At 73.3% G+C, this 54993-nt stretch carries 59 protein-coding genes and 1 riboswitch (1 of these 60 cut by a window edge); of the genes, 21 read left to right on the top strand and 38 right to left on the bottom strand.

All coding sequences use genetic code 11. The features are described from left to right. Nucleotides 1-2477, bottom strand: partial view of a pyruvate, phosphate dikinase gene (gene ppdK, locus NLX85_RS20965; protein WP_254337692.1) — the 5' portion only. 232 nt of this gene lie to the left of the window's left edge; 2477 of the gene's 2709 nt are visible here — the first part of the coding sequence; the start codon lies at nt 2475-2477; its stop codon lies off the left edge, out of view. Nucleotides 2478-2869: 392 nt separating this feature from the next. Here ppdK and NLX85_RS20960 point away from each other — a divergent pair, with 392 nt between their 5' ends. Both NLX85_RS20960 and NLX85_RS20955 read left to right on the top strand, forming a co-directional pair. After that, on the top strand, nt 2870-4588 hold the full coding sequence (locus NLX85_RS20960) for a family 20 glycosylhydrolase (RefSeq protein WP_374628309.1): 1719 nt from the start codon (nt 2870-2872) through the stop codon (nt 4586-4588). Nucleotides 4589-5745: 1157 nt separating this feature from the next. Beyond that, nucleotides 5746-6396 carry a C39 family peptidase gene (locus tag NLX85_RS20955; RefSeq protein WP_254337688.1) on the top strand — a complete coding sequence of 217 codons (651 nt, stop codon included), beginning with the start codon at nt 5746-5748 and terminating at the stop codon, nt 6394-6396. Between the two features lie 59 nt (nt 6397-6455). Here the strand turns inward: NLX85_RS20955 and dusB are convergent, their stop codons facing one another. The 4 genes from dusB to NLX85_RS20935 form a co-directional block, all read right to left on the bottom strand. After that, a complete protein-coding gene (dusB, locus tag NLX85_RS20950; protein WP_308210781.1) occupies nt 6456-7628 on the bottom strand; it encodes a tRNA dihydrouridine synthase DusB in 1173 nt (390 codons plus the stop codon). Nucleotides 7629-7679: 51 nt separating this feature from the next. After that, nucleotides 7680-9059, bottom strand: a complete 1380-nt coding sequence (locus NLX85_RS20945; protein WP_254337686.1) for a glycine--tRNA ligase — start codon at nt 9057-9059, stop codon at nt 7680-7682. 113 nt (nt 9060-9172) lie between these two features. Continuing rightward, on the bottom strand, nt 9173-9667 hold the full coding sequence (locus NLX85_RS20940) for a hypothetical protein (RefSeq protein ID WP_254338768.1): 495 nt from the start codon (nt 9665-9667) through the stop codon (nt 9173-9175). A gap of 127 nt (nt 9668-9794) precedes the next feature. Then, nucleotides 9795-10136, bottom strand: coding sequence for an antibiotic biosynthesis monooxygenase (locus NLX85_RS20935; RefSeq protein ID WP_212833235.1), 342 nt, complete (start codon nt 10134-10136; stop codon nt 9795-9797). A 27-nt stretch (nt 10137-10163) separates the two neighbouring features. Here NLX85_RS20935 and NLX85_RS20930 point away from each other — a divergent pair, with 27 nt between their 5' ends. The 8 genes from NLX85_RS20930 (at nt 10164) to NLX85_RS20895 (ending at nt 14632) form a co-directional block, all read left to right on the top strand. Further along, the gene (locus NLX85_RS20930) at nt 10164-10421 is read left to right on the top strand and encodes a DUF6703 family protein (protein WP_254337684.1); all 258 of its coding nucleotides are present in this window, start codon (nt 10164-10166) and stop codon (nt 10419-10421) included. Between the two features lie 70 nt (nt 10422-10491). Next, nucleotides 10492-11436 (top strand): metal ABC transporter substrate-binding protein, encoded by a 945-nt coding sequence (locus NLX85_RS20925; protein WP_254337682.1) that lies wholly within the window; start codon nt 10492-10494, stop codon nt 11434-11436. Continuing rightward, entirely contained in the window at nt 11433-12194 is a 762-nt protein-coding gene (locus NLX85_RS20920; RefSeq protein ID WP_254337680.1) for a metal ABC transporter ATP-binding protein, read from the top strand. The genes NLX85_RS20925 and NLX85_RS20920 overlap by 4 nt, the downstream gene beginning before the upstream one ends. Further along, nucleotides 12194-13066: a metal ABC transporter permease gene (locus NLX85_RS20915; protein WP_254337678.1), complete on the top strand. Its 873-nt coding sequence runs from the start codon at nt 12194-12196 to the stop codon at nt 13064-13066. The genes NLX85_RS20920 and NLX85_RS20915 overlap by 1 nt, the downstream gene beginning before the upstream one ends. Before the next feature lie 43 nt (nt 13067-13109). Next, on the top strand, nt 13110-13412 hold the full coding sequence (locus NLX85_RS20910) for a metalloregulator ArsR/SmtB family transcription factor (RefSeq protein ID WP_091319318.1): 303 nt from the start codon (nt 13110-13112) through the stop codon (nt 13410-13412). Further along, complete coding sequence (locus NLX85_RS20905) at nt 13409-13801, top strand: Fur family transcriptional regulator (RefSeq protein ID WP_254337676.1); 393 nt, start codon at nt 13409-13411, stop codon at nt 13799-13801. The genes NLX85_RS20910 and NLX85_RS20905 overlap by 4 nt, the downstream gene beginning before the upstream one ends. Nucleotides 13802-13849: 48 nt before the next feature. Continuing rightward, the gene (locus tag NLX85_RS20900; protein WP_254337674.1) at nt 13850-14455 is read left to right on the top strand and encodes a hypothetical protein; all 606 of its coding nucleotides are present in this window, start codon (nt 13850-13852) and stop codon (nt 14453-14455) included. Nucleotides 14456-14464: 9 nt separating this feature from the next. After that, complete coding sequence (locus NLX85_RS20895) at nt 14465-14632, top strand: hypothetical protein (protein ID WP_167537054.1); 168 nt, start codon at nt 14465-14467, stop codon at nt 14630-14632. A gap of 39 nt (nt 14633-14671) precedes the next feature. Here the strand turns inward: NLX85_RS20895 and NLX85_RS20890 are convergent, their stop codons facing one another. From NLX85_RS20890 to NLX85_RS20870, 5 genes are all read right to left on the bottom strand, one after another. After that, on the bottom strand, nt 14672-16729 hold the full coding sequence (locus NLX85_RS20890; protein WP_374628144.1) for an acyl-CoA dehydrogenase family protein: 2058 nt from the start codon (nt 16727-16729) through the stop codon (nt 14672-14674). A 117-nt stretch (nt 16730-16846) separates the two neighbouring features. Next, complete coding sequence (locus NLX85_RS20885) at nt 16847-17350, bottom strand: DUF6328 family protein (RefSeq protein ID WP_254337672.1); 504 nt, start codon at nt 17348-17350, stop codon at nt 16847-16849. An 89-nt stretch (nt 17351-17439) separates the two neighbouring features. Continuing rightward, nucleotides 17440-18189: a sugar isomerase domain-containing protein gene (locus tag NLX85_RS20880; RefSeq protein ID WP_254337670.1), complete on the bottom strand. Its 750-nt coding sequence runs from the start codon at nt 18187-18189 to the stop codon at nt 17440-17442. Beyond that, nucleotides 18186-18998, bottom strand: coding sequence for an aminoglycoside N(3)-acetyltransferase (locus NLX85_RS20875; RefSeq protein WP_254337668.1), 813 nt, complete (start codon nt 18996-18998; stop codon nt 18186-18188). Before NLX85_RS20875 ends, NLX85_RS20880 begins: the two co-directional genes overlap by 4 nt. Further along, entirely contained in the window at nt 18995-19819 is an 825-nt protein-coding gene (locus NLX85_RS20870; protein ID WP_254337666.1) for an alpha/beta fold hydrolase, read from the bottom strand. The genes NLX85_RS20875 and NLX85_RS20870 overlap by 4 nt, the downstream gene beginning before the upstream one ends. A gap of 77 nt (nt 19820-19896) precedes the next feature. Then, nucleotides 19897-20003: riboswitch (TPP riboswitch) on the top strand. 74 nt (nt 20004-20077) lie between these two features. Here NLX85_RS20870 and NLX85_RS20865 point away from each other — a divergent pair. The 3 genes from NLX85_RS20865 (at nt 20078) to NLX85_RS20855 (ending at nt 23002) form a co-directional block, all read left to right on the top strand. Then, nucleotides 20078-20656, top strand: a complete 579-nt coding sequence (locus NLX85_RS20865; RefSeq protein ID WP_254337664.1) for an ECF transporter S component — start codon at nt 20078-20080, stop codon at nt 20654-20656. A gap of 115 nt (nt 20657-20771) precedes the next feature. Further along, complete coding sequence (locus tag NLX85_RS20860; protein WP_254337662.1) at nt 20772-22205, top strand: ABC transporter ATP-binding protein; 1434 nt, start codon at nt 20772-20774, stop codon at nt 22203-22205. Further along, the gene (locus tag NLX85_RS20855; RefSeq protein ID WP_254337660.1) at nt 22202-23002 is read left to right on the top strand and encodes an energy-coupling factor transporter transmembrane protein EcfT; all 801 of its coding nucleotides are present in this window, start codon (nt 22202-22204) and stop codon (nt 23000-23002) included. Before NLX85_RS20860 ends, NLX85_RS20855 begins: the two co-directional genes overlap by 4 nt. Before the next feature lie 99 nt (nt 23003-23101). Here the strand turns inward: NLX85_RS20855 and NLX85_RS20850 are convergent, their stop codons facing one another. After that, a complete protein-coding gene (locus tag NLX85_RS20850; RefSeq protein WP_254337658.1) occupies nt 23102-23335 on the bottom strand; it encodes a hypothetical protein in 234 nt (77 codons plus the stop codon). 340 nt (nt 23336-23675) lie between these two features. Here NLX85_RS20850 and gndA point away from each other — a divergent pair, with 340 nt between their 5' ends. Continuing rightward, on the top strand, nt 23676-25118 hold the full coding sequence (gndA, locus tag NLX85_RS20845) for an NADP-dependent phosphogluconate dehydrogenase (RefSeq protein ID WP_254337656.1): 1443 nt from the start codon (nt 23676-23678) through the stop codon (nt 25116-25118). Between the two features lie 6 nt (nt 25119-25124). Here gndA and NLX85_RS20840 read toward each other — a convergent pair whose 3' ends face one another. From NLX85_RS20840 to recO, 5 genes are all read right to left on the bottom strand, one after another. Then, on the bottom strand, nt 25125-25892 hold the full coding sequence (locus tag NLX85_RS20840) for a pirin-like bicupin family protein (protein WP_254337654.1): 768 nt from the start codon (nt 25890-25892) through the stop codon (nt 25125-25127). Next, entirely contained in the window at nt 25889-26110 is a 222-nt protein-coding gene (locus NLX85_RS20835) for a thioredoxin reductase (RefSeq protein ID WP_254337652.1), read from the bottom strand. The genes NLX85_RS20840 and NLX85_RS20835 overlap by 4 nt, the downstream gene beginning before the upstream one ends. Nucleotides 26111-26250: 140 nt before the next feature. Continuing rightward, nucleotides 26251-26436: a hypothetical protein gene (locus NLX85_RS20830; protein WP_254337650.1), complete on the bottom strand. Its 186-nt coding sequence runs from the start codon at nt 26434-26436 to the stop codon at nt 26251-26253. 70 nt (nt 26437-26506) lie between these two features. Then, nucleotides 26507-27307 carry an isoprenyl transferase gene (locus tag NLX85_RS20825; RefSeq protein ID WP_091319289.1) on the bottom strand — a complete coding sequence of 267 codons (801 nt, stop codon included), beginning with the start codon at nt 27305-27307 and terminating at the stop codon, nt 26507-26509. Nucleotides 27308-27315: 8 nt separating this feature from the next. Then, entirely contained in the window at nt 27316-28191 is an 876-nt protein-coding gene (recO, locus tag NLX85_RS20820; RefSeq protein WP_189198053.1) for a DNA repair protein RecO, read from the bottom strand. Between the two features lie 102 nt (nt 28192-28293). Between recO and NLX85_RS20815 the strand changes: the two genes are divergently transcribed. Further along, nucleotides 28294-29073, top strand: a complete 780-nt coding sequence (locus NLX85_RS20815; protein WP_254337648.1) for a DUF4097 family beta strand repeat-containing protein — start codon at nt 28294-28296, stop codon at nt 29071-29073. A 13-nt stretch (nt 29074-29086) separates the two neighbouring features. Here the strand turns inward: NLX85_RS20815 and NLX85_RS20810 are convergent, their stop codons facing one another. The 8 genes from NLX85_RS20810 to NLX85_RS20775 all read right to left on the bottom strand — a co-directional run bounded on the left by NLX85_RS20810 (nt 29087) and on the right by NLX85_RS20775 (nt 36505). Next, nucleotides 29087-30226: an acyltransferase gene (locus NLX85_RS20810; RefSeq protein WP_254337646.1), complete on the bottom strand. Its 1140-nt coding sequence runs from the start codon at nt 30224-30226 to the stop codon at nt 29087-29089. A gap of 192 nt (nt 30227-30418) precedes the next feature. Then, nucleotides 30419-31315 (bottom strand): GTPase Era, encoded by an 897-nt coding sequence (era, locus tag NLX85_RS20805; protein ID WP_254337644.1) that lies wholly within the window; start codon nt 31313-31315, stop codon nt 30419-30421. Beyond that, nucleotides 31312-31698, bottom strand: a complete 387-nt coding sequence (locus tag NLX85_RS20800) for a cytidine deaminase (protein ID WP_107076119.1) — start codon at nt 31696-31698, stop codon at nt 31312-31314. The genes era and NLX85_RS20800 overlap by 4 nt, the downstream gene beginning before the upstream one ends. After that, a complete protein-coding gene (locus NLX85_RS20795; RefSeq protein WP_254338765.1) occupies nt 31691-33100 on the bottom strand; it encodes a hemolysin family protein in 1410 nt (469 codons plus the stop codon). The genes NLX85_RS20800 and NLX85_RS20795 overlap by 8 nt, the downstream gene beginning before the upstream one ends. Further along, nucleotides 33076-33549, bottom strand: a complete 474-nt coding sequence (ybeY, locus tag NLX85_RS20790) for an rRNA maturation RNase YbeY (protein WP_091319271.1) — start codon at nt 33547-33549, stop codon at nt 33076-33078. Before ybeY ends, NLX85_RS20795 begins: the two co-directional genes overlap by 25 nt. A gap of 18 nt (nt 33550-33567) precedes the next feature. Then, nucleotides 33568-34626, bottom strand: a complete 1059-nt coding sequence (locus tag NLX85_RS20785; RefSeq protein WP_254337642.1) for a PhoH family protein — start codon at nt 34624-34626, stop codon at nt 33568-33570. A gap of 130 nt (nt 34627-34756) precedes the next feature. Then, on the bottom strand, nt 34757-36133 hold the full coding sequence (locus tag NLX85_RS20780; protein WP_254337639.1) for a serine hydrolase: 1377 nt from the start codon (nt 36131-36133) through the stop codon (nt 34757-34759). Nucleotides 36134-36154: 21 nt separating this feature from the next. Beyond that, nucleotides 36155-36505 (bottom strand): histidine triad nucleotide-binding protein, encoded by a 351-nt coding sequence (locus NLX85_RS20775; protein ID WP_091319264.1) that lies wholly within the window; start codon nt 36503-36505, stop codon nt 36155-36157. Between the two features lie 48 nt (nt 36506-36553). Between NLX85_RS20775 and NLX85_RS20770 the strand changes: the two genes are divergently transcribed. After that, the gene (locus tag NLX85_RS20770) at nt 36554-37315 is read left to right on the top strand and encodes an SDR family oxidoreductase (RefSeq protein ID WP_308210778.1); all 762 of its coding nucleotides are present in this window, start codon (nt 36554-36556) and stop codon (nt 37313-37315) included. 27 nt (nt 37316-37342) lie between these two features. On the opposite strand, the gene NLX85_RS20765 is transcribed toward NLX85_RS20770, so the two are convergent. From NLX85_RS20765 to hrcA, 3 genes are all read right to left on the bottom strand, one after another. After that, complete coding sequence (locus tag NLX85_RS20765) at nt 37343-38077, bottom strand: 16S rRNA (uracil(1498)-N(3))-methyltransferase (RefSeq protein ID WP_254337637.1); 735 nt, start codon at nt 38075-38077, stop codon at nt 37343-37345. Between the two features lies 1 nt (nt 38078). Next, the gene (gene dnaJ, locus NLX85_RS20760; protein ID WP_254338762.1) at nt 38079-39221 is read right to left on the bottom strand and encodes a molecular chaperone DnaJ; all 1143 of its coding nucleotides are present in this window, start codon (nt 39219-39221) and stop codon (nt 38079-38081) included. A 73-nt stretch (nt 39222-39294) separates the two neighbouring features. Beyond that, entirely contained in the window at nt 39295-40317 is a 1023-nt protein-coding gene (hrcA, locus tag NLX85_RS20755; protein ID WP_189198061.1) for a heat-inducible transcriptional repressor HrcA, read from the bottom strand. Between the two features lie 230 nt (nt 40318-40547). Between hrcA and NLX85_RS20750 the strand changes: the two genes are divergently transcribed. Then, complete coding sequence (locus tag NLX85_RS20750) at nt 40548-41210, top strand: DUF4870 domain-containing protein (RefSeq protein WP_254337635.1); 663 nt, start codon at nt 40548-40550, stop codon at nt 41208-41210. Nucleotides 41211-41257: 47 nt separating this feature from the next. On the opposite strand, the gene hemW is transcribed toward NLX85_RS20750, so the two are convergent. Then, nucleotides 41258-42481 carry a radical SAM family heme chaperone HemW gene (hemW, locus tag NLX85_RS20745; protein WP_254337633.1) on the bottom strand — a complete coding sequence of 408 codons (1224 nt, stop codon included), beginning with the start codon at nt 42479-42481 and terminating at the stop codon, nt 41258-41260. A 19-nt stretch (nt 42482-42500) separates the two neighbouring features. On the opposite strand from hemW, the gene NLX85_RS20740 reads away from it, so the two are divergent. Further along, complete coding sequence (locus tag NLX85_RS20740) at nt 42501-43286, top strand: enoyl-CoA hydratase-related protein (RefSeq protein WP_254337631.1); 786 nt, start codon at nt 42501-42503, stop codon at nt 43284-43286. A 101-nt stretch (nt 43287-43387) separates the two neighbouring features. Beyond that, complete coding sequence (locus NLX85_RS20735; RefSeq protein ID WP_254337629.1) at nt 43388-44248, top strand: hypothetical protein; 861 nt, start codon at nt 43388-43390, stop codon at nt 44246-44248. 24 nt (nt 44249-44272) lie between these two features. On the opposite strand, the gene NLX85_RS20730 is transcribed toward NLX85_RS20735, so the two are convergent. From NLX85_RS20730 to NLX85_RS20695, 8 genes are all read right to left on the bottom strand, one after another. After that, nucleotides 44273-44917 carry an MOSC domain-containing protein gene (locus NLX85_RS20730; protein ID WP_254337628.1) on the bottom strand — a complete coding sequence of 215 codons (645 nt, stop codon included), beginning with the start codon at nt 44915-44917 and terminating at the stop codon, nt 44273-44275. 57 nt (nt 44918-44974) lie between these two features. After that, entirely contained in the window at nt 44975-45805 is an 831-nt protein-coding gene (locus NLX85_RS20725; protein ID WP_254337626.1) for a carbohydrate ABC transporter permease, read from the bottom strand. Further along, nucleotides 45802-46719 carry a carbohydrate ABC transporter permease gene (locus NLX85_RS20720; protein WP_254337623.1) on the bottom strand — a complete coding sequence of 306 codons (918 nt, stop codon included), beginning with the start codon at nt 46717-46719 and terminating at the stop codon, nt 45802-45804. The genes NLX85_RS20725 and NLX85_RS20720 overlap by 4 nt, the downstream gene beginning before the upstream one ends. 34 nt (nt 46720-46753) lie before the next feature. Further along, complete coding sequence (locus NLX85_RS20715) at nt 46754-48046, bottom strand: extracellular solute-binding protein (RefSeq protein WP_254337621.1); 1293 nt, start codon at nt 48044-48046, stop codon at nt 46754-46756. A 223-nt stretch (nt 48047-48269) separates the two neighbouring features. Then, complete coding sequence (locus NLX85_RS20710; protein ID WP_254337619.1) at nt 48270-48554, bottom strand: GlsB/YeaQ/YmgE family stress response membrane protein; 285 nt, start codon at nt 48552-48554, stop codon at nt 48270-48272. A gap of 280 nt (nt 48555-48834) precedes the next feature. Then, the gene (locus NLX85_RS20705) at nt 48835-49116 is read right to left on the bottom strand and encodes a GlsB/YeaQ/YmgE family stress response membrane protein (protein WP_254337617.1); all 282 of its coding nucleotides are present in this window, start codon (nt 49114-49116) and stop codon (nt 48835-48837) included. Nucleotides 49117-49368: 252 nt separating this feature from the next. Then, nucleotides 49369-51246, bottom strand: a complete 1878-nt coding sequence (gene lepA, locus NLX85_RS20700; RefSeq protein ID WP_254337615.1) for a translation elongation factor 4 — start codon at nt 51244-51246, stop codon at nt 49369-49371. A 109-nt stretch (nt 51247-51355) separates the two neighbouring features. Continuing rightward, nucleotides 51356-51892, bottom strand: a complete 537-nt coding sequence (locus NLX85_RS20695; RefSeq protein ID WP_254337613.1) for a DUF4240 domain-containing protein — start codon at nt 51890-51892, stop codon at nt 51356-51358. Nucleotides 51893-51945: 53 nt separating this feature from the next. Here NLX85_RS20695 and NLX85_RS20690 point away from each other — a divergent pair, with 53 nt between their 5' ends. Together NLX85_RS20690 and rpsT are read left to right on the top strand one after the other, a co-directional pair. Beyond that, nucleotides 51946-52926, top strand: coding sequence for a phosphotransferase (locus tag NLX85_RS20690; RefSeq protein ID WP_254337611.1), 981 nt, complete (start codon nt 51946-51948; stop codon nt 52924-52926). A gap of 160 nt (nt 52927-53086) precedes the next feature. Continuing rightward, on the top strand, nt 53087-53353 hold the full coding sequence (gene rpsT / locus NLX85_RS20685) for a 30S ribosomal protein S20 (RefSeq protein WP_189198073.1): 267 nt from the start codon (nt 53087-53089) through the stop codon (nt 53351-53353). 99 nt (nt 53354-53452) lie between these two features. Here rpsT and NLX85_RS20680 read toward each other — a convergent pair whose 3' ends face one another. Further along, entirely contained in the window at nt 53453-53911 is a 459-nt protein-coding gene (locus NLX85_RS20680) for a hypothetical protein (protein ID WP_254337609.1), read from the bottom strand. Beyond that, the gene (gene holA, locus NLX85_RS20675) at nt 53908-54888 is read right to left on the bottom strand and encodes a DNA polymerase III subunit delta (protein WP_254337607.1); all 981 of its coding nucleotides are present in this window, start codon (nt 54886-54888) and stop codon (nt 53908-53910) included. The genes NLX85_RS20680 and holA overlap by 4 nt, the downstream gene beginning before the upstream one ends. Nucleotides 54889-54993: the final 105 nt, after the last annotated feature.

Below are 54993 nucleotides of genomic sequence, written 5' to 3'. Positions count from 1 at the left end.
ATGGACTCGAACGGCGAGATGCCGAAGATGCCCAACTCCAGGTAGCGCCAGAAGAACGCGCCCTCGACGTCGTCGCGGGAGAAGCCCCAGCCCATCTGGGTGAGGTCGTTGGTGCCGAAGGAGAAGAACTGCGCCGCCTCGGCGATCTGCCCGGCGGTCAGCGCCGCCCGGGGCACCTCGATCATGGTGCCGATCAGCACCTCGACGCCGCTGTCCCCGACCACCTCGGCGATGATCTTCTCGGCCTCGGCGCGTACCGTCTCCAGCTCCTGCACCGCGCCGACCAGCGGGACCATGATCTCCGGGCGGGCCGACCCGCCGGACCGGGTGACCTCGACGGCGGCCTCGGCGATCGCGCGGACCTGCATGGCGAACAGGCCGGGGATGACCAGGCCGAGCCGCACGCCGCGCAGGCCCAGCATCGGGTTCTCCTCGTGCATCCGCCGGACGGCGGCGAGCAGCGCCTCCTCCTTGGCCACGTCCTCGCCGCGCTCCTGGGCGACCGCCACGTTGACCGCGAGCTGCTCCAGCGGGGGCAGGAACTCGTGCAGCGGCGGGTCGATCAGCCGCACGGTGACCGGCAGGCCGTCCATCTCGCGGAAGATCTCGATGAAATCCTGCCGCTGCAGCGGCAGCAGCGCGGCGAGCGCCTTCTCCCGCTCCTCGTCGGTGGACGCGAGGATCAGCCGCTCGACCAGCTCCCGGCGGTCGCCGAGGAACATGTGCTCGGTGCGGCACAGGCCGATGCCCTCGGCCCCGAACCGCCGCGCCCGGGCCGCGTCCGCCCCGGTGTCGGCGTTCGTCCGGACCAGCAGCCGCCGCTTGGCGTCGGCGTGCGTCATGATCCGGTGTACGGCGCGGACCAGCGGGTTGTCGATGTGCTCCGGGTCGAGGCTGCCTTCGAAGTACTGCACCACCTCGGAGGGCATGACCGGGACCTCGCCGAGGTAGACCTTGCCGGTGGTGCCGTCGATGGAGACGACGTCGCCCTCGGTCACGGTCTGCCCGGCGACGATGAACTTCTTCGCCGGCACGTTGACGTCCAGCTCGTCCGCGCCGGAGACACAGGTCTTGCCCATGCCCCGGGCCACCACCGCGGCGTGGCTGGTCTTGCCGCCGCGGGAGGTGAGGATGCCCTTGGCGGCGATCATGCCGTTGAGGTCGTCGGGGTTGGTCTCCCGGCGGACCAGGATCACCGACTCACCCTCGGCCGCCAGCTCGACCGCCCGCGCGGAGGTGAAGACCACCTTGCCCGAGGCGGCGCCCGGCGAGGCCCCGATGCCCTTGGCGACCGGCTGGAACTCGTGGTCGAGCCGGAAGCGCGGGAACATGAGCTGCGCGAGCTGCGCGCCGTTGACCCGGTGCAGCGCCTCGTCCAGGTCGATCAGACCCTCGTCGACGAGCTGGCCCGCGATGACGAACGCGGCGGCGGCGGTGCGCTTGCCGACCCGGGTCTGGAGCATCCAGAGCTTGCCGCGCTCGATGGTGAACTCGATGTCGCAGAGGTCCTTGTAGTGCTCCTCGAGCCGCGCCATGTAGTCGAGCAGCTCGTCGTAGGACTTCTTGTCGATCTGCTCCAGCTCCTGCAACGGCACGGTGTTGCGGATGCCGGCCACCACGTCCTCGCCCTGGGCGTTGGCCAGGTAGTCGCCGTAGATGCCCTGCGCGCCGCTGCCCGGGTCCCGGGTGAAGGCGACGCCGGTGCCGGAGTCGGCGCCGAGGTTGCCGAAGACCATGGCCACCACGTTGACCGCGGTGCCCAGGTCGGCCGGGATGCGCTCCTGCCGGCGGTAGACGATCGCGCGCTCGGCGTTCCACGACTCGAAGACCGCGCGGATGGCCAGGTCGAGCTGCTCGCGCGGCTCCTGCGGGAACTCCCGCCCGGTGTGCTTCGCGAAGATCTTCTTGTACGCGTCGACCAGCCCGCGCAGGTCGTCGGCGTCCAGGTCGAGGTCGTTCTGCGTGCCCTTGGCGCGCTTGGCCTCGTCCAGCGCGTGCTCGAACTCCTCGCCCGGCACCTCGCAGACGGTCTTGCCGAACATCTGGATCAGCCGGCGGTAGGAGTCCCAGGCGAACCGGTCGTTCCCGCCGGCCTGCGCGCTGAGCCCGACGACGCTGCGGTCGTTGAGGCCCACGTTGAGGACGGTCTCCATCATGCCGGGCATGGAGAACTTGGCGCCGGAGCGGACGGAGACCAGCAGCGGGTCCTGCGGGTCGCCGAGCTTGCGGCCCATCTCCCGCTCCAGGGACTCCAGGTGCGCCTCGATCTGGGCGGCCAGCCCGTCCGGCTCCCGGCCGGTCGTCAGGTACGCCTTGCAGGCCTCGGTGGTGATCGTGAAGCCGGGCGGGACCGGCAGGCCGAGATTGGTCATCTCGGCCAGGTTGGCCCCCTTGCCGCCGAGCAGGTCCTTGAGGTCCTTGTTGCCCTCGGCGAAGTCGTAGACGTACTTGTGCTCGACCGTCTCTTGCGCTGCCACCAGAGCCTCCCACGCGCGCCATTGACACTTAACGAAGGTTCAGTTCGGACATACCCCGGGAGCGACCACCGGTAATCCCGGCTCGTCAGCGATCGGTGGGCGAAGGTTAAGCGAACTTCGAGTGGCCTGGGACCGTTCGGTGACAATCGGCACAACGGTCACCACTATCCGCGTCCGTACCGGTTTTTGGGAACGCTTCCACGCGCACGATCACGCAATTCCGATTCCCCTCGTACTCTTGACGGCACTGGTTTTGCTGAACCTGACCTTTGCCATATCCCACGCAAATACACCCCGGAGCCGTCGCCGTGCCGACCACACCCGCCGCCCCCACCGAGAGCGGCCCCGAGCCGCTCGACCGCCTCCCCGGCCGGCAGCCGGCCGCCGCCCAGCTGGCCCGCACCGCCGCCCGGCGGGCCGGCGACCTGCTCGCCCCGCCCGCACCGGTCCGCCTCGGCGACGTGGTGCCCGCCCCGGAGCGGGTGCTCCCCGACCCGGCAGCCGACTTCACGCTGACCGCCGACGCCGCGATCCGGGTCAGCCCGGCCGGCCGGGACGTCGCCGAGCAGCTCGCCGAGTGGCTGCGCCCCGCCACCGGCTTCCCGCTGCCGATCGCCGACGGCCCGCTCCCGGCCGAGGGCCCGCTCGTGCTGACCCTGTCGGAGGCGCCCCTCACCGAGCCGGCCGACGCGGTCGCCGCGACCGGCCCGGTCGACGCCGCCGGTTCGGTCGACGCCGCCGGCCCGGTCGACGCGGCTGGCGCGGTCGACGCTCCTGGCGCGGTCCTCGACGCGGCTGGTTCGCTCGACGGGTTGGGTGACGAGGGCTACCGCCTGGACGTGACCCCCGCCGGCGTGCGGATCACGGCGGCCACCGCGGCCGGTCTGTTCCACGGCGCGCAGACGGTGCGGCAGCTTCTCCCCGCCGCCATCGACGGCGCCACCCCGGTCGCCGAGCGCTGGGCGGTGCCCGGCGGCAGCATCGTCGACCGGCCGCGCTTCCCCTACCGGGGCGCCATGCTCGACGTGGCCCGCCACTTCTTCCCGGTCGAGGACGTGCTCCGCGTCGTCGACCACCTGGCCCGGTACAAGCTCAACCACCTGCACCTGCACCTCACCGACGACCAGGGCTGGCGGATCGCCGTCGACTCCTGGCCGCGCCTCGCCGAGGTCGGCGGCGCCACCGAGGTGGGCGGGGGCCCGGGCGGCTCCTACACCCGGGCGGACTACCGGCGGATCGTCGCGTACGCGGCCCGCCGCCACGTCACCGTGGTGCCGGAGATCGACCTGCCGGGGCACACCAACGCGGCCCTCGTCGCCTACCCCGAGCTGGCGCCAGGCAAGGTCCCGCCGCCGCCGTACACCGGCACCGAGGTCGGCTTCAGCTACGTCGACCCCGCCGACGAGCGGACGTACGCCTTCGTCGCCGACGTGGTCGGCGAGGTCGCCGCCCTGACCCCCGGCCCCTGGCTGCACCTCGGCGGCGACGAGGCGTTCAAGGTGCCGGCCGACACCTACCGCGCCTTCGTCGAGCGGGCGCAGACGATCGTCGCGGCGACCGGGAAGACCGTGGTGGGCTGGCACCAGCTCGCCCCGGCCGGGCACGTCGACGGGCGGGTGCTCCAGTGGTGGGGCACCAACGGCGACGACCCGGAGACCGCCGAGGCGGTACGCCGGGGCGCCCGCCTCATCCTCTCCCCCGGCAACCGGGTCTACCTGGACATGAAGTACGCAGCCGACACCCCGATCGGGCACGACTGGGCCGGCCTCATCGACGTGCACCGGGCGTACGACTGGGATCCGGGCACGCACCTCACCGGCGTACCGGCCGAGGCGGTGCTGGGTGTGGAGGCGCCGCTCTGGACCGAGTCGGTCACCACCCTCGCCGAGGTGGAGTTCATGCTGTTCCCCCGGCTGCCCGCCGTCGCCGAGCTGGGCTGGTCGCCCCGGTCGACGCACGACTGGGCCGGGTTCCGCGAGCGGCTGGCCGGCCACGGCCCGCGCTGGACAGCCGCCGGCATCACCTTCCACCCCTCCCCCGACGTCCCCTGGCCCACGTCGCCCACCATCCCCACCCAGCGCACGGACGACACGACGGCCGACACCCACTGAACCGGCGCCCGCCGGAACGCCACGGGCTCCCCAGCCACCCACGGCGTTCCACTGACGGGCCCTTGTCCAGGCGCACCCTCTGCCGACCGCTCGCCCGAGTTGACCAAGAGGTTTGCGTCCAGAACGGGCCCACCCATGGCGCAAACCTCTTGATCAACGCCGGAAGGCTCGGCGGACAGTGGGGGGCGTTTCGGTTCGGGGCGGCCAACTTCATGATCCGCAGCAGGGTCCGGGGCTGGGTGCGTTTGTTGTCGCTCTGGCGACAACAAACGCACCCGGAGGACACTGCACAACGCCATCCGTGCGGATCTTGGACAGTTTCCGCTCGCACCGAACGGAAACTTTCCAAGATCTGCGTTGTTCCCTGCCCGGGTGCGGGCCGCAGAGATCGTCAGCTCCGGACGGGTCGCCTCTCACGGCCAACGTGGGTCGATCATGAGCTCGCCGGTCGCCGGTCGCCACTCGTCGCTCCGGCTCACCGCTGCCCGCTCTCATGTCCTGGTGCCCGATGCGAGGTTCGTGATGTCAGGTGCCTGATACCGGGTGCGTGGTGCAGGGGCGGCCTGGGTGATGCCGCTCCGGCTCGACCCTGGCGGTCGAGCAGTGCCCGGTCGGACGTCAGCGCCGGCCTACACCGGCCTGCGCCGACTGGGGTGGGTTGTCCGGTTCGCCGTGGGCGAGTTGATGCTCGACTGGCCGGTTCGGGCCGGTGTTGGGGGGTGGTCGGCGCCACCGTCGGGGCGGAATCGTGGCGGGGGCGGGGTCGTTGTACATGGCAGACCGCGGAGCACCCCGCCCCCGAGGCAGCCCCGGTCGGAATGGCCCGGCCCGCCGGGTCGTTACATACCCCGGACCACGCACCACCGGTCCGCACCGGCACAGGCAGGGAATGACCTGCCAGCCCCGGTCGTTACATCCCCCGGACCACGCCGGTCCGAGCCGGACGAGCCAGGGAATCGCCCCGAGGCCCCGGTCGTTACATCCCCCGGGACGTCGGACCAGGGCGAGGGAATCACCTCCCGGCCCCGACGGTTACACCCCCGGACCGCCCGAGCAGGTCGCCCCCTGATCGCCGGGCATCTCCCGAAGACTTCTCCACCGGCATCCGCACACCCCCTGTGCGTGCGTGCCGAACCCCCGACAGAGAGGCACTCATCATGCGTACCGATCTGCTGCGTAAGACCGTTCTGACCGCCGCCGGCGTCGCCGCGACCGGTGTTGGCATCGCCGGCCCCGCGATCGCCGCGCAGGCCACCCCCGCCGAGAAGACCGCCCAGGTCAGCACCGACCGCAAGGGCCACGGCGAGCGGGAGCTGGACGTCCGCTACGAGGCCCAGCCCAACTTCTACTACTGCGGCCCCGCCGCCGCCCGCAACGCCATCAGCGTGCTCGGCAAGAACATCGACGTCGACGCCATGGCCAAGGAGATGGGCACCACCGAGAACGGCACCAACAGCATCAACGACATCACCCCCGTCCTGAACAAGGAGACCGGTAAGACCTACCACTCCGTCGAGATCAAGGACGGCAAGGCGGACGACAAGCAGACCGACACGCTGCGGGCTGACATCGTCCGGACCGTGGACGACGGCCGGGCCGTGGTCGCCAACATCGCCGGCACCGCCACCGACACCGACGGCAACACCCACTCGTTCGAGGGTGGCCACTACATCAGCGTCGTGGGCTACCGCGACAACGGGAAGACCGTGACCATCGCGGACTCGGCCGACCCGAACATGGCCTCCTACCGGATGAGCGTGGACAACCTGGCCGACTGGATCGCCACCCGCGGCTACTCCGCTTCCTGACGATCCGAGCAACACGCGAAAGGGCCCGACCCCTCAGGGGGTCGGGCCCTTTTCGCGCGTCAGCCGCCGGAGTCGTCCAGCTCGGCGCCGTCCGGCGGGGTGTCGTCGTCCCGGCTGGCCAGCCAGCCGTCGGGCAGGAAGACCTTGCCCGGGGAGTTGGTGCGGCCGCGCGGCTGGCCCAGCGCCTCCACGGGGAACGGCACGGTCGGGTCGAGCTTGCCGAGCAGGTCGTCGAGCTGGGCCAGGCTGTCGATCATCGCGAGGGAGCGGCGCAGCTCGCTGCCGATCGGGAAGCCCTTGAGGTACCAGGCGACGTGCTTGCGGAAGTCGGTGCAGCCGTCGCGCTCGCCCCGGGCCGGGTTGCGGGCGCCGGCCACGAACTGGTCGACCAGCAGCTCGGCGTGCCGGCGCATGGTCGCCGCCACCTCGCCGAGGTTCGGCAGCCGCCGCTCCGTGCGGCCGTTGAAGGCGGCCTCCAGGTCGGCGAAGAGCCACGGGCGGCCCAGGCAGCCGCGGCCGATGACCACGCCGTCGACGCCGGTGTGGGCGACCATCCGGAGCGCGTCGTCGGCCTCCCAGATGTCGCCGTTGCCGAGCACCGGCACGTCGAGCGCCTGCTTGAGGGTGGCGATGGCGTCCCAGTCGGCGGTGCCCGAGTAGCGCTGCGCGGCCGTGCGCCCGTGCAGGGCGACCGCGGCCACGCCGGCGTCCTGGGCGGCGAGGCCGGCCTCGACGTACGTCAGGTGGTCGTCGTCGATGCCCTTGCGCATCTTCACGGTGACCGGCACCCCGGCGGGGGACGCGGCGTCCACCGCGGCCCGGACCAGCCGGGCGAAGAGCCGGCGCCGCCACGGCAGGGCCGACCCGCCGCCGCGGCGGGTGACCTTGGGGACCGGGCAGCCGAAGTTGAGGTCGATGTGGTCGGCGAGATCCCTCTCGACCACGATCCGCACGGCGGCGGCGGTGATCTCCGGGTCGGTGCCGTAGAGCTGGAGGCTGCGCGGGTGCTCGTCGGCGCCGAAGGCGATCATGCGGAGCGTCTTCGGGTTCCGCTCGACCAGCGCCCGGGTGGTGATCATCTCGCAGACGTAGATGCCGCCGCCCTGCTCACGGCAGAGCCGGCGGAAGCCCACGTTGGTGATCCCGGCCATCGGCGCGAGCACCACGGGCGGCCACACCTCGTGGGGGCCGAGGGTCAGCGGGCGCAGCGCGGGCAGGGTCGGGGCGGTCACCGCACAAGTGTACGGGGCCCCGACCGACCGGCCGGGGCCCCGTGACCAGCGTCAGCAGCCGGGCAGGCGCTCGATCAGGTAGCGCTCGACCTGGTCCAGCGAGACGCGCTCCTGGGTCATGGTGTCCCGGTTCCGCACGGTCACCGCGTTGTCGTCGAGGGTGTCGAAGTCGACGGTGACGCAGAACGGGGTGCCGATCTCGTCCTGCCGGCGGTAGCGGCGGCCGATGGCCTGCGAGTCGTCGAACTCGACCACCCAGCGCTTGCGCAGGTCGGTGGCGAGCTGCTTGGCCTTCGGCGAGAGCGCCTCGTTGCGGGACAGCGGCAGCACCGCCACCTTGACCGGGGCCAGCCGCGGGTCGAAGCGCATGACGGTGCGCTTGTCCACGCCGCCCTTGGTGTTCGGGGCCTCGTCCTCGTCGTACGCCTCGAGCAAGAAGGCCAGCACCGCGCGGGTGAGGCCGGCGGCCGGCTCGATCACGTACGGCATCCAGCGCTCGCCCTTGGTCTGGTCGAAGTACGACAGGTCGACGCCGGAGTGCTTGCTGTGCGTGGACAGGTCGAAATCGGTCCGGTTGGCGATGCCCTCCAGCTCGGCGAACTCGGTGCCGCCGAACTGGAACCGGTACTCGATGTCGACGGTGCGCTTCGAGTAGTGGGAGAGCTTCTCCTTGGGGTGCTCGTAGAAGCGCAGGTTGTCCTCGGAGAGACCCAGGTCGAGGTACCAGTTCCAGCGCTCGGCGAGCCAGTACTCGTGCCACTTCTCGTCGGTGCCCGGCTCGACGAAGAACTCCATCTCCATCTGCTCGAACTCGCGGGTGCGGAAGATGAAGTTGCCCGGGGTGATCTCGTTGCGGAACGACTTGCCGGTCTGCGCGATGCCGAACGGCGGCTTCTTCCGGGCGACCGTCTCCACGTTCTTGTAGTTGACGAAGATGCCCTGGGCGGTCTCCGGCCGCAGGTAGTGCATGCCCTCGTCGCTCTCGACCGGGCCCAGGTAGGTCTTCATGAGGCCGTTGAACATCTTCGGCTCGGTGAAGGTGCCCTTGTTGCCGCAGTTCGGGCAGTTCAGCTCGGTGAGCGACGTCAGCGGCTTGCCGTGCTTGGCCTCGTACGCCTCTTCGAGGTGGTCGGCGCGGAACCGCTTGTGGCAGGACTGGCACTCGGTGAGCGGGTCGACGAACTCGGCGATGTGGCCGCTGGCCTCCCACACCTTGCGGGCCAGGATGACCGCGGAGTCCAGGCCGACGACGTCGTCGCGCTGCTGGACCATGGTCTTCCACCACTGCCGGCGGACGTTCTCCTTGAGCTCGACGCCGAGCGGACCGTAGTCCCACGCCGACCGGGTGCCCCCGTAGATCTCGCTGGAGGGGAAGACGAAGCCCCGGCGCTTGGCGAGGCTGACGACGGCGTCGATACGGTCGGCTGGCATGTTTCCTCCTACGCCGGCTGGCGGTCGGCGGGGGTGCTGTGAGTGAAACCGGACGGCTCGGGACAACGGTACGACCACCGTGGTCCCGAGCCCAGCAGAATACCGGGGCCCGGTCAGCTCACCCCGCACACCTCCATGCCGCCCGTCTGCTGGTCCGGCGCCAGCGTGACGGTCTGCGCCTCGCGCTTGCCGCCGGCCAGGGTCACGTCCACCGGCACGGTCAGCGTCGTCGTGTCGACCTCGCCCACCCGGTAGCCGGAGACCTGCGGCTCGGTGGCCACCCGCTGCTCGAACTCGCGCCGGGACTCGCGCCGCCGGGCGTCGTCGCAGAGCTGGTCGTAGGCCTTGGACCAGTCCTTGGCGACGAGCGCCTGGTAGTAGTCGTCGGTGACCGCGCGGCCCTGCTCCTCGACGGCCTGCACGTTGCTCACCGCCAGCCCGACCACGGCCGCGCCGCCCCCGCCGCAGCAGAGCAGCACGGCGAGCGCGCCGACGCCGAGGCCGAGCCACAGCCGGGCCCGGCCGCCCTCGGTGGGCGGGGCGGCGAACGGCGGGGTGACTCCGGGGCCGGGAGGCGGCGCGGGAACGCCCGGCTCGCCCGGCGACACCGGCGGCGCGGGGACGCCCGGCTCGCCCGGCGACCCCGGCGCGGGCGACACGCCGGACGGCACGGGCGGAGGTGGTGGGGCGGCCGGCCCGGGAGCGGTCATACGCGCCAGGGTAGTGCCCCCGGCATCAGCGGTAAGGACCTGCGGCCCGATCACTGGCCACCACGACGATCTCGCCGTCCGGCGCGGCACTGGCCAGTGTCTCGTACGCCGACGGCTCGTCCACCGACCGGGCGAGCAGCGGCACCGCGGTGACCTTGACGTCGAAGCCGCCCAGCGCCCGGCGGTACGCCCCGACCGACTCCCACTCGGTGAGCAGGCACCAGTGGTCGGGGTCGTCCAGCGCGCGGAGCAGATCGCCGCGCAGGTAGCCCGGGCGGGCGGCGAGCGCGGCGAGGGCGGCGTGCGCCTCCCGGGTGAACTCGTCCGCCCCGTCGGCGTCCACCACGAACCGGTTGGTGACCAGCACCGGCTTCCTCCTCGTAGAGTCTGTGGCATGCAGCGTACGCAGAGTCCCGTGCTGTCCCGGTTGGCCCGGCTCAACCCGACGACGGTCTTCCTGGCCGCGCTGGTCCTGGTGCTGGTCGGGCTCTTCGCGCCCGGCGCGGCGGGTGGCGTGCTGCTGCTGGCGCTGGCCGCGGGGCTGGTGTGGCTGATGACCGTCACCTGGCCGGTGCAGTCGCCGGCGACCCGGGTGCTCCGGCTGCTGATGCTGACCCTGCTCATCGCGATCGCGCTGGCGAAGCTGCTCTGAGCGCCGACCTGCGCTGACATGCAATCATGCGTTTTTGACAATCAATTTCGTTATCGCGGACAGTAGTCACATGACCGTCCGCTCAGCCCCCCGCGTCCTCGCCGCCGCCACCGCCGCCCTGCTCGGCCTGGGCGGTCTCGCCGCCTGCTCGGACGGCGGGGGCGGCGGGAGCGACCCGGACCGGGTCGACGTGGTGGCGGCCTTCTACCCGCTGCAGTTCCTCGCCGAGCGGATCGGCGGCGACGCGGTCTCGGTCACCAACCTGGCCAAGCCCGGCGCCGAGCCGCACGACCTCGAACTCAACCCCCGGCAGGTGGGCCAGGTGGTCGACGCCGAGTTGATCGTCTACCTCACCGGCTTCCAGCCCGCCGTGGACGAGGCGGTCGAGCAGAACGGCGGCGACCGCGCCTTCGACGTGGCCGGCGTGCAGCCGCTGCTCGACGCCGCGGCCGGCGGCCACGAGCACGAGGGCGAGGAGCACGGCCACGGGGAGGAGAGCGGCGGCAAGGACCCGCACCTCTGGCTGGACCCGACCCGGCTGGCCACCGTCGGCGACCGGCTCGCCGAGCGGCTCGGCAGGATCGACCCGGACCGGGCCGCCGACTTCACCGCCCGGGCGGCGGCGCTGCGGACCGAGCTGACCGGTCTCGACGCCGACTACACCCGGGGCCTGGCCACCTGCCAGCGCCGGGAGATCGTGACCAGCCACACCGCCTTCGGCTACCTGGCCGAGCACTACCGGCTCGAACAGGTCGGCATCACCGGCCTGAGCCCGGACGCCGAGCCCTCCCCGCAGCGCCTCGCCGACGTGGCGAAGGAGGCCCGGGAGCACGGTGCCACCACCATCTTCTTCGAGACGCTGGTCAGCCCGAAGGTCGCCGAGACCGTGGCCCGGGAGGTCGGGGCGAGGACGGCCGTGCTCGACCCCATCGAGGGCCCGCCGGCCGACGGCGACTACCTCTCGGCGATGCGCACCAACCTCCAGACCCTGCGGACCGCCTTGGACTGCTCATGACCGAACCCGTGATCCAGGTCGCGCACGCCGCCGTCGGCTACGACGGCCGGGCGGTGCTGCGGGACGTCTCCCTGACCGTCACCGCCGGCGAGGTGGTCGCCGTGCTCGGCGCCAACGGCTCCGGCAAGTCCACGCTGATCCGCGCCGTGCTCGGCCTGGTGCCCCTGGGCGCCGGGTCGGTCACCCTCTTCGGCACGCCGCAGCGCCGCTTCCGGCAGTGGCACCGCATCGGGTACGTCCCGCAGCGGCTCGGCGCGGGCAGCGGCGTACCCGCCACGGTGGGCGAGGTGGTGGCCTCCGGGCGGCTGGCCCGCCGGGGCGTGCTGCGCCCACCGGGCCGGGCCGACCGGGAGGCGGTGGCCGCGGCGCTGCGCGCGGTCGGGCTCGCCGACCGGGCCGGCGACCCGGTCGCCACCCTCTCCGGCGGCCAGCAGCAGCGCACCCTGATCGCCCGGGCGCTGGCCGGCCGGCCGGAGCTGCTGGTGCTCGACGAGCCGACCGCCGGGGTGGACGCGGCCAGCCAGGAGGCGTTCGCCACCGCGCTGCGGGACTTCCGCGACGGCGGCGGCACGGTGCTGCTGGTCGCCCACGAACTGGGGCCGCTGCGCCCGCTGATCAGCCGGGCCGTCGTCGTCCACCAGGGCGGCATCTGCCACGACGGCGCGGTGCCGGAGCCGGCCGGGCACCACGCCGAGCCGGGCCACGACCACGTGCACCCGCACTGCGACGAGGAGCCCGCCGGGCTGTGGAGCATGTGATGGACCTCTTCCAGTACGACTTCATGCTGCGCGCCCTGGTCGGCGCGCTGGTCATCGGGCTGGCCGCCCCGGCCCTCGGCATCTACCTGGTGCAGCGCCGGCTGGCGCTCATCGGTGACGGCATCGGCCACGTGGCGCTCACCGGTGTCGGCGCCGGTCTGCTGCTCAACCGCTCCCCCGTGCTGGTCGCGGTCGTCGCGGCCACGCTGGGCGCGATCGTCATCGAGCTGGTCCGCTCGCGCGGGCGTACCTCCGGCGACCTGGCCCTGGCGCTGCTGTTCTACGGGGGCATCGCCGGCGGCGTGATGCTGGTCGGGCTCTCCGACGCGAGCAGCGGGTCGCTCAACGCGTACCTCTTCGGGTCGCTGACCACGACGTCGCCGGCCGACCTGATCACCATCGGGGTGCTCGGCGTGGCGATCCTGGTGACCATGCTGGCGCTGCGCCCGGCGCTCTTCGCGGTCTGCCACGACGAGGAGTACGCCCGGGTCTCCGGCCTGCCGGTGCGGGCGTTGAACCTGCTCCTCGCGGTGGGCACCGCGGTGACCGTCACCATCGCCATGCGGGCGGTCGGTGTGCTGCTGATCAGCGCGCTCATGGTGGTGCCGGTGGCCACCGCGCAGCAGGTGACCCGGGGGTTCCGGAGCACCATGGCGGCGGCCATGGCGCTGGGGCTGTTCGCGGCCGGCGCCGGGGTCTGGGTGGCGGCCACCGCCGACACCGCGCCCGGCGCCTCGGTGGTGCTGCTGGCGATCGGCTCGTTCCTCGTGGTGGCGCTGCTGGCCGCCGGCCGGCGGGTGCTGCGCCGGCGGACCCGCCCGGCCGCCGCGCCCGTGGCCGAGCCGCCGGAGCACGAGGTGGTCCTGCGGTGAGGCCGTCCCGGCCGGCGCTGCTGGCATTGGTTACCGTTACGGGATGACGGTCACGAACGGGTACGACGCCTTCGAGGGCGCGGGTGACCTGCTGCGCGCGCTGTCGGCGCCGATCCGGCTGGCGATCGTCAGCGAACTGGCCCAGGGCGAGCGCTGCGTGCACGAACTGGTGGAGAAGCTCGGCGCCCCGCAGCCGCTGGTCTCCCAGCACCTGCGGGTGCTGCGCGGCGCCGGCGTGGTGCGCGGCTCGCGGCGCGGCCGGGAGATCGCGTACGCCCTGGTGGACGAGCACGTCGCGCACATCGTGGCGGACGCGGTCAGCCACGCCGGGGAGGGGCCGTCGTGACCGAGGGGGCACTGCGCAACACCCGGCAGCGGACCGCGGTGAGCGCCCTGCTGGCCGAGGTCGAGGGCTTCCACAGCGCCCAGGACCTGCACGCCATGCTGCGCCGGCGCGGTGAGCGGGTCGGGCTGACCACCGTCTACCGGACCCTCCAGGGGCTCGCCGACGCCGGCGAGATCGACGTGATGCGCCCGCCCGGCGGCGAGCACCTCTACCGGCGGTGCAGCGAGGGCCATCACCACCACCTGGTCTGCCGGGCCTGCGGGCGGACCGTGGAGGTGGCCGGCCCGGCGGTGGAGAGCTGGGCCGAGCGGGTCGCCGCCGAGCACGGTTACGCCGAGGTCAGCCACACCCTGGAGATCTTCGGCACCTGCCCGGCCTGCGCCGGCTGAGAAAACTGCCCCGTGCCCCGGCGGCCGAGCCGTGGCACGCTGTCCCGCGTGAAGATCTACGCCGACCGTTTTCCGACCGCCCTCCGTCAGCTCCTCACCGATCTGCTCGTGGTCGTCTGGGTGTACGCGGCGATCCGCTTCGCGCTCTGGCTGCACGACCTCGTCGAGAAGCTCGCCGTACCCGGCCAGAAGCTGGAGGGGGCCGGCGGCGGGCTCGCCGACAACCTGGCCGACGCCGGCGGGAAGGTCGGCCGGGTGCCGCTGGTCGGCGACGAGCTGACCGGCCCCTTCACCAGGGCCGCCGAGGCCGCCCGCGCGGTCGCCGAGGCCGGCCGCGACCAGCAGGAACTGGTCGGCCAGCTGGCCCTGGCACTCGCCGTCGCCGTGCTGGTCTTCCCGCTCGGGCTGGTGCTGTTCGGCTGGCTGCCGCTGCGGGTGCGCTGGATGCGCCGGGCCGGCGCGGCCAAGGCCCTCGCCGCCGCCCCGGCCGGGCGGGACCTGCTGGCGCTCCGCGCGCTCGCCGGGCAGCCCCTCGCGAAGTTGAACCGCATCGCGCCGGACGTGGCCGAGGCGTGGCGCCGCGGCGACGACGAGACGGTCGACGCGCTCGCCGCACTGGAGCTGCGCGGACTCGGGCTGCGCACCGGCCGTTAAGGTGTTCCGGTGCTGTACTTCCTGATCGTCGTCGCGGTCCTGCTGCTGATCTACGCGGGCGTCCTGGTGAGCTTCGTCCGCAAGGGCCGCCGGATCCCGCCGGCCGCGTACCTGGTGCTCGCCGGGCTGAACGGGCTCATCCTGGCCGGGGTGATCGCCTGGGCGGTCGCCCGCTGACCGGCGGGGCCCCGCGCGTTCGGCGGGGCCCCGGCGTCGTCACTTCGCGGGCGGGATGCGGCGGCGGACGTCCTGCGCCGTGGACGGGCCCGGCTGCCAGTCGGCCACCCAGGGCCGGTCGGCGGGCGGGGTGACCACGCCGTCCTCCACGGACGCGTACCGGCCGGCGACGATCCGCTTCGCGGCCGCCACGTCGACCGCGTCGGTGTTGGACCACAGCCCGGTGAACAGCTCGTCGACGCGCAGCCGCGCCTGCCGGCAGAACAGGTCGGCCAGCTCGACGTTCTCCGGGTGCTCGGCGCGCTCGGCGACCGCCCGCACGCAGACCGCCGACATGGCGAACAGCTCCGCGCCGATGTCCACCACCCGGCCGAGGAACGCCTGCTTGCGCTCCATCTTCCCCTGCCACCGGGACATCGCGTAGAAGGTGGACCGGGCCAGCTTGCGGGAGGTCCGCTCGACGTGCCGCAGGTGACCGGCCAGCGGGCCGAACTCGTGGTACGCCCCGGGCGCCTGACCCTTGCCCACGGCGAGCGTGGGCAGCCACTTGGCGTAGAAGACGCCGGCCCGCGCGCCGGCCTTCGCCTTGCGGCCCAGCCCGGCGTCCGGGTCGATGATGTCGCCGGCCACCGAGAGGTGCGCGTCCACCGCCTCGCGGGCGATCAGCAGGTGCATGATCTCGGTGGAGCCCTCGAAGATCCGGTTGATCCGCAGGTCGCGCAGGAGTTGCTCCACCGCGGCCGGGCGCTCGCCCCGGGCGGCGAGGGAGTCGGCCGTCTCGTAGCCGCGACCGCCCCGGATCTGGATCAGCTCGTCGGCGATCTTCCAGGCCATCTCGCTGGCGTAGAGCTTCACCAGCGCGGCCTCGATCCGGATGTCGTTGCGGTCGTCGTCGGCGAGCAGGCAGCAGAGGTCGAGCATGGACTCCATGCCGTACGTGGTGGCGGCGATGAAGGCGAGCTTCTTGGCGACCGCCTCGTGCTCGCCGACCGGCCGGCCCCACTGGACCCGGTCCGCGGCCCACTCGCGGGCCACGTTCAACGCCCACTTGCCGGCGCCCACGCACATGGCCGGCAGCGAGAGCCGGCCCGTGTTCAACGTGGTCAGCGCGATCTTCAGGCCCTTGCCCTCGCCGCCGATCACGTTCTCCTTCGGCACGAAGACGTCGTGGAACCGGGTGAGGCTGTTCTCCAGGCCGCGCAGCCCGATGAACTCGTTGCGCCGCTCGACGGTGATGCCCTCGCTGTCGCCCTCCACCACGAAGGCGGTGATGCCGCCGCGCCGCCCCTCGGCCGCCGGCACCCGGGCCATCACCACGAGCAGGGTGGCGACCGTGCCGTTGGTGGCCCAGAGCTTCACGCCGTTGAGCCGGTAGCCGGTGCCGTCCTCGGTGGGCTCGGCCATGGTGGCCAGGCGGGCCGGGTCGGAGCCGACGTCCGGCTCGGTGAGCAGGAAGGCGGACACCTCACCGGCGGCCAGCCGGGGCAGGAACCGCTGCTTCTGCTCGGGGGTGCCGAACATCTTCAGCGGCTGCGGCACGCCGATCGACTGGTGCGCGGAGAGCAGCGCGCCGATCGACGGGTTCACCGAGCCGGCCCGCATGAGCGCCCGGCAGTAGTGCAGGTTGCTCAGCCCGAGGCCGCCGTACTTCCGGTCGATCTTCATGCCGAAGGCGCCGAGCCGGGCCAGCCCGTGGAACACCTCGTCGGGGATCCGTGCGTCGCGCTCGATGGCCGCACCGTCCACCTCGGAGTCCAGGTACGCCCCGAACGCGCCGAGGAACTCCTCGGCCCGCGCCACGTCGTCCGGGTCGGAGCGGGGCCAGGGGTTGATGAGGTCGAGCTGGAAGCGGCCGAGGAAGAGTTCCTTGCCGAAGCTGGGCCGGTCCCAGGAGGCCTCGCGGGCCGCCTCGGCGACCTGCCGCGCCTCCTTCTCGGAGACCTGGCCGGCCTCCGTGGGCAGCGGCCCGGCGCCACCCGCGGCGTCGACCGCGGCGGCCGTGCCGGGCGGCGGCTCGGGGTCGTCGATCGGCGCCACCCGCCCGGTCGGGCCGCCGTGTCCGGCGGGGTCGGGTCGGCTGTTGTGTGTCGTGGTCACGGCTGCCTCCTGGAGACCTCGGTCCGGCTGCGTCGACGTGCGACGAAAACGACGCTACCCCCGGGTGTTACCCAGGGGTAGCCTCGCGCGCACGTCCGATTTGGCGGGACCGCGCGGTCAGTCGCCGGCCAGCGCCCGCGGATCGTCGTCCTCGTCGTCGATGTCGTCGTCACCCCAGCTGCGCCGGGCGAACGGCAGGATCACCCAGAAGACCAGGAACCACACCCCGGTGAGCGCGCTGAGCAGGAAGGCGATCGGGCGGCTCAGCACGAAGTCGGTGACCAGCAGGACCGCGCTGACCATCGAGATCAGCATGAAGCCGAGGCCGGCGCTGGCCATCCGGTGCGCGAAGCGGACCAGCTCCGGCTTGCGGCCCTGGCGGAACAGCGCGCGGTGGAAGGCGACCGGAGAAATGATCATCGCGGTGGCCGCGGCGGCGGCCAGCAACGCGACGATGTAGACGTCCTTCTGGAAACCGGTCGTCCGCGTGAAGCCGTTGCTGAACGGCAGGGTCAGCAGGAAGGCGAACAGGATCTGCACCCCGGTCTGCGCCACCCGCAGCTCCTGGAGCAGGTCGGCGAAGTTGCGCTGCCAGCGCTGCTTCTCGGTTTCCTTGGACACCCGCTACCTCCAGGGAAGACGGTACTGCCGGTGGGGGCCTCCCACCGGCAGCACAGCCAGTGCCCGATCGGGCCGAGCGTGAAACCGGTTCAGGACCCGCGGCGGATGCGGCCGTCGTACCGGGCCTCCAGATCGGCGTTGTGCTCGTCGCCGCCCGTGATGTTGGCGGACAGGTAGACCGGGGGCCGCTCCCCCGCCGCGAGCAGCCGGGCGACCACCTCGGCCACGATCTGCTGGGCCAGCAGCGCGGCGGTGATCGAGGAGACCGCGCCGACCGCGCCGCCGCCGGGCAGCGGCAGGGTGGCGTCGCCGTACGGGGCGCCGTTGTCGAGCACCACGTCGGCGAAGTCCGCGAGCTTGCGCCCGGACGGGTGGCGCGAGGTCATCCGGGCCGAGTGCTGCGCCGAGGTGATCGCCACGAGCCCGTGCCCGCGCTCCTTGACGATGGCGGCGAACTCGACCATGGCCCCGTTCACCCCGGAGTTGGAGGCCAGCACGAACACGTCCTGCGGCCGGACCGGGGCCAGCTCGTAGAGGCGGTGCGCCACGGCCGGCTCGCGTTCCAGCTTCGGGCCGAGCACGTCGGCCGGCTCGCCGCCGTGCAGCACCAGGTCGCGCAGGGCGATCCGGTTGGTGGGGACGAGCCCGCCGGCCCGGCCGGCGATCTCCATGGCGAGGGCCTCGGAGTGGCCGGTGCCGAACGCGTGCACCACCCCGTCGGCGCGCAGCGACGCGGCGATCAGGTCCGCCGCGCCGGCCACGTTCTCCCGCTGTTCGGCGGCGACCCGGGCGATCGTCTCGGTCACCACCGCCAGGTACGCCTCGGCGCTCACCGTCATGCTTCCTCCGTCCGTCGGTGCCGGGCCAGCCACTCGACCGCGAAGTCGACCGCCGCCCGCTGCCTCATCAACCGGCCCGTCCCGTCGCCGACCGGCCCGAGCCGCACCGCGCCGGTGGCCTCCAGGTCGGCGCCGAGCCGGGCGAAACGCTCCTCGTGCAGGTCCACGTCGTCCCACCCCACCCACTCCCGGCCGCCGTCGCCGGTCAGCACGGCCGCGCCGCAGCGCTGCCGGGGCGGCGCCGGTTGCCGGTATTCGGCCAGGTGCAGGGACGTGTTGCTGCCGTGGTCCACGCCGAGCAGCAGCACGTCGGCGTCGAGATCGTAGAGGCGGGCCAGCGGGGAGCCCTCGCCCAGCATGTCGGCCCGCGCATGGCCGTCGACGACCCGCGCCGCGGCCGGCCCGAGCGCGGCGAACGAGACGAACGGATGGTCGCTGCGCCGCGCCCCCGGCCAGGTGCGGACCAGCTCGGCCAGCGCGCCCATGAACCGGCTCGGTGTCACCGCCGGATCGAAGCCGGGCAGCCCGTCGCGGATCACCGGCCACCAGTCCGCCGGCACCGGCGGGTTGCTCCAGCCCGCCGGGTCGCTGTTGTCCGGGGTGTGGGTGGGCACCACCACCGTGCCGGCCGGGCCGAGCACGTCGCGCAGGGCGAGCAGCACGGCCTCCGGACCGCCGCAGAGGAAGCCCAGCGGGCGCAGGGAGGCGTGCACCAGCACGGTCGCGCCGGGACGTACCCCGAGGTCGTGGAGCTGCGCGGCGAGGGACGCGCGGGTGTGCGGCCGGGCCGGCGCGGGGCTCGCGGTCATCGGCCGGCGCGGGCCAGGATCGCCGCGGCCAGCGGACCGGGCGCCTCGTCCGGGATCCAGTGGGTGACACCGGGCAGCACGGTGAAGCGGTAGTCGCCGGTGACGTGGGCGGCGCACGCGTCGGCGGCGGTCCGGCCGATCGCCACGTCCCGGTCGCTCCAGACGAACGTGGTCGGCACGCCCACCGGCCCGACGGCCTTCATGTCCGCCCCGGTCATGGCCCGGTACCAGTTCAGCGCGGCGGTCAGCGCGCCCGGCTCACGCATCGGGTCGGCGTAGCGGGCCACCCGGTCGGCGTCGCCCACCCCGGCGAGCATCCGGCGCAGGGCCGCCGCGCGGAACGCCAGCAGCACCTTCTCCGCCTTGCCCGGTTTGCGGAACAGGGCGATGTAGGAGGAGCGGGCCTTCTGCCGCGCGTCGGTGGCGAGCGCGTGCCCCATGGCCGCCGGGTGGGGCACCGAGACGGCGGTCAACGTACGGACCCGCTCCGGGTGCGCGGCCGCGAGCCCCCACGCCACGATCGCGCCCCAGTCGTGACCGACCAGGTGGGCGGTGGTCACCCCGAGCGCGTCGAGCACGGCGGCCGCGTCGGCCACCAGCTCCGGGATCCGGTACGCCCCGACGTCCGCCGGCCGCGCGCCGGGCGAGTAGCCGCGCTGGTCCAGCGCGTACGTGCGCAGCCCGGCGGCGTGCAGCGCGGGGGTGACCTCGTCCCACTCGCCGGCGTGCTGCGGGAAACCGTGCAGCAGCAGGACGGGTTCGCCGCCCTCGGGGCCGCCGGTGCGTACCTCGAACGTCAGCCCTCGCGCGTCGATCCGCATGATCGCCACCCTAACGGGCGATCGCCCTGCTGGGCCCGGGGGCGGGGTCGGTGCTAGCGTCTGCGACGAGACAACTTCACATCCGACAGGGGAGCGCACAGCGCTGAGAGTGCGGGCCGGTGCCCGCAGACCCTCGAACCTGATCTGGGTAATGCCAGCGCAGGGAGTTCGGTCGACCTCCAGCCGCGCCGCCGTCCGGTGACCACCGGGCGCGGCGTGCGTCTTCTCCTGGTTCGCCGTACAGAACTGGGAGCAATCATGGACAACCCCAACCGGTGGCGCACGATCGACATCGTCGTGGCCTCCGTCCTCGCGGTGGCGTTCGGCATCATCTTCTGGGCCTGGGGCCTGCTCTGGAACGGGCCGGCTGACGCCATCCCGCTGCCCGGCCGCGCCGTGCTGTACGGCGTCTGGCTGGTCCCGGCCGTGCTGGGCGCCCTGGTCGTCCGGAAGCCGGGCGCGGCGCTCTTCACCCTCACCCTGGCCGCGCTGGTCTCCGTGGCGCTGGGCACGAGCTGGGGCTGGACGATCGTCGTGCAGGGCCCGCTGGAGGCGGCCGCCGCCGAGCTGGCTTTCGCGCTCTTCGCCTACCGCAGCTACCGGCTGCCCGTGGCGCTGCTCGCCGCGACGCTGGCCGGTCTCGCGGCGGCCATCTACGACGTCTTCGTCTGGTACCCGGGCACCGCGTGGGGCAGCTTCCGCCTCCCGTACATCCTGCTGACCGCCGCCAGCTCGCTGGTGGTGGCCGGCGTGGGCAGCGTCGCCCTCACCCGGGCCCTGGCCAACACGGGTGTCCTCGACCGCTTCCCCGCCGGCCGCGAACGCGCCGCCGTCTGACCGCCCCCGCCGACCGCGTTGATCAAGGAGTTTGCGTCGGCCGAGGCGGTTTTCCAGACGCGAACTCCTTGATCAACCAAGCTTGGGGCCGGAAGGGCCGGAGGGGAGGTGGCGCGTGGGGGCCGTGAACCTGCGGGGGTTCGGGTGGCGGCACGCCGGGCGGAAGGGCTGGGCCGTCCGGGGAGTGGACCTGCGCATCGAGGCCGGCGAGCGGGTGCTGCTGCTCGGGGCTTCGGGGGCGGGCAAGAGCACGCTGCTCGCCGCGCTGGCCGGATTGCTGCCCGAGGACTCCGGCGAGCAGGAGGGCACCGTCGAGATCGACGGGCTCGACCCGCGCAAGGCCCGGGAGCGCGTCGGCGTCGTCTTCCAGGACCCGGAGAGCCAACTGGTGATGGCCCGCTGCGGCGACGACGTGGCGTTCGGGTTGGAGAACCGGGGGGTGCCCGCCGACGAGATCTGGCCCCGGGTGGACGAGGCGCTGCGCCGGGTCGGCTTTCCCTACCACCGGGACCGGCCCACCGCCGCGCTCTCCGGGGGCGAACAGCAGCGGCTCGCCCTGGCCGGGGCGCTCGCCCTGCGGCCGGGGCTGCTGCTGCTCGACGAGCCCACCGCGAATCTCGACCCGGCCGGCGCCGCCCTGGTCCGGCAGGCCGTCGCGGACGCCGTCGACGCCGACACCACGCTGATCCTGGTCGAGCACCGGGTCGCCGAGGCGTTGCCGCTGGTCGACCGGGTGATCGTGCTGGAGCCCGGCGGCGGCGTGCGGGCCGACGGGCGGCCCGACACGGTATTCGCCGCGCACGGCGACGCGCTGGCCGACGCCGGGGTGTGGGTGCCCGGCCGCACCGTGCCGCCCCGGCACGCCACCGCGCCGCCCGGCGAGGTGCTGCTCACCGCCGACCGGCTCGGCCTGCCGCCCCGGCTGGCCGCCACCGACCTTCGGGTACGCGCCGGCGAAGCGCTCGCCGTCCTCGGCCCCAACGGCGCCGGCAAGTCCACCCTGGCCCTGCTGCTCGGCGGCCTGCTCCGCCCCGGCACCGGTAGGGCCGCCGCCACCGAGGCGATGGCCGGCCCAGATGCGCGCACTCCCCCGCACCGCTGGCGGGCGCCCGCCCTGGCCCGGCGGATCGGCTCGGTCTTCCAGGACCCGGAACACCAGTTCGTCACCGGCACCGTCCGCGACGAACTGGCGCTCGGCCCGCGCCGCACCGGCCGGCCCGAGGCGGCCGTCACGGCCATCGTGGACGCGCTGCTGGAGCGGCTGCGGCTGGACCGGCTGGCCGGGGCGAACCCGTACACCCTCTCCGGCGGCGAGGCGCGGCGGCTGAGCGTGGCGACCGCCCTGGCCACCGCACCCCGCCTGCTGATCTGCGACGAGCCCAGCTTCGGCCAGGACCGGCGGACCTGGCGGGAGCTGATCGACCTCTTCGCCGAACTGCGCGACGCCGGCCACGGCGTCGTCGCGGTCACCCACGATCCCGACTTCGTGGCGGCGTTAGCAGACCGGACCGTCACCCTGGAGCGGCGAACGCCCGGAGGCCGACGGTGATCGGCGTCGAACCCGTCGCGGCGGCCGGCGCGCCGCTGGCCCGGCGCAACCCGGTGGCGAAGCTGGCCGCCGCGTTGCTCTTCTCGATCATCCTGATCGCCACCCTGGACCCGGTCGCCCCGGCGATCGCCATCGCGGTCGAGTTGGCCGTGCTACCGCTGTTCGGCATCCGCTACCGGGTGCTGGCCCGGCGCGCCTGGCCGCTGCTCGCCGGCGCCGGCGGCATCCTGGTCACCCTGGTGCTCTTCGCCGCCGACCGGTCCGGCCCGGTGCTGCTCGCGGCCGGTCCGCTGCTGGTCACCCAGGGGGTGCTGGTCACCGCGCTGGGCCTGGTGCTGCGCATGCTCGCGGTGGCGCTGCCGGGGATCATCGTGTTCGCCACCACCGACCCCACCGACCTGGCCGACGCGCTGATCCAGAACGCGAAGGCGCCCGCCCGGTTCGCCATCGGCGCGCTGGCCGCGTTCCGGCTGGTGCCGCTGCTGGAGGAGGAGTGGCGGATGATCAGCATGGCCCGCCGGGCGCGGGGCGTGGACGCCGGCCGCAACCCGATCGCCAAGCTGCGGCTGTTCGCATCGACGGCGTTCGCGCTGCTGGTCGGGGCGATCCGGCGGGGCACCCGCCTGGCGGTGGCCATGGACGCCCGGGGCTTCGACGCCGGCACCCCGCGTACCGTCGCCCGGCGTCAGCGCTTCACCCGCGCGGATGCACTGCTGGTGGTCGCCGCCGGGACGTTGGCCGCGGCGGCGCTGACGGCCAGCGTGCTGCTGGGCACCTTCCGGCCGCTGATCGGCTGACCGGCGGCCGCCGGTTGACCGACCCGGGTTGCGGCACAGCCTGTCGTCCCGAGGGCGGGACACCACGGGCTGCCGCAACCCGAGCCGATCACGGGCCGGTCAGCTGCGCCGGAAGGCGTAGAACCGGGTCTGGCCGGCGCGCTGGCTGCGCCCGGAGAGCCGGGCCTCCCGGCCGGCGGGCGGGCCGGCCTTCGGCGGCGGCGTGTCGGCGCGGCCGGGCAGGCTCACCGGCGCGGCGGGCGCCACGGTGAGCGCGTCGAGATCCGCCGGGGTGAGGTCCACCGGGGACGGCGCGGGCTTGTGGGACTTCTTCGGACTGCGCTTGGCGGGCATACGCTGCCTCCTGACTGTCGGGCACCCGTGGGCACGGCGAGCGGGGAACACCCGGGCGGTCCGACAAGGCACGCGACGCCACCACCGACGGTGGCGCGGAGGATGCGGACGCCCGGGGCGCACGGTCCACGGCGGTACGCACGGTGGACCGGGCCTGCGAGAGGTGGGCGTCAGTTACGCATGACCGCACGTTAACCCACCGCCGCCCCGGCGCGCACCCGAATTACCGAGGACCGACCGCGACCGCGTCCTCACCCGGCGTCGACGTCCCGGCCCACCCCCCGCGCCGGCCGCGATACGGTCGCAGCACGGGCACCGGAGACGAAAGGTGGCGGTACGCATGGCACAGCGGGCGACGGCGCAGATCGGGGTCACCGGCCTGGCGGTGATGGGCCGCAACCTGGCCCGCAACCTGGCCCGGAACGGCTTCACCGTGGCCGTGCACAACCGCTCGCCCGAGCGCACCCGGAGCCTGCTGGCCGAGCACGGCGGCGAGGGCACGTTCGTGGCCTCGGAGTCGATGGCCGATTTCGTCGCCTCCCTGGAGCGCCCGCGCGCCGTGATCGTCATGGTGAAGGCCGGCGCCCCCACCGACGCGGTGATCGACGAGCTGGTGCCGCTGCTGGAGGAGGGGGACATCGTCGTCGACTGCGGCAACGCGCACTTCGCCGACACCCGCCGCCGGGAGGAGGCGCTGCGCGGGCACGGGCTGCACTTCGTGGGCACCGGCGTCTCCGGGGGCGAGGAGGGCGCGCTGCGCGGGCCGAGCATCATGCCGGGCGGCTCGGCCGAGTCCTACCGGAAGCTCGGCCCGATCTTCGAGCGGATCGCGGCCCAGGTGGACGGCGTCCCGTGCTGCCGGCACATCGGGCCGGACGGCGCCGGCCACTTCGTGAAGATGGTCCACAACGGCATCGAGTACGCGGACATGCAGCTCATTGCCGAGGCGTACGACCTGCTGCGGGCCGGCCTGTCGGCGAGCCCGGCGGAGATCGCGGAGATCTTCCGGGAGTGGAACGGCGGCGAGCTGGAGTCCTTCCTCATCGAGATCACCGCCGAGGTGCTCGGGCACACCGACGCGGCGACCGGCCGGCCCTTCGTCGACGTGGTGCTGGACCAGGCCGAGCAGAAGGGCACCGGCCGCTGGACCGTGCAGAGCGCCCTGGACCTCGGCATCCCGATCACCGGCATCGCGGAGGCCACCTTCGCCCGGTCGCTGTCCGGGCACGCCGACCAGCGCGCCGCCGCCCGCCGCGCGTTCGCCGACGCGGGCGAGAAGTGGCAGGTGGACGACCGGGACACCTTCGTCGAGGACGTGCGGCGCGCGCTGCTGGCCAGCAAGATCGTCGCGTACGCGCAGGGCTTCGACCACATCCGCGCCGGCAGCCGGGAGTACGACTGGGACATCGACCTGGGCGGCACGGCCACCATCTGGCGGGGCGGCTGCATCATCCGGGCGCGCTTCCTGGACCGGATCCGGGAGGCGTACGACACCGAGCGGGACCTGCCCACGCTGCTCGTGGCCCCCTGGTTCGCCGACCGGGTCGGCGCCGGGGTCCCGGCCTGGCGGCGGGTGGTGGCCGACGCGGCCCGGGCGGGCGTGCCCACCCCGGCCTTCTCGTCGTCGCTCGCCTACTTCGACGCGTTGCGCGCCGAGCGGCTGCCGGCCGCGCTGATCCAGGGGCTGCGGGACAACTTCGGCGCGCACACCTACCACCGGGTGGACCGGGAGGGGTCGTTCCACACGCTCTGGGCGGGTGACCGCTCCGAAGTGGAGGCGTGAGCACGCTCAGGCGAGCGTGGCGTGCATCTCCCAGACCAGGATCTCCGCGGGTTCGGCGGCGGTCACCCGCTGGCCCCCGGCCATGGTGATCCGGGCCGCGTCGCCCTCGCCGAGTTGTCCCGTCGCCTCCAGCGTCACGGTGCCGCCGGGCACGTAGAGGTGCAGGAAGGGCGCGTCGGGCAGGTTCACCGAGTCACCGGGGCCGAGCCGGGCGGCGTGCAGGGTGGCGTACCGGTTGCGGATCCGGATGGCGGAGGCGCCGTCGTACCGGTCCATGCCGGAGGCGACCGGCACGAGGCCGCCCCGCAGCAGCTCGTCGCCGATCTCGAGCTGCTCGTAGCCCGGGTCGATGCCCTCCTCGTCGGGGAGCACCCACATCTGCACGAAGTGGACCGGGTCGCGGTGCGGAGCGGTGTTCTCCAGCCGCCAGGAGTCGTTCTTCTCCGAGTGCAGGATGCCGGTGCCGGCGCTCATCCGCTGGGCCAGGCCGGGATAGATGACGCCCGAGTGGCCGGTGGAGTCCTGGTGCACCAGCGAGCCGCGCAGCACCCAGGTGACGATCTCCATGTCCTGGTGCGGGTGGGTCTCGAAGCCGCTGCCCGGGCGCACCACGTCGTCGTTGTTGACCAGCAGCAGCCCGTGGTGGGTGTTGGCCGGGTCGTAGTGCCGGGAGAACGAGAAGGAGTGCTTGGAGTCGAGCCAGGACAGCCGGGTGAAGAAGCGGTCCCCGGCCCGCCGGACGTCCACCGCCGGTGCGGGCGCCGTCGCCGTCACCAGGCACGCTGCCCGGTATCGGCCGGCGCCCAGGTGAGCGACGGTTCGCCGGTGCTCAGCTCGGCGATCTCCCCGGCGCGCACGGCGGGCGTGTGGCCGAGTTCGGCGCAGTGCTGCTCGGCGATCTCCGCGCAGATGTCGGCGACCTGCTCGCAGATCGGGCTGCCCAGGTCCGCCGCGTTCAACGCCATGATCATTTTGAACCGGAGATCGTGCATCCCCCACCCCCGTGGCGGGCGCGTCCCGGCGGCGCGCCCTCGCGCCGATCGTACGCGCGGGCGCCCCGCTCCCGGCCGGAAAGCCGGACGCGGGGCGCCCGCGGCACGGTCCGCCGCGACACCGCGGCGGACCGTCGACGTCACCAGAACCGACGACGCTTGGCCTTCTGCGGCCGCAGCATGTCGGCGCCCTTGGTGAGCAGTCGGCTCACCCCGGTCGGGCCGCGACGGGCCTCCAGGGAGTGGCTGAGCCGGCGCGCGCCGGCCGCCGCCAGCGGCACGGCGACCGCCATGACCGCCCACTGGGCAATCCGCTTCTGAATCATGTGGGTTCACCTCCGCAATCTGCCTGCTGTCCGGATTGATACCCAGCAGGCGGCGTCGGTAAGCGCGACCTCAGGTGGTGGGGGCCACCGGATTGGGCAGCGCGCCGCCGAAGCGGCGGTCCCGCTGGGCGTAGAGCTCGCACGCGTACCAGAGGTGGCGGCGGTCGAAGTCCGGCCAGAGGGTGTCGAGGAAGACCAGTTCCGCGTACGCGGACTGCCAGAGCAGGAAGTTGGAGGTGCGCTGCTCGCCGGAGGGGCGGAGGAAGAGGTCCACCTCGGGGACCTCCGGGTGGTAGAGGTACTTCGCGATGGTCTTCTCGGTGACCTTGCCCGGGTCGATCCGGCCGGCGGCCGCGTCGCGGGCGATCGCGGCGGCGGCATCGGCGATCTCCGCCTGCCCGCCGTAGTTGACGCAGAACTGGAGGGTCAGGGTCGAGTTGCCGCGGGACATCTCCTCGGCGGTCTGCAACTCGGAGATGACGCTCTTCCAGAGCCGCCCGGCCCGGCCGGACCAGACCACCCGGACGCCCAGGTCGACCAGCTGGTCCCGGCGGCGCCGGATGACGTCCCGGTTGAAGCCCATGAGGAAGCGGACCTCGTCCGGCGAGCGCCGCCAGTTCTCGGTGGAGAAGGCGTACGCCGACAGGTAGGGGATGCCCAGCTCGATGGCGCCCTCGATGGTGTCGAAGAGGCTGTGCTCGCCCTGCTCGTGACCCTTGGTCCGGGGCAGCCCGCGCTCCTTGGCCCAGCGGCCGTTGCCGTCCATCACCACGGCGACGTGCTTGGGCAGCGCGTCGGCCGGCAGCGCCGGCGGCCGGGCACCGGAGGGGTGCGGAGTCGGTGGCAGCGGCTCGCGCCGGCCGGCCCTCATGGATCGGATCACTCGGTCATCTCCCTGTTCACACCAGCGGCGGTGGGCCCGCCTCCGGTGCGCGGCGGGACCACACCCGGCCCCGCGCCGCCGGGCGGCGGGACCGCGCCGGACGCCGGGGCACCCCGGTCGACCAGCGGCAGCGAGCGTAGCGCGCGCTCCAGGTGCCACTGGAGGTGCGCCGCGACCAGGCCACTGCACTCGCGGCGCACACCGGTCTCGGTGGCGTCGGCGTACGCCCAGTCGCCGGTGGTCAGCGCGGACATCAGGTCGATGGTGGCCGGGGCGGGGTGGGCGGCGCCCGGGGGCCGGCAGTCCGGGCAGACCGCGCCGCCGGCCGGGACCGAGAACGCCCGGTGCCGCCCCGGGGTGCCGCAGACCGCGCACGCGGTCAGCGCGGGCGCCCAGCCGGCGAAGGCCATGCCGCGCAGCAGGTAGGCGTCGAGCACCAGGGTGGTGGCGTGGTCGCCGGTGGCCAGCGAACGCAGCGCGCCGAGGGTGAGCTGGAACAGCCGCAGCGAGGGCTCGCGCTCGATCGGGGTGAGCCGCTCGGCGGTCTCGGCGATCGCGCTGGCCGCCGTGTAGCGGGGGTAGTCGCCCAGGAACCGCTTGCCGTAGAGGTCGATGCCCTCGGCCTGGCTGATGGTGTGTAGCGAGCTGCCGTGGTTGCCCTTGGGGTCGCCGGCGAGCTGGAGGTCGACGTGCCCGAACGGCTCCAGCCGGGCGCCGAACTTGCTGGTGGTGCGGCGTACGCCCCGGGCCACCGCGCGCAGCCGGCCGTGCCGGCGGGTGAGCAGGGTGATGATGCGGTCGGACTCCCCCAGCTTCTGCACGCGCAGCACCACCGCGTCGTCGCGGTAGAGCTGTCGGCGGTATCCGGCCATCGGGCCATTCTCCCTCGGGGTGCGATCTCAGGGTCTCTTCGGGGTGGACCGGCGGTCGAACCCGGATGCGCCGCCCGCGCGGTCGCCCGTAGCGTCCTGGCCATGGCTCTGCACCGGACCGCCGTCGCCGCCGCCGCGGCCGCCACCCTGATCGTCCTCGCCGGGTGCGACACCCTGTCGTTCCGCCGCCTCGACTACGACCAGACCGAGAGCGCGAAGATCACCCGGATCACCGTGCCGGCCGGCGGCGCGGGCGACGTGACGATCCGGGCCACCGGCGCGGCCGGCCAGGTGCGGATCAAGCGGATCGTCCGCTACCAGGGCGGGGAGCCGGACACCCGCTACGAGATCAAGGGCGACGAGCTGGTGCTGCCGAACGACTGCGGCCCCCGGTGCACGGTCTCCTGGGAGGTGACCGCCCCGGAAGGTGTGACGGTGCGCGGTGAGACCAGCTCCGGGAACGTCATGCTGCACCGGGTCGGGCCGGTGGACTTCACCCTGAAATCCGGCGACCTCACGGTGACCGAGGCCCGTGGCGAGGTCCGCGCCGCCACCACCTCGGGGAACATCGAGGTGGTCGACGCGACCGGCCCGGTCCGGCTGCGCGCGTCCTCCGGCGACATCAGTGCCCGCCGGCTCGCCGCCGGGTTGGACGCGGAGGCCACCTCGGGCAACCTCGTCGTCGAGCTGGACCAGCCGGCCGCGGCCCGGTTGCACGCGACAAGCGGCGACGTCGACCTGACCGTGCCACCGGGCCGGTACCGGGTGCGGGCGGACGCCAAGTCCGGCGACACCGAGCTGACGGTGCCGAACGACCCGGCCGCCACCCTGCTGCTCGACGTCACCGCCACCAGCGGCAACGTGACGGTCCACCAGCGCTGAGTGCGGGCGCCGGTCAGCGCGGCGTGAGGTCGGACCGCTCCGGCGCCCTTCGCGGGGCCGGCACCCGGGCGCCGGCCGCGGCCAGTGCGGTCTCCGCGCCGGCGGGCGCCGGGCTGGCCGGTGCGGCCGCCGCCCGCTCGGCCACGCTCCGCCGGGGGCGTCCGGGCACCAGTTCCGGGGTACGCCGGGCGGCCAGGTCCTCGACCCAGCCGACCAGCAGGGTGACCACGCCGACCAGCGCGAACACCAGCACCACCCGGATCGCGAGCCCGACCGGGTCCTGGTGCGACCAGCCGACCACGTCCACCAGCGGGGTGAGCGCCGCCACGAACGGCATGTGCCACAGGTAGACGGTCAGCGCGCGCCGGTTCAGCACGGTGATCACGCGGCCCAGCGCCGGGATGCGGTCCACCCAGGGCGCCGCGGCGGGCGCCCGGCCGATCGCCACCAGGACGAACGCCGCCGACCAGAGCGCGTTGCCCAGGTGGATGTCGTTCAGGTCGTATCCGCGCGGGCCGGGGTGGGTGAGGATCCAGCCCAGCCCGGCCGCGCCGAGGGCCAGGGCCAGCGGGACGAGCACCCGGTTGGCCATGCGGCGCAGCAGGCCGTCGTGGTGGGCGAAGCCGAGCAGCCAGGCGCCGAAGTACAGGCCGAACTCGCGCAGCACGGTCGGCGGGTTCGCCAGCACGCCGAACTCGATCGCCGCGAGCAGCGCGTACGGGGCCAGCAGGGTGGGCAGCGGGGCCCGGCGGAACAGCCACAGGGCCACCGGCGAGGCGAGCACGAACCAGAGGTAGTCCCGCAGGTACCAGATTGGGCTCAGCGCGATGGCGCCCCAGTCGTTGGCCGGTGGGTCGCTGACCGGGAAGAGCCACAGCAGCACCTTCGGGGTGAGCGGCAGCCCGGTGAGCAGCATGGCCGGCACGAAGACGGCGGCGAGCACCCAGAGCGACGGCAGCAGCCGGCGCAGCCGACGGGCCACGGCCGGTACGCCGGTCCGGTCCAGCGAGGCGGCCATCAGCGAGCCGGCGAGCGCGAACATCACCGACATCGCCGGGAAGATCAGGGTCAGTGTCGCCCATCCGGTGACGTGGTAGACGACGACTCGAACGATGGCCAGGAAGCGGAGCAGGTCGAGGTATCGGTTTCGCATCAGCTCGCGGGGGCGTCGGGGGCGGGGGAGGCAACGCCTCCCTACCCTCCGACCCGGCCGGACGAAACGGTGCGCGGGCCCGGGTCAAAAGTGAAACATCCCATAAAGCGGGCCGATCCGGACCAGCCCGACAACGCCGGAAACGCGGACCGCAGGCCCCGGGAGCCGGGACCGGCGGTCGGGCGTACGGGGTCAGAAGCCCAGCTTGCGCAACTGCTTCGGGTCGCGCTGCCAGTCCTTCGCGACCCGGACGTGCAGGTCCAGGTAGACCCGGGTGCCGAGCAGCTCCTCGATCTGGCGGCGGGCGGTGGTGCCGACGTGCTTGAGCCGGCTGCCCCGGTGACCGATCACGATCGCCTTCTGGCTCGGTCGCTCCACGTACACGTCCGCGTAGATCTTGGTGACGTTGCCCTCGGGGATCATCTCCTCGACCACCACGGCAATCGAGTGCGGCAGCTCGTCCCGGACCCCCTCCAGAGCGGCCTCGCGGACCAGCTCGGCGACGAGCACCTGCTCCGGGTCGTCGGTGAGCATGTCGTCGGGGTAGAGCTGCGGCGACTCCGGCAGGTAGCCGGTCATCACGTCGACCAGGGTGTCCACCTGATGCCCGGAGACCGCGCTCACCGGCACCACGTCGGCGAACTCGCCCATCTCGCTCACCGCGAGCAGCTGCTCGGCGAGCCGCCTCTTGTCCACCAGGTCGGTCTTGGTGACCACGGCCAGCACGGTGGCCCGCAGGCTGGCCAGCTCGCCGGTGATGAACCGGTCGCCCCGCCCGATCGGCTCGTTCGCCGGGATGCACAGGCCGATCACGTCGACCTCGCTCCAGGTCTCCCGGACCAGGTCGTTGAGCCGCTCGCCGAGCAGCGTGCGGGGACGGTGCAGGCCCGGGGTGTCGACCAGAACGAGCTGCGACTCCGGCCGGTGCAGCACCGCACGGATGATGTGCCGGGTGGTCTGGGGCTTGTTCGAGGTGATCGCGATCTTGGTGCCGACGATCGCGTTGGTCAGCGTCGACTTGCCAGCGTTCGGCCGCCCGACGAAGCAGGCGAAACCCGCCCGGTAGGGACGCTGCTCCGCGTCGCTCACTCGACCACCGTGCCGAGGACGGTGCCGTTCGGCGCGGCCACGTGGATCGGCGCGTCGGCGGAGAGGTCGCGGACCGCGGCGTGCCCCGCGCCGTCCAGCGTCGAAGCCTCGGTCACCACCACGGCGGCCTCCAGCCGGCTCGCGCCGGCCGCCACCGCCGAGGCGACCGCGAGCTGGAGCGCGGTCAGGGTCAGCGACGGCAGCGCCACGCTGGCCGCCGCGTACGTCCGGCCGTCCTGGTCGCGGACCGCCGCGCCCTCCACGGCGCCCACCCGGCCCCGCGCCCCCCGGGCCAGGACGACCAGCTTGCCGTCCTCGGCGCTCAGCTCGGCCGGGTCGGACGGGGTGGGCCGGGCGGCCGGCACGGCGGGTGACTCAGGCATCGGCGGGTTGCCTCTCCTCGGAACGGTTGGGGTTACCACGGGGATCGGACTGCTCGCCGCGCCCCGCGCTGTCCGGCGCGTCGCCCGGCTCGACCCGGCTGACCAGCACGGAGTCGATCCGGTTGCGCCGCCCGGTGGTGCCCTCGGCGATCAGCCGGAGCCCGGCCACCTCGGCCGCGGCGCCCGGGATCGGCACCCGGCCGAGCGCCTGGGCGAGCAGGCCACCGACCGTCTCCACCTCGTCGGTGGGCAGTTCGGTGTCGAACAGCTCGCCCAGATTCTCCACCGGCAGCCGGGCGGTCACCCGCACGGCCCCGTCCGCCAGGCGCTCGACCGGCGGGCGTTCGACATCGTACTCGTCGGTGATCTCACCGACGATCTCCTCCAGGATGTCCTCGATGGTGACGAGGCCGCCGGTGCCGCCGTACTCGTCGACGACGATGACCAGGTGGTTGCGGGCCGCCTGCATCTCCGAGAGCAGGTCGTCGACCGGCTTGGACTCGGGCACGAAGGTCGCCGGTCGCATCAGCTCGGCCACCGGCATCTGCCGGGCCTCCGGGCTGCCCTGGATCCGCCGGATCAGGTCCTTGAGGTAGAGCACGCCGAGCACGTCGTCGACGTTCTCGCCGATCACCGGGATCCGGGAGAAGCCGGAGCGCAGGAAGAGCGCCAGCGCCTGCGCGAGGGTTTTGGAATCCTCTATCCACACCATCTCGGTGCGGGGCACCATCACCTCGCGGGCGATGGTGTCGCCGAGCGCGAAGACCGAGTGGATCATCTGCCGCTCGCCGTGCTCGACCACGCCACGCTGCTCGGCCAGGTCGACCAGCTCCCGCAGCTCGACCTGGGTGGCGAACGGGCCCTCCCGGAAGCCGCGCCCCGGGGTGACCGCGTTGCCGATCAGGATCAGCAGCGAGGCCAGCGGGTTGAGCGCCCGGCCCAGCCAGCGCACCAGCGGCGCGACCGCGCGGCCCACCGCGTAGGCGTGCTGCCGGCCCAGGGTGCGCGGCGCGACGCCGACCACCACGAAGCTGACCACGGTCATCGCCCCGGCGGTGACCAGGGCGGCCCGCCAGCCGGCGCCGAAGGTGTCGACGGCCACCAGCGCGACGAGCGTGGTGGCGGTCAGCTCGGCCAGCAGCCGGAGCAGGAGCAGCAGGTTGAGGTGGCGGACCACGTCACCGGCGACCGCCTGGAGGGTACGCGCGCCGCGTGCGCCGTCCCGGGCCAGCTCGGCGGCCCGGGCCGGGGAGACGGCGGCCAGCGCCGCCTCGGTCATCGCGATCAGGCCGGCGAGCACCACCAGCCCCGCCGCGACGACGAGGAGAGGGAGATCGGGCAGGCCGGCGGGCGCGCCGGCGGCCGCCAGGGTGGCTGTCACTGCGATCGGGTCGACCGCCAGCTGGCCAGCAGTCGGGCCTGGAGACCGAACATCTCCCGCTCCTCCTCCGGCTCGGCGTGGTCGTAGCCGAGCAGGTGCAGCACCCCGTGCACGGTGAGCAGGTGCAGCTCGTCGGCGGCGGAGTGCCCGGCGGTGGCGGCCTGCTTGCCGGCCACCTCCGGGCAGAGCACGATGTCGCCGAGCAGGGCCGGTTCACCGCCGGCCGGGGCGCTCTCCCCCGGGCCGTGGTCGACGCTGCCCTCGTCCATGGGGAACGCGAGCACGTCGGTCGGGCCGTCGCCACCCATCCAGCGGTGGTTCAGCTCCGACATGTATTCGATGTCGACCAGCAGCACGGACAGCTCGGCGAGGGGGTTGACCCCCATCTCGTCGAGGGCGTGCCGGGCGACGGCGAGAACGGCGTCGGTGTCGACGTCGACACCGGACTCGTTGGCGATCTCGATGGACAACTGTCTTCCTCTGATGGGTTAGCGGCGCCGGCCGGCCCGGCCGCCCTGGGCGGTCCGCCCGGGCACGGCGTGCACGCTCTGCGCCTGCTGGTTCTCCCGCTCGGCGTCCCAGCGGGCGTACGCGTCGACGATGTCGCCCACCAGCTTGTGGCGGACCACGTCGGAGCTGGAGAGCTGGGCGAAGTGCACGTCCTCGACGTTGCTCAGGATCTCCCGGACCACCCGCAGGCCGCTCGTCGTCCCGCCGGGAAGGTCCACCTGGGTGACGTCACCGGTGACCACGATCTTGGAACCGAAGCCGAGCCGGGTGAGGAACATCTTCATCTGCTCGGGCGTGGTGTTCTGCGCCTCGTCGAGGATGATGAACGCGTCGTTCAGGGTGCGGCCCCGCATGTACGCCAGCGGCGCCACCTCGATGGTGCCGGCGGCCATCAGCTTCGGGATGGACTCCGGGTCGAGCATGTCGTGCAGCGCGTCGTAGAGCGGGCGCAGGTAGGGGTCGATCTTCTCGTTCAGCGTGCCGGGCAGGAAGCCCAGCCGCTCGCCCGCCTCGACCGCCGGCCGGGTCAGGATGATCCGGTTGACCTGCTTGGCCTGGAGCGCCTGCACGGCCTTCGCCATGGCCAGGTAGGTCTTGCCCGTGCCGGCCGGGCCGATGCCGAAGACGATGGTGTGCGCGTCGATGGCGTCGACGTAGCGCTTCTGCCCCAGGGTCTTGGGACGGATGGTGCGACCGCGCCGGGAGAGGATGTTGAGCGTCAGGACCTCGGCGGGCCGCTCGGCGCTGCCCTGCTCGAGCATGCCGACGGTGCGCCGGACGGCATCAGTGGTCAGGGTCTCGCCTTTCTCGATCAGTTCGAGCAGCTCGCTGAAGAGACGCTCGGCGAGGGCGTTGTCGGCGGGCGCGCCGGTGATGGTGATCTCGTTGCCCCGCACGTGGACGTCACTGTTGACCGAGCGTTCGACGAGCCGCAGGATCTCGTCGCCCGCGCCGAGCAGGTTCACCATGATCTTCTGGTCGGGGACCGTGATCCTGGTCTGCACACGGGGCGGGCCGGGAGGTGGGGTGCCGGTCATAGATCGGGCCGTCGGGCCCTACGCCACCTGCTCTCGAACTCGGCGCCGGGCCCTGCTGGCGCGGCGGTCGTGACTCCCATCGTATCGGGTCAACACCGCCCGCACCTCGCCCATTTCCGGCGGTAGGAGATCAACTGCCGGCGCGGAAGTCGTACCCCTCGAAGGTCTCCTGGTGCCGCGTGAACCGGTAGGTGGCCCAGTGCATCCGGACCACGGCCCCGCGCTCGTCGCGGGTCAGCCGGAGCAGCTCGCCCACCTCCCGGCCGGCGACCGTGCGGAACACGTCCGGCCGGTCCGGCAGCGGGGCGAAGACCGAAGGCGGCTTGCCGGCCGGGTCGTCCGCGCCCCGGGCCCGCAGCGCCCCGTCGTGCCAGGAGAAGACGTACTCGAAACCCTCGCCCCACCAGCGGCCCAGCAGGCCGCGGAGGTGCTCGGGGGCGGGCGCGCCCGGCCGCCACGGCTCGACGTCGGCCGGGTCGTGCTCGGCGGCGGCGGCCAGCAGCCGGTGCGGCAGCTCGAAGACCTCCACGCCGGTGCCCGAGGAGCCGAGCACCGCGCAGCCCATCGCGCCCGCGGTGCCGTCACCGCCGCGCCGGCCGTAGACGGCGGCCAGGAAACCGGGCATGGCCCCGTCGTGCCCCACGTGCATCACCCGCCCCGGCTGCGGCACCAGGATCAGGCCGAGGCCGAAGCCGCCGGCCCAGAGCGTCTCGTCGGTGGTGGTCAGCGGCCAACGCATCTCGTCGAGGGTGGCCGGCGCGAGCACCGCGCCGGCCGGGTCCAGCGCGGCCGGGTCGGCCAGGAAGGCCGCCCAGCGCGCCATGTCCGGGGCGGTGCTCCAGAGCTGCGCGGCCGGGGCCACCGCGCCGAAGTCCGTGTTCGGCTCCGGCCGGGCCTCGTCGGAGTACGCGTCGACCAGGAACCCGGTCGCCGCCCGGCCGCCCGGCATCGGGCCGGTGGCGGCCAGCCCGAGCGGGGCGAGCACCCGCTCGGCCAGCACCTCTGCCCAGGTGCCGCCGCGCAGCCGGGCCACCAGCTCGCCGAGCAGGGCCATGCCGAGGTTGGAGTAGTGGTAGCGCCGCCCGGTGGGCAGCACCCGCTCCACCCGGGCCAGGTCGGCGAGGAGTTCGGTGACGTCGGGCGCACGCAGGCTGTCCCACACGTCGCCGTGCGGCTCGCGCTGCAGGCCCGCGGTGTGCGACAGCAGCCGGCGTACGGTCAGCTCGCCGTGCGCCGGCAGGTCGAGGTGCCGCCCGATCGGGTCGTCCAGGTCGAGCAGCCCCTCGTCCCGGCACTGCATGACCAGCACGGCCGTGAAGGTCTTGGTGACCGAGCCGATCCGGAAGACCGTCTCCGGCCCGAGCGGGGTGTCGTTGCCGGTCCCGCCGACCGCGCAGGTCCAGAGCGGCCGGTCGGCCCGGTGCAGGGCGACCGAGACGGCCGGGATCCGCCCGTGGGCCTGCGCCTGCCGCACCATCCGGCCGAGCCGGTCATGCACCGTGATCATGAGGGCAGTCTAGGCAGCGGCTCAGCGGCAGAGCATCGGGCCGAGCGGCGCGCCGCCGAGCAGGTGGGCGTGCACGTGGAAGACCTCCTGGCCGCCGTACGGGCCGGTGTTGAACATCAGCCGGAACCCGTCCACGGTCAGCCCCTCCTCCTCGGCCACCACGGCGGCGGTGCCCAGCAGCTCACCGGCCAGCCCCGGGTCGCCCTCGGCCAGGGTGACCACGTCCGCGTAGTGCTCCTTCGGAATCACCAGCACGTGCGTGGGCGCCTTCGGGTCGATGTCCCGGAAGGCCAGGGTGGTGGCGGTCTCGCGGACGACGGTGGCCGGGATCTCCCCGGCGACGATCCGGCAGAACAGGCAGTCGGTTCCCATCGGGGCATGGTAAGTCGTCCGGTCCCCCGCTCAGGCATGATGTGCCGCGTGACTTCTCGGGCGGTACTGGTGACGGGGGCCTCGCGCGGCATCGGCCGCGCGGTGGCGCGGGCGTTCGCGGCGGGCGGGGACCGGGTGGCGATCCACCACCGGGACTCCGCGGACCTGGCCGAGGCGCTGCGGGCGGAGCTGCCCGGCGACGGGCACGTGGTGGTCCGCGCCGACCTGGCCGACCCGGAGGCGGTCCGGGCCATGGTGGACGAGGCGGCGCGGCGCCTGGGCGGCCTCGACGTCCTGGTCAACAACGCCGGCGTCTACGGCCCGCGCGACCTGCCCCACCCGGTCTTCGGCAACACCTACGAGCAGTGGCAGGAGCAGTGGCGGCTGGTCCTGGAGACCAACCTGACCGGCGCCGCGAACGCCACCTGGTGCGCCGCCCAGCACATGCGGGAGCGGGGCGGCCGGATCGTGAACGTGTCGTCCCGGGGCGCCTTCCGGGGTGAGCCGGAGCAGCCGGCGTACGGGGCGAGCAAGGCGGGGCTGAACGCGCTCGGCCAGTCGCTGGCGCTGGCCCTGGCCCCGTACGGGATCGCGGTGGCGACCGTGGCGCCGGGCTTCGTGGCGACCGACATGACCACCACCCACCTCAGTGGCGAGCGGGGCGACGCCATCCGCGCCCAGTCCCCGTTCAACCGCGTGGCCCGCCCCGAGGAGATCGCGGCGGCGGTGCACTGGCTGGCCAGCCCCGAGGCCGAGTGGGCCTCCGGCACCATCGTCGACCTGAACGGTGCCTCCTACCTCCGCACCTGACGTGCCCACCCGCAGCGGGTGGGCCGGTCACCAGCGGTGCAGGCGGGTGGACAGCACGGTGAGGGCGGCCACGCCGGCTGTCGACGTGCGAAGCACCGACGGGCCCAGGCGGACCGGGCGGGCGCCGGCCTCCTCGAAGGCCGTCAGCTCGGTGGGGGCGATGCCGCCCTCGGGGCCGACCACCAGGACGATCTCGCCGGCGTCGGGCAGCCCGACCGTGGTCAGCCGCTCCTCGGCCTCCTCGTGCAGGACGAACGCGGCGGCCGCCCCGGCGATCCGGCGGGTCACCGTGGTGGTGGACTCGTCGGGCGTGCCGGCCACCACCGGCAGCCACGGGCGGCGGGCCTGCTTGGCCGCCTCCCGGGCGGTGGCCGCCCACTTCTCCCGGGCCCGTACGCCCCGGTCCCCGCGCCACTGGGTCACCGACCGGGACGCCGCCCAGGGGACGATCTCGTCCACCCCGACCTCGGTCATCGCCTGCACGGCCAGCTCGCCCCGGTCGCCCTTGGCGATGCCCTGCACCACGACGAGCCGCGGGACGGACGCGTCGACGTACCCCCGGGAGGTGACCCGGAGGTCGAGGGTGCCCCGGCCCACGGCGCTGACCACGGCGGCGGCCGTGCCGCCCCGCCCGTCGGCGAGCAGCAGTTCCTCGCCGACGCGCAGCCGTTGCACGGTGGCCGCGTGGTGCCCCTCGGGGCCGTCCAGCGTCAGCGTGTCACCGGTGGGCAGCGCCTCGACCAGGAACAGCGGCGCCGACACCTCAGGCGTGCCCGTTGAAGGCGTCGCGCATCCGCGAGAAGAAGCCGCCCTGCTTGCTCAGCTCGGCGACCTCCTCGCCGCGGGTCTTCGCGAAGTCCCGCAGCATCCGCTCCTGGTCGGCGTCGAGCTTGGTCGGGGTCCGCACGTCGAGGTGGACGTAGAGGTCGCCCCGGCCGGTGCCGCGCAGGTGCGGTACGCCCCGGGCGCGCAGGCGCAGCGTGCTGCCCGGCTGGGTGCCCGCCTTGACGTCGACGGTCTCCTCGCTGTCGAGCGTCTTGATGGTCAGCCGGGTGCCGAGCGCGGCGGCGGTCATCGGCACGGTGACCCGGCAGTGCAGGTCGTCGCCCTTGCGCGAGTAGACGTCGTGGGGCCGCTCGTGGATCTCCACGTAGAGGTCGCCGGCGGTGCCGCCGCCCGGGCCCACCTCGCCCTGCTGGGCCAGCCGGATCCGCATGCCGTCCTCGACGCCCGCCGGGATCTTGACGGTGAGCGACCGGCGGGTGCGCACCCGGCCGTCGCCCGCGCAGGTCGGGCAGGGGTGCGGGATGGTGGTGCCGTAGCCCTGGCAGACCGTGCACGGCCGGGCGGAGACCACCTGGCCGAGGAAGGTCCGCTGCACCGACTGCACCTCGCCCCGGCCGCCGCACGCCTCGCAGGTGGCCAGGTGGGTGCCGGCCGCGGTGCCGGCGCCGGAGCAGGTGGTGCAGAGCACCGCGGTGTCCACGGTGATCGGCGCCTCGACGCCGAACGCCGTCTCGTTCAGGTCCAGCTCCAGCCGCAGTATCGCGTCGGCGCCCGGCCGGGTACGCGGCCGCGGGCCCCGGCTGCCGCCGGCCGCCCCGCCGAAGAAGGCGTCCATGATGTCCTGGAAGCCGACGAACGGGCCGGCGCCGCCCGGACCACCCGGGCCCGCGCCCCCGCCGCCCGGGGCGAGCGGGTCGCCGCCCAGGTCGACGATCTGCCGTTTCCGATCGTCCGAGAGGACCTCGTACGCGGCGTTGATGTCCTTGAACTTCTCCTGTGCCTCCGGGTCCGGATTGACGTCCGGGTGGAACTGCCGCGCCAGCTTGCGGTAGGCGCGCTTGATCTCGTCGTCGGAGGCGTCCCGGCTCACGCCGAGAATGCCGTAGTAGTCCCTGGCCACTGCGTTCGGTGTCCTCATGTTCGTCTCGCGTTGCGCCGGTCGTCGGCCGGAGCCGGCCGTCGGCCGTGACTGGTCAGTTCTGGGCCAGCAGTTCGCCCACGTAGCGTGCCACGGCCCTCACCGTGGCGATGGTGCCGGGGTAGTCCATCCGGGTCGGGCCGAGCACGCCGAGGCCACCCACGATGGTGCTGCCCGGGCCGTACCCGGTGCTGACCACCGAGGCGGCCCGCAGGTTGTCGATCTCGTTCTCGTCGCCGATGAGCACCCGGGTGGTGCTCGGCTCGGCCTCGCCGATCAGCTTGAGCAGCACGACCTCCTCCTCGAGCGCCTCGAGGATCGGCCGCAGCGAGCCCTGGAAGTCGAGCAGGCCGCCCCGGGTGAGGTTGGCCGTGCCGGCCAGGGCGATGCGCTCCTCGTGCCGCTCGACCAGGGTCTCCAGCAGCACGGTGGAGAGCGTGGCCATGGCCGGGCGCAGCTGCGGCGTGGACTCGTCGACCAGGGCCTGCACCAGCGGCGGGGTGTCGGACAGCCGACTGCCGACGAGCTTCTCGTTGACCAGGCGGCGCAGGTCGGTGACGTCCTCGGCCGGGATCGGCCCGGGCATCTCGACCAGCCGCTGCTCGACCCGGCCGGTGTCGGCGATCATCACGACCATCAGCCGGGTGGTGGAGATCGGCACCAGCTCCAGGTGGCGCACCTTGGAGCGGGCGAGGCTCGGGTACTGCACCACGGCGACCTGCCGGGTGAGCTGGGCGAGCAGCCGGACGGTGCGGTGCACCACGTCGTCCAGGTCGACGGCGCCGACCAGGAAGCGCTCGATGGCCCGGCGCTCGGCCGGGCTGAGCGGCTTGACCCGGGAGAGCCGGTCGACGAAGAGCCGGTAGCCGCGGTCGGTGGGCACCCGGCCGGCGCTGGTGTGCGGCTGCCGGATGTAGCCCTCCTCCTCCAGCACCGCCATGTCGTTGCGCACGGTCGCCGGGGAGACACCCAGCTGGTGGCGCTCGACGAGGGCCTTGCTGCCGACCGGCTCCTGCGTGGCGACGTAGTCCTCGACGATCGCGCGCAGCACGGCGAGCTTGCGGTCGTCGAGACCCATCTCCCCACCTCCTGACGCACCTCGTCGCACCGGCGCGGGGCGTCCGCCGGGCGTCTGGCACTCGACTGTAGCGAGTGCCAGTCTACGTCGGCGTGCCCGCCGGCGCGATGATCGGCGACGCACCTCCGGTGCGGCCCGCCGCACATCCGGCCCGCCAGGGCCGAACAGCCGGACATCCCGGGCGATCCCGCTCTGGTGCGCCCTTGCCACCGGGACCTACCGTGACGACCATGACTGAACCTCCTCGCCCTCCCGGAGCGGGGGACTCCGGCGCCCCGCCGCCGGAGGCGACCCCGCCGTCGGCACCGTACGGCTCGTCGGCGGACGAGCCCCCCACCGCACCACTGTCCGGGGCCCCGGCCGGGGGCGGCTATCCCCCGCCCGGTGGCTATCCGCCGCCTCCCGGCGGCCAGCCGCCGTCGGGCGGTTACCCACCCCCGGGCGGCTACCCGCCGCCGGGTGGCTACCCCCCGCCGGGCGGCTACGGCGCGCCGGGCGCCGGCTACCCGGGCGGCGGCGCGTACGGCGCGCCGGCCGGCTACGCCAACAACGACGACAAGACCTGGTCCCTCATCGCGCACTTCGGCGGCCCGGTCGGTGTCGTGGTCGGCGGCAGCCTGCTCGGCTGGGTGGCGCCGCTCATCGCGTTCTCGGTCAAGGGCCAGCAGTCCCCGACCGTGCGCGCGCACGCGGTCGCCGCGCTGAACTTCCAGATCACCTGGGTCATCGCGACGCTGATCAGCTTCGTGCTGGCCGTGGTCACCTGCGGCCTGCTCTTCTTCATCCCGATCATCGTCGCCCTGATCCCGATCATCTTCGGCATCATCGGCGGCGTGAAGGCCACCGAGGGCGTCCTCTACCGCTACCCGATGACCTACACGTTCGTGAAGTGACCGACCCGGCCGGCCCACGGGCCGGCCGGGACCGGCGCGTCACACGCTCAGGGCAGCAGGTCGCGCACGACCGCGTCGGCGAGCAGCCGGCCGCGCAGGGTGAGCACCGCCCGGCCGCTCGCGTAGGCCTCGGCGTCCAGCAGGCCGTCGGCCCGGGCCCGCTCGGCGCCCGCCCGGCCCGCCTCGTCGAGCCCCGACAGGGGCAGCCCGGTGGCGAGCCGCAGCCGCAGCATCACGTCCTCCATGTGCGCCTCGTCCGGCGTGAGCAGCTCCCGGGCCAGACCGGGCGACTCCCCGGCGGCCAGCCGCTGGGCGTACGCCGTCGGGTGCTTGACGTTCCACCAGCGCACCCCGCCGACGTGGCTGTGCGCCCCCGGGCCGAGGCCCCACCAGTCGGCGCCCGTCCAGTAGAGCAGGTTGTGCCGGCACCGGGCCGCCTCGGAGCGGGCCCAGTTGGAGACCTCGTACCAGGAGAAGCCGGCCGCGCCGAGGGCGGCCTCCGCGGCCAGGTAGCGGTCCGCCGCCACGTCGTCACTGGGGTACGGCAGCTCGCCGCGGCGCATCCGGGCGGCCAGCCGGGTGCCGTCCTCCACGATGAGGGCGTACGCGCTGACGTGGTCCACCCCCGCCGCGACCACCTGGTCCAGCGAGGCGGCGAAGTCCTCGGCGCTCTCCCCCGGCGTGCCGTAGATCAGGTCCAGGTTCACGTGGTCGAACCCGGCGTCCCGGGCCTCCAGGGCGGCGGCGGTGGCCCGGCCGGCGCTGTGCTGCCGGTCGAGGATCGCCAGCACCCCGGGCGCCGCGGACTGCATGCCCAGCGAGATCCGGGTGTAGCCGGCGGCCCGCAGGGTCTTGAGCGACTCCGGGCTGACCGTCTCGGGGTTGGCCTCGGTGGTCACCTCGGCGTCGCCGGCCAGCCCCCAGGTGCGGTCGATGCCGTCGAGGATCCGGGCCAGGTCGTCGGCGGGGAGCAGGGTGGGCGTGCCGCCGCCCACGAAGACGGTGTCCACCCGGGGCGGCGGGGTGTCGCCCAGCACCCGGCCGGCGAGGGCCAGCTCGGCCAGCACCGTGTCGGCGTACGTCTCCCGGCTCGCGCCACCGCCCAGCTCGGCCGCCGTGTAGGTGTTGAAGTCGCAGTAGCCGCACCGGCTGGCGCAGAACGGGACGTGCACGTAGACCCCGAAGCCGCGCGCGCCGACGGAGCGGCGGGCGGCAGCGGGCAGCGCCCCGTCGCGCGGGACGGGTTCGCCTTCTGGAAGGACGCCGGGCATGGCCACTAGTGTGCCCGGCATGACCTCTCCGGACGCTCTCGTGCGGGTCGCCACGGCCCGTGGGGTGACCACCCTCACCCTGGACAGCCCGCACAACCGCAACGCGCTCTCCACCCCGCTGATGACCGAGCTGCTGGCCGGGCTGGCCGCGGCCGTCGCCGACGACGCGGTCCGGGCCGTCGTGCTCGACCACACCGGCCCGGTGTTCTGCTCCGGGGCCGACCTGAAGGAGACCGCCGCCGCGTACGCCAGCGGGACCGTGCCGGCCGGGATGCTGGGCGACGTGCTGGTGGCCGTCCGCGAGTGCCCGAAGCCGGTGCTGGCGAAGGTGGCCGGGCCGGCGCGGGCCGGCGGGCTGGGCCTGATCGCCGCCGCTGACCTCGCGATCTGCGCCGAGGAGGCCACGTTCGCCTTCACCGAGGTCCGGATCGGGGTGATCCCCGCGGTGATCTCGGCGACCGTCCTGCCCCGGCTGCACCCCCGGGCCGCCGCCGAGCTGTACCTGACCGGCGACACCTTCGACGGCCGGCGGGCCGCCGAGATCGGCCTGGTCACCGCCGCCGTGCCGGCGGACGCGCTGGACGCCGCCGTGGACCGCTACCGCGCCTCGCTCGTGAAGGGTGCGCCGAAGGCCCTCGCCGGGACCAAGGAGCTGCTGCGCCGCCCGGCCGCCACCGACCTGCGGGCCGAGATCGCCGAGTTGGCCGCGCTCTCCACCGGGTACTTCCTGTCCGAGGAGGGCCGGGAGGGCGTCCTCGCGTTCCGGGAGAAGCGGCCCGCCGCCTGGGTGCCCGCCGCAGACTGAGGCCGGAGGTGCGGGGCCGGCTACGGACGGTGAGGCGTCCGGTCGGCCGACCCGGACACTGGAGTGGGCGACGTAGGCTGGGCGGGCTGTCGGGACTGGGGGTGCGGGTGCGGACGCGTGGGGCGATCGTGGCATCGGGTGTGGTGGTGGCCGTGCTGGCCCTGCTCGGCGTCTGGTTCGTCACGAAGCAGTTCGGGCACCACCTGCGGCTGCCGCTGGCCAGCCGGACCTGCACCGTCCAGGCCGACGGGGAGGTCGTGCTGAGCGCCGAGCAGATGGCCAACGCGGCCACCATCGCGGCGATCGGCGTGCAGCGGAAGATGCCCGAGCGGGCCGTGGTGGTGGCGCTGGCGACGGCCTACCAGGAGTCGCACCTGCGCAACATCGCGCACGGCGACCGGGACTCGCTCGGCCTGTTCCAGCAGCGCCCGAGCCAGGGCTGGGGCACGCCCGAGGAGATCCGCGACCCGCGCTACGCGGCGAAGAAGTTCTACGCCGCGTTGAAGAAGGTCAAGGGCTGGGAGAAGCTGCGGGTCACCGAGGCCGCCCAGCGGGTGCAGCGGTCGGCCTACCCCGAGGCGTACGAGAAGTGGGCGGACGAGTCGCAGGTGCTCACCCGCGCCCTGCTCGGCAACGCCACCGGCGCGGTGGCCTGCACGGTCGGCCCGACGCCGACGATGCGCGGCCCGGCCGCCGCCACCGCCCTCCTGCAGAGCCTGGCCCTGGACTGGGGCCTGCCGGAGCTGAACTCGGCCACCGACCTGACCGGGCTCACCGTGCCGGCCACCGACAGCCGCAACGGCTGGCGGTACGCCCACTGGCTGGTCTCGCACGCCGACGACCACGGGGTGAAGCGGGTCCGCTTCGGCGAGCTGGAGTGGACGGCCGAGCAGGGCACCTGGGCCAAGGTGAAGGGCGACCCGGCCACGCAGGTGCTGGCCGAGGTCTTCGCCGCGGCCTGATCCGACTTCGCTTCGGTCCGGAGGTCAGCCGGCGGCGGCGCCGAGGCGGCGGCGGACCTTCTCCCGCACCGACTCGGGCAGCTCCGGCACGTCGAGCAGGCGCGGCAGCAGGTCCGGCTCCAGCGTGGTCGCCCGGAACACCTCGCCGATCGTCACGCCGTGCGCCGGCCGGTCGACCACCTCGACGGGATCGCCGGCGCCCACCTCGCCCTCGCGCACCACCCGCAGGTACGCCCCGGGCGCGCCCCGGACGGTGAACCGCTTGATCAGGTCGGGCATGCCCCAGAAGCCGGCGAAGGTGGTGCACGGGGTGCGCGGCTTGGTCACCTCCAGCAGCGCCGAGCCGACCGCCCAGCGTTCGCCGATCACCGCCCCGGTGACGTCCACCGCCCAGGTGGTGAGGTTCTCGCCGAAGGCGCCCGGCCGCAACGCCCGGCCCAGCTCGCCGGCCCACCAGCCGGCGTCCTCCTCGGCGTACGCGTAGACCGCCTGGTCGGGGCCGCCGTGGTGGGCACGCTCGCCGATGAAGTCGCCGGTGACGCCGGCGAACCGGATGTCCACCCGACCGTCGACGGGCCGCTTGTCGATGCCGCTGCGACCGCTCGGGTCACCCGCCCACTCCGCCTCGGTCACCACGCCGAGGTTCACCGCCGCCAGCCTGCCTGTCATGGCGGTCAGCCTAGGGGCCGCCGCCGGGCGCCGGGAAGCGGGTTCCTCCCGGGCACCTCAACCCTTGACGGCCCCGGCGACCAGGCCGGAGACCATGCGGCGCTGGACCAGCAGGAAGAAGACGATCACCGGCAGGGTGAACAGCGTCGACGCGGCCATCACCGAGCCCCACGCCGTGTCGTCCCGCCCGAAGAAAAACGTCATGGCCACCGGCAGCGTGTACTTGCTCTGATCGTTGACGAAGGTCAACGCGAAGATCAGCTCGTTCCACGCGGTGATGAAGGAGAAGATGCTGGTGGCCACCAGGCCGGGCGCGACCAGCGGGAAGAGGACCTTGCGGAAGGTCTGGGCCCGGCTGGCCCCGTCGATCGCCGCCGCCTCCTCCAGCTCCTTGGGCACCGCGGCCACGAAGCCGCGCAGCATCCAGACCGCGAACGGCAGCGAGAAGCCGAGGTAGGTCAGGATCAGGCTGGGCAGGGTGTTGTAGAGGCCGAGCCGCTGGATCATCAGGAACAGCGGGATGACCAGCGCCTCCAGCGGGATCATCTGCACCACCAGCAGCAGGATCAGGAAGGTGGTGCGCAGCTTGAAGCGGAACCGGGCCACCGCGGTCGCGGCGAGCAGCGCGACCAGCCCGCTCAGCACCACGGTGGCCACCGCCACCAGCGCGCTGTTGAGGAAGAAGTCGGTGAAGGTCACGCCCGGGATCAGGTTGCCGGTGAGGATCTCCCGGTAGTGCTCCAGGGTCGGCTTCGCCGGCACCGGGCGCGGCGTGGCCGAGAAGATCTCCCGATTGGGCTTCAGCGAGGTGGCGACCATCCAGTAGACCGGGAAGGCCGCGAACAGCGCGACCAGCAGCCCGGCGCCGTTGAGGGCGATCTTCTTCACGACTCGTCCTCCTGCCGGAGCACCATACGGACGTACACGCCGGTCACCACGAGCAGGATCAGGGTGAGGATGACGGCGATCGAGGAGCCCAGGCCGTACTTGGGCGGCGGCGAGAACGCCTCCGCGTAGGAGTAGATGGAGAGCATGAAGGTCGACCGGTCCTGGGTGCCGCCGGCCAGCACGAACTGCTGGGTGAAGACCTTGAAGTCCCAGATCGTGGAGAGCACCACGAGGATGCCGAAGACCGGCCGCAGCATCGGGAAGGTGACCGACCAGAAGACCCGCCACGGCCCGGCCCCGTCCACCCGGGCGGCCTCCTGGAGCTCGCTCGGCACGCTCTTCAGGCCGGCCAGCACGCTGACCGCGATGAACGGGAACGAGTGCCAGACCACCACGAGGGTCAGGATGGCGAAGAAGAGCAGCGGGTCGTTGAACCAGCCGTAGCCGGTCCAGTCGCTGCGCCCGAACACGGCCGTGGAGAGCCCGTCCGGAAGCTTGTTGAACAGCCAGGTGACCAGGCCGCTGGTGTCGTCGAAGATCCACTTCCAGACGATGGTGCCGGTCAGCGCCGGGGTGGCCCAGGCCAGCATCACGCAGCTCGCCACGAAGGTGGCCATCTTCTTCCCGAGCCGGTTGAGCAGCAGCCCGACCAGGGTGCCGAGGATCATGGTGAGCACCACGTTGGCCACGGCGAAGAGCACGGTGTTGCGCAGCACCGTACGGAAGAACGGGTCGCCGAGGATCTGCGCGTAGTTGGCCAGGCCGACCCACGGCCACTCGCGGTCCCCCCGCAGCTGCCGGACGCTGTCCAGCTTGTAGAAGGACATCATCACGACCTGGCCGAGCGGCCAGAGCAGCAGCACCCCGATGATGGCCAGGCAGGGCAGGAGCAACAGGTACGGGAGGCGGTCCACGCGGCGGCTTCGCCGGTGGCCTTGGTCAGCGTGGTCACTTGGCGTTGAGAATGCTTTCCATCTCGGTGGCCGCGTCGGCGGTGGCCTTCTCGACCGTCTTCTGCCCCTTGATGACGGAGCTGTTCATGGCCTGGGTCACCGTCTTGGTCCGGCTCACCTCCACCCACTTCGGGGTGAGCGGGGTCAGCTTGGTGTTCTGCATGGTGGTGGCGAACGCGGCCATCACCTTGTCGTTGGCGTAGTTGCCGCCACCGACCAGGTCCTTGTAGACCGGGAAGAAGTTCAGGCTGCTGGCGAACTCCTGGTCCTTCTGCTTGCTCAGCAGCACGGTCAGGTAGTCCCAGGCCAGGTCCTGGCGCTTGCTGTCCTTCCAGAGGGCGATGTCGGAACCGCCGGCGAAGGCCGGGGCCGGCTTGCCGTCCGGACCGGGGATGGGGAACGTGCCCCAGACCTTCTCGATCTCGGGGTTGTCCTTCTTCATGGCGCCGCCCTGCCAGCTACCGGCGAACGCCATGGCGGCCTTGCCGGTGGCGAACTGGGTACGGGCGTCGACCTCGTTCCAGCCGGCGGCCGCCGGCGGGGCGACCTTGTGCACGGTCACCAGGTCGGTCCAGAACTTGACCGCCTTCTGCGCCTCCGGCGTGTTGTAGCCGGACTTCCAGCTGTCGCCGTCCTTGGTGGCGATCTCCGCGCCGGCGGCCCACAGGAAGGAGTAGAACGGCAGCTCGGAGTTGCCGGGCAGGGCGATGCCGTAGGTGCCCGGCTTCTTGGCCTGGACGGCCTTCGCGGTGGCGACCAGCTCGTCCCAGGTCGTCGGCGGCTTCACGCCCGCCTCGGCGAACCAGTCGGTGCGGTAGTAGATGGCGCGGACGCCGGCGTACCACGGAACGCCGTACTGCTTGCCGTCGAGCTGGGCGTTCTTCACCAGGTCGGGGAGGATGTCCTTCCCCTCGGACCAGCCGTTGAACTTGCCCGTGACGTCGGCGAGGGCCTCCTGCGCCGCCCAGCCCTGGGTCTCGGTGTTGCCCAGCTCGGTGACGTCCGGCCCCTCGCCGCCGGCGAGCGCGGCCTGGAACTTCTTCGGCGCCTCGAGCCAGGGAATGTACTGCACCACGACGTCGGTCTCGGGGTGCTTCTTCTTGAACTCCGCCTCGACGCCGTCGAGGAACTTGGTCTGGGCGTCGCCGCCCTCACCCATCATCCAGACCGTCAGCTTGCTGTTGTCCGCGGCCTTGTCGTCGTCGTCGGAGCCACCGCATCCGGAGAGCACCATCGCGGCCGACGCCACGATGGCGGTGACCGGAGCCAGCCGCTTCCACCTGTTCACGCCATATCTCCCTCGGGGCCGGTTGGCACTAACCTTCTCCGCCGCACCTTAGTAGGAAAATTTCCTTTACAACAGGGGGTACTCGCGGCGGACGGCCGTGGCGACGGTATCGCAGGCGTGCGCCCGGGCGGCAGGGGTGCCGTCCGGGCAGCTCAGGGCGGACACGGAAGCGGGCGCCCGACCGGCTGGTCGGGCGCCCGCTGGCGCGCTTCGGGGGATGAGGTCAGTAGCGCGAGACGCCGCGGCGACGCCCCACACCGGCCACCAGGGCCACGGCGATGGCGGCGAACAGAACCTGCAGCAGCAGCTCCCGCCAGTCGATGCCGGCCGTGTCGGCGAAGCCGGACGCCCGGGCGACGATCGTGCCCAGCAGCGCGGCGCCGACGCCGATCAGCATGTGCAGCCACATCGGCATGTTCTGGCGGCCCGGGACGACCAGGCGGCCCAGAGCGCCGACGATCAGACCAACGATGAGCGCGGTGATGATGCCCCAAACGGTGAGGTCCACGGTCGCCCTCCTTCTCTCAGAATGAGTCACACGGGATCGTGTGGTTCCTGTCGTGACCGCTAAGTTCCCGACCCGCCGAAAATCCAAACCGACTCCGGTGACGAATTGCTCCGGACAGCTCTGAGCTGGGCTTTCGTGGCCGAATCCGGGCGCGGGGAAGCGAGCGGCCGGCCATTTCCCGCGCTGACCCCGTTCAATGCCCGCTCGCCGGCCGGGCGCAAACGCCAGCGGGCGCCCGACCGGCTGGTCGGGCGCCCGCTGAGGCGCTTCGGGGGGTGCGTCAGTAGCGCGAGACGCTGCGGCGACGCCCCACGCCGGCCACGAGGGCGACGGCGATGGCGGCGAGCACGACCTGGACCAGCAGCTCCATCCAGTCGATGCCGGAGGTCTCGGTGGCGATACCGAGCGCGCGGGCCAGGACGGTGCCCAGCAGCGCGGCACCCACGCCGATCAGCATGTGCAGCCACATCGGCATGTTCTGGCGGCCCGGAACGACCAGGCGGCCCAGCGCGCCGACGATCAGACCAACGACGAGCGCGGTGATGATGCCCCAGACGGTCACGGTTGTCTCCTTCTAAGAGGTTTCACACAATCTGTGTGGTTCCTGTCGTGACCGCTAAGTTCCCGAGCCGCCGAAAAACCAAACCGACTCACTTCCCGCCCCGCCCGCCGGACCGCCGTGCGTCGGTTCCGGCCCGGCCCGGATTTCCCAGGTGGGAGCGGTTCCGCGCGGCCCGCCGCCGAGGAAAAATTCTTCGGGTACGCGAACGGCCGGCGCCCCGCGACGGGGGCGCCGGCCGTGGCGTGGACGCCGTTACTTCTTGCCGGCGGGCTTGCCGTCGCCGGAGTCGGAGGAGAGTGCCGCGATGAAGGCCTCCTGCGGGACCTCCACCCGGCCCACCATCTTCATCCGCTTCTTGCCCTCCTTCTGCTTCTCCAGCAGCTTGCGCTTCCGGCTGATGTCACCGCCGTAGCACTTGGCGAGCACGTCCTTGCGGATGGCGCGGATGGTCTCCCGGGCGATCACCCGGCTGCCGATGGCCGCCTGGATCGGCACCTCGAACTGCTGGCGCGGGATCAGCGAACGCAGCTTCGCTGCGATCGTCGTGCCGTAGTTGTACGCCTTGTCCTTGTGCACGATCGCGCTGAACGCGTCCACCGGCTCGCCGTGCAGCAGGATGTCGACCTTGACCAGGTCGGACGCCTGCTCGCCGGAGGGCTCGTAGTCCAGCGAGGCGTAGCCCTTGGTCCGGCTCTTGAGCTGGTCGAAGAAGTCGAAGATGATCTCGGCCAGCGGGAGGGTGTAGCGCAGCTCCACCCGGTCGGCGGAGAGGTAGTCCATGCCCATCAGGCTGCCCCGGCGGCCCTGGCAGAGCTCCATCACGGCACCGACGTAGTCGTTCGGGGTGAGCACGGTGGCCCGCACCGTCGGCTCGTACACCTCGGCGATCTTGCCGGTCGGGTACTCGCTCGGGTTGGTCACCACGATCTCCTCGCCGTCCTCCTGCATGGCGCGGTAGACCACGTTCGGCGCGGTGGAGATGAGGTCGAGGTTGAACTCCCGCTCCAGCCGCTCCCGGATGATCTCCAGGTGCAGCAGGCCGAGGAAGCCGCAGCGGAAGCCGAAGCCGAGCGCGCCCGAGGTCTCCGGCTCGTACACCAGGGCGGCGTCGTTGAGCTTGAGCTTGTCCAGCGCCTCGCGCAGGTTGGGGTAGTCGGACCCGTCGATCGGGTAGAGGCCGGAGTAGACCATCGGCTTCGGGTCCTTGTAGCCGCCGAGCGCCTCCTTGGCCGGGTTGGCGTTGATGGTGACCGTGTCACCGACCCGGGACTGGCGGACGTCCTTCACACCGGTGATCAGGTAGCCCACCTCGCCGACCCCGAGCGCGTCGGCCTTCACCATCTCCGGGGAGATGACGCCGATCTCCAGCAGCTCGTGGACGGCGCCCGTGGACATCATCTTGATCCGGTCCCGGGCGCTGATGAGGCCGTCGATCACCCGGACGTAGGTGACGACGCCGCGGTAGACGTCGTAGACCGAGTCGAAGATCATGGCGCGGGCCGGGGCGTCGGCCTGGCCGACCGGGGGCACGAACTGCCGGACGATCTCGTCGAGCAGGTGCGGCACGCCCTCACCGGTCTTGCCGGAGACCCGGATGCAGTCCGCCGGGTCGCCGCCGATGAGGTGGGCCAGCTCCTCGGCGTACTTCTCCGGCTGGGCGGCCGGCAGGTCGATCTTGTTGAGCACCGGGATGATGTGCAGGTCGTTCTCGAGCGCCAGGTAGAGGTTGGCCAGCGTCTGCGCCTCGATGCCCTGGGCGGCGTCGACCAGCAGGATGGCGCCCTCGCAGGCCGCCAGGGACCGGGACACCTCGTAGGTGAAGTCCACGTGGCCCGGGGTGTCGATCATGTTGAGCACGGCGGTCTCGCCGGTCCGGTCGCCCTCACGGATGGTCCACGGCATCCGGACGGCCTGGCTCTTGATGGTGATGCCGCGCTCGCGCTCGATGTCCATCCGGTCGAGATACTGGGCGCGCATCTGCCGGGGGTCGACCACGCCGGTCAGCTGCAGCATCCGGTCGGCCAGGGTCGACTTCCCGTGGTCGATGTGGGCGATGATGCAGAAGTTCCTGATGCGCGCCGGGTCGGTGGCACCAGGAGCGTTCGCGCCGGGATCGAGCGTCGGTGGCACAGCGGTCCGTTCTGGTCGGCTGACGTGAGCGGGCCGGCGCGCCGCCGGCCCCCTCTATGCTCCCACGTCGTCCGGGGCGCACCGGTGCTCCCCCGGCACTGCTCCGGCGTCACTCCTCGGGCGGCTCGACGAAGAGGGCGGCGAGCTTCGGCAGGCGCCGCCGGGCCTCGTCCTCGTCGTCGAAGTCCCAGAAGTCGTTCAGGTCGGGCGCCCGCACCGGGTCCCGGTCCGCCGGCAGGTCGGCAGCGGTGGCCTTCCGGTGCGCCTCCCACGGCACCGCGAGCATGTCCTCGCACTCGAACTCCTCGCCGCTGAGCGCGGCGGACCGGACCTGCGGCAGCTCCGCGAGGGAGTCCGGATCGCCGACCGCCCGGGCGAACACCGCCCGGCCCTGGGTCATCAGCCAGCCCCGGAAGTACTCGAAGCCGTCGTCCGACGCGCCACCGTTGATCAGGTACGCGGCGCCCCAGAGGTCGACCTTGTACGAGGCGGCGAGCACCCGCTGCTGGTGGTGGGCGTACCCGACGATCTCCTCCGGGTCCCGCTCGGCGAGCAGCGCCACGGCCCGGGCGGCGACCGCCGCGGGCTCTCCCCCGCCCCCGGCCCGGGCGTCGTCGATCAACTGCCAGAACTCGTCGGTCCTCATGGCCTCGCAGTCTGGCAGAGCACACCGACGTCCCGGTGCGGCAGCATGGGCGGGTGCCCTCGATCTCCCTGCCCCCGGTGCCGTACGACGCCACCGCCGACCGGCCGGACTGGGCCGAGCTGCCGGCCGGGCTGCGCGACGCCCTGGCCGCCCGGCTCGGCGGGCACCCGGTGACGGCCAGCCCGGCCGGCGCGGGCTTCACCCGCGGCTTCGCCGCCGTGCTCACCGGCCCCACCGGCGAGCCGGTGTTCGTGAAGGCGGCGGCGCTGGCGGAGCAGCGGCACCTGGTCGACTGGTACGCCCACGAGGCCGCCGTCCTGGCCCGGCTCCCCGCCGGCCTGCCGGTCCCCCGCCCGCGCTGGGCGCTCACCGAGGCCGGCTGGTACGCGCTCGCCCTGACCGCGGTCGACGGGCACACGCCCCGGCTGCCCTGGGAACCCGCCGAGCTGGACGCCACCCTCACCGCGTACGCCGAGGTGGCCGCCGCGCTCGCCGCGCCGCCCGCGGACCTCGTGGCGCTCGGGTTGCCGCGCCTCGCCGACCTGGCCCGCGACGACATCCTCTGGTGGGGCGAGGTGGCCGCCGGCCGCGAACCGGCGCCCCCGCTGCCGCCCTGGGCGCCGCTGCCCGAGCTGGCCGCGCTGGAGTCCCGCCTCCCCGCCTACGCCGACGCCGCCCCCGGCCTGGCCCACTGCGACCTGCGGGTGGACAACGTCCTGCTGGACGCCGCCGGCCGGGCCTGGATCTGCGACTGGAACTGGCTCTGCCACGGGCCGGCCTGGTTCGACCTGGTCACCCTGCTGATCACCGGGTACGCGAGCGGCCTCGACGCGGACACCGCCTTCGCCGGCCACCCGGCCGCCGCCGGCGCCCCGGCCGACGCGCTGGACGTGACCCTCGCCGCACTCTCCGGCTATCTGCTCACCAGCGCCGCCGCCGGCCCGTCCACCGCGTCCCCGCACATCCGGGCCCACCAGCGCTGGAGCGGCGAGCAGGCCCTGTCCTGGCTCGCCGCCCGCCAGGGCTGGACCTGAGCCTGCTTTCGCGCGGCTGCCCGTCCCCCGGACGCCCCGCTCCGGAGGCGTTTTGGCCCGCCGCCGGGCGACCTGGTAACCTGGCTTTTCGCGCGGCGATGGCGCATGTCCGCCGTGCGTGAAAGCAGACCAACCCGAGCTATCAAGACGAGGCTGTCGCGTGGCGAACATCAAGTCCCAGATCAAGCGCAACCGGCAGAACGAGAAGCGCCGGCTGCGTAACAAGTCGGTCAAGTCGTCGCTGAAGACCGCCATCCGGAAGTTCAACGAGGCTGCCGAGGCGGGCGACACCGAGAAGGCCACCGCCCTGATGCGTGAGGCCACCCGCAAGCTGGACAAGGCTGCCAGCAAGGGTGTCATCCACGCCAACCAGGCGGCCAACCGGAAGTCGGCGATCGCGCAGCGCGTCGCCTCGTTCTCGGCCTGACGAGCACCTAAGACCTGACCGGAAGCCCTGGGGTCACCGCCCCGGGGCTTCCGGCTGTCTGCGTTCCGCATCCACCCGGCGGTGCGGGTCGGGCTCCGGTCAGCGGTACGGGTCGGTCCGGGTCGGGTCCGGCCAGCGCTCACCGTCGCCGGGCGGATCCGCGGGGCGGGCCGCCCGCAGCGTGGGCTCGCCGGCCAGCGCCACGCCGGGCAGCGCCCGGGCCGTGGACGGCACGGCGGCCCGGCCGACCACCGGCTCCATCTGCCGGCGGAAGCGGTCCCGCTCCTGCTCCGGCACCTGCGCCGCGGTGCGGATCACGATCTCGGCGACCATGTCGTTGAGCTTCACCATGACCGCCACCGCCGCCGGCAGCACCAGTACCGCCCACCAGGTCACCAGCTCGGCGAGGGCGAGCAGCACGGCCAGCGCCACGGCGCCCTCGAAGAAGAGGAAGCACAGCACCCCGCCCGGGTTGACGAAACGCAGCCCGAGGACCCGGGCGTAGAGCGGCCGATACCGCTCCTCGTCCGTCGGGACCGTCGACCACGTTCGGGTCACCGGCCGCCACCCTGCCGCGCCGCGGCCACGGAGAAGACGGCCCGCTCCAGCGCGTACGCCCGGTCGTCGGCGCCGCCCTTGACGGCCGCGTTGCACTCGGCGGCCGCCCGCATGGCCTCCACCAGGCCCTCCGGCGTCCAGCCCCGGCTCTGCCGCTGGGCCCGCTCGATCTTCCAGGCCGGCATGCCCAGGCTGCTCGCCAGCTGGTAGGGACTCCCCCGCCCGGCCGAGGCGACCCGGGCCACGGTCCGCACCCCGTCGGCCAGCGCGTCGGCGATCGGCACCGGGTCGACACCGACGTGCAGCGCCCACCGCAGCGCCTCCAGGGCACCGGGAACGTCACCGACCATCGTGGCGTCGGCCACCGTGAAGCCGGTCACCTCGACCCGCCCCCGGTAGTAGCGGGACACCGTGTCGGCCCCGATCCGCCCGTCGGTGTCGGCGACGAGCTGGGAGCAGGCGGCGGCCAGCTCGCGCAGGTCGGTGCCGACGGCCGCGATCAGCGTCTCGGCCGCGTCCTCGGGGCACCTGCCGCCGAGGCGGCGGATCTCGTCCCGGACGAAGGCGACCCGCTCCCGATGACCCTTGAGCTTCGCCGCCGGCACCACGGTCGCGCCGGCGGCCCGCAGCCCGTCGGCGAACGCCTTGCCCTTGGCGCCGCCCAGGTGCAGCACCACGAGCTGCACGTCCGGGTCCGGGTTCTTCGCGTATCCGAGCAGGGCGGTGACCAGGTCCTTGCGGGCGTCCTGGCCGGCGCGGAGCACGAGCACCCGGCGGCCGCCGAACAGCGACGGGCTGAGCATCTCGGCGATCTCCCCCACCGCCAGCGTGCCGGCCTGGTACTCCCGGACGTCCACATCCGGGTCGACGCTGCGGGCCCGGGCGACGGCTTCGGAGACGGCTCGCGTGGCGAGCAGCTCCTCGTCGCCGAGAACGAGCAGAATAGGGGGCAGGCTGGCGGGGGTCACGTCGCCCATATTCGCACGGCCTCCGACCGGATCGTGCCTGGTCATCGGGGACTGTGACGGCACAGCCCGCACTCAGCGCAAATCCAGACATTTGAGTCGATCTACCAGCTACCC

This window comes from Micromonospora sp. A3M-1-15, from assembly GCF_024213425.1.
Lineage (GTDB): Bacteria > Actinomycetota > Actinomycetes > Mycobacteriales > Micromonosporaceae > Micromonospora > Micromonospora chersina.
Note: the sequence above shows the minus strand (reverse complement) of the source record. Positions and strands in the feature narration are given on the sequence as shown.

Coding starts and splice junctions, on each gene's coding strand:
- NLX85_RS20955 (WP_254337688.1), top strand. CDS start 5,746: ATGCGTACCGATCTGCTGCGTAAGACCGTTCTGACCGCCGCCGGCGTC.
- NLX85_RS20945 (WP_254337686.1), bottom strand. CDS start 9,059: ATGCCAGCCGACCGTATCGACGCCGTCGTCAGCCTCGCCAAGCGCCGG.
- NLX85_RS20930 (WP_254337684.1), top strand. CDS start 10,164: ATGCAGCGTACGCAGAGTCCCGTGCTGTCCCGGTTGGCCCGGCTCAAC.
- NLX85_RS20925 (WP_254337682.1), top strand. CDS start 10,492: ATGACCGTCCGCTCAGCCCCCCGCGTCCTCGCCGCCGCCACCGCCGCC.
- NLX85_RS20920 (WP_254337680.1), top strand. CDS start 11,433: ATGACCGAACCCGTGATCCAGGTCGCGCACGCCGCCGTCGGCTACGAC.
- NLX85_RS20915 (WP_254337678.1), top strand. CDS start 12,194: ATGGACCTCTTCCAGTACGACTTCATGCTGCGCGCCCTGGTCGGCGCG.
- NLX85_RS20910 (WP_091319318.1), top strand. CDS start 13,110: ATGACGGTCACGAACGGGTACGACGCCTTCGAGGGCGCGGGTGACCTG.
- NLX85_RS20880 (WP_254337670.1), bottom strand. CDS start 18,189: ATGACGGTGAGCGCCGAGGCGTACCTGGCGGTGGTGACCGAGACGATC.
- NLX85_RS20875 (WP_254337668.1), bottom strand. CDS start 18,998: ATGACCGCGAGCCCCGCGCCGGCCCGGCCGCACACCCGCGCGTCCCTC.
- NLX85_RS20870 (WP_254337666.1), bottom strand. CDS start 19,819: ATGCGGATCGACGCGCGAGGGCTGACGTTCGAGGTACGCACCGGCGGC.
- NLX85_RS20865 (WP_254337664.1), top strand. CDS start 20,078: ATGGACAACCCCAACCGGTGGCGCACGATCGACATCGTCGTGGCCTCC.
- NLX85_RS20850 (WP_254337658.1), bottom strand. CDS start 23,335: ATGCCCGCCAAGCGCAGTCCGAAGAAGTCCCACAAGCCCGCGCCGTCC.
- gndA (WP_254337656.1), top strand. CDS start 23,676: ATGGCACAGCGGGCGACGGCGCAGATCGGGGTCACCGGCCTGGCGGTG.
- NLX85_RS20835 (WP_254337652.1), bottom strand. CDS start 26,110: ATGCACGATCTCCGGTTCAAAATGATCATGGCGTTGAACGCGGCGGAC.
- NLX85_RS20830 (WP_254337650.1), bottom strand. CDS start 26,436: ATGATTCAGAAGCGGATTGCCCAGTGGGCGGTCATGGCGGTCGCCGTG.
- NLX85_RS20825 (WP_091319289.1), bottom strand. CDS start 27,307: ATGAGGGCCGGCCGGCGCGAGCCGCTGCCACCGACTCCGCACCCCTCC.
- recO (WP_189198053.1), bottom strand. CDS start 28,191: ATGGCCGGATACCGCCGACAGCTCTACCGCGACGACGCGGTGGTGCTG.
- NLX85_RS20815 (WP_254337648.1), top strand. CDS start 28,294: ATGGCTCTGCACCGGACCGCCGTCGCCGCCGCCGCGGCCGCCACCCTG.
- NLX85_RS20810 (WP_254337646.1), bottom strand. CDS start 30,226: ATGCGAAACCGATACCTCGACCTGCTCCGCTTCCTGGCCATCGTTCGA.
- NLX85_RS20800 (WP_107076119.1), bottom strand. CDS start 31,698: ATGCCTGAGTCACCCGCCGTGCCGGCCGCCCGGCCCACCCCGTCCGAC.
- NLX85_RS20785 (WP_254337642.1), bottom strand. CDS start 34,626: ATGACCGGCACCCCACCTCCCGGCCCGCCCCGTGTGCAGACCAGGATC.
- NLX85_RS20780 (WP_254337639.1), bottom strand. CDS start 36,133: ATGATCACGGTGCATGACCGGCTCGGCCGGATGGTGCGGCAGGCGCAG.
- NLX85_RS20775 (WP_091319264.1), bottom strand. CDS start 36,505: ATGGGAACCGACTGCCTGTTCTGCCGGATCGTCGCCGGGGAGATCCCG.
- hrcA (WP_189198061.1), bottom strand. CDS start 40,317: ATGGGTCTCGACGACCGCAAGCTCGCCGTGCTGCGCGCGATCGTCGAG.
- NLX85_RS20750 (WP_254337635.1), top strand. CDS start 40,548: ATGACTGAACCTCCTCGCCCTCCCGGAGCGGGGGACTCCGGCGCCCCG.
- hemW (WP_254337633.1), bottom strand. CDS start 42,481: ATGCCCGGCGTCCTTCCAGAAGGCGAACCCGTCCCGCGCGACGGGGCG.
- NLX85_RS20740 (WP_254337631.1), top strand. CDS start 42,501: ATGACCTCTCCGGACGCTCTCGTGCGGGTCGCCACGGCCCGTGGGGTG.
- NLX85_RS20730 (WP_254337628.1), bottom strand. CDS start 44,917: ATGACAGGCAGGCTGGCGGCGGTGAACCTCGGCGTGGTGACCGAGGCG.
- NLX85_RS20695 (WP_254337613.1), bottom strand. CDS start 51,892: ATGAGGACCGACGAGTTCTGGCAGTTGATCGACGACGCCCGGGCCGGG.
- holA (WP_254337607.1), bottom strand. CDS start 54,888: ATGGGCGACGTGACCCCCGCCAGCCTGCCCCCTATTCTGCTCGTTCTC.